Origin of the sequence: Mesobacillus sp. MER 48, assembly GCF_023714225.1 — a bacterium.
Lineage (GTDB): Bacteria > Bacillota > Bacilli > Bacillales > Cytobacillaceae > Mesobacillus > Mesobacillus oceanisediminis_A.
Window position 1 is genome coordinate 1 of the sequence record NZ_JAMAUR010000011.1, and the last position, 55,568, is coordinate 55,568.

General features: G+C 45.3%; 68 protein-coding genes, 1 rRNA gene and 2 other annotated features (1 of these 71 running past the window's edge). Of the genes, 67 read left to right on the top strand and 2 right to left on the bottom strand.

Annotated elements, in window-relative coordinates; translation table 11 throughout:
- Positions 1-9 precede the first annotated feature (9 nt).
- Positions 10-125 (top strand): 5S ribosomal RNA (gene rrf / locus M3593_RS21730).
- Between the two features lie 256 nt (positions 126-381).
- On the opposite strand, the gene M3593_RS21735 is transcribed toward rrf, so the two are convergent.
- Positions 382-561 (bottom strand): hypothetical protein, encoded by a 180-nt coding sequence (locus M3593_RS21735; RefSeq protein ID WP_251544824.1) that lies wholly within the window; start codon positions 559-561, stop codon positions 382-384.
- 173 nt (positions 562-734) lie between these two features.
- Between M3593_RS21735 and M3593_RS21740 the strand changes: the two genes are divergently transcribed.
- The 7 genes from M3593_RS21740 (at position 735) to M3593_RS21770 (ending at position 9,359) form a co-directional block, all read left to right on the top strand.
- Positions 735-1,196, top strand: coding sequence for a CtsR family transcriptional regulator (locus tag M3593_RS21740; RefSeq protein WP_144481287.1), 462 nt, complete (start codon positions 735-737; stop codon positions 1,194-1,196).
- Positions 1,197-1,224: 28 nt separating this feature from the next.
- On the top strand, positions 1,225-1,770 hold the full coding sequence (gene mcsA, locus M3593_RS21745) for a protein-arginine kinase activator protein McsA (RefSeq protein ID WP_144481286.1): 546 nt from the start codon (positions 1,225-1,227) through the stop codon (positions 1,768-1,770).
- Positions 1,771-1,772: 2 nt separating this feature from the next.
- Positions 1,773-2,855, top strand: a complete 1,083-nt coding sequence (mcsB, locus tag M3593_RS21750) for a protein-arginine kinase McsB (RefSeq protein ID WP_144481285.1) — start codon at positions 1,773-1,775, stop codon at positions 2,853-2,855.
- 4 nt (positions 2,856-2,859) lie between these two features.
- Entirely contained in the window at positions 2,860-5,298 is a 2,439-nt protein-coding gene (clpC, locus tag M3593_RS21755) for an ATP-dependent protease ATP-binding subunit ClpC (protein ID WP_144481284.1), read from the top strand.
- Between the two features lie 231 nt (positions 5,299-5,529).
- Positions 5,530-6,909: a DNA repair protein RadA gene (radA, locus tag M3593_RS21760; RefSeq protein WP_144481283.1), complete on the top strand. Its 1,380-nt coding sequence runs from the start codon at positions 5,530-5,532 to the stop codon at positions 6,907-6,909.
- A 4-nt stretch (positions 6,910-6,913) separates the two neighbouring features.
- A complete protein-coding gene (gene disA, locus M3593_RS21765; protein ID WP_144481282.1) occupies positions 6,914-7,987 on the top strand; it encodes a DNA integrity scanning diadenylate cyclase DisA in 1,074 nt (357 codons plus the stop codon).
- A 280-nt stretch (positions 7,988-8,267) separates the two neighbouring features.
- Positions 8,268-9,359: a PIN/TRAM domain-containing protein gene (locus tag M3593_RS21770; protein WP_144481281.1), complete on the top strand. Its 1,092-nt coding sequence runs from the start codon at positions 8,268-8,270 to the stop codon at positions 9,357-9,359.
- A 128-nt stretch (positions 9,360-9,487) separates the two neighbouring features.
- Here M3593_RS21770 and M3593_RS21775 read toward each other — a convergent pair whose 3' ends face one another.
- On the bottom strand, positions 9,488-9,673 hold the full coding sequence (locus M3593_RS21775; RefSeq protein WP_251544825.1) for a hypothetical protein: 186 nt from the start codon (positions 9,671-9,673) through the stop codon (positions 9,488-9,490).
- Between the two features lie 127 nt (positions 9,674-9,800).
- Here M3593_RS21775 and ispD point away from each other — a divergent pair, with 127 nt between their 5' ends.
- From ispD to rplM, 59 genes are all read left to right on the top strand, one after another.
- Positions 9,801-10,496 (top strand): 2-C-methyl-D-erythritol 4-phosphate cytidylyltransferase, encoded by a 696-nt coding sequence (gene ispD, locus M3593_RS21780; RefSeq protein ID WP_251544826.1) that lies wholly within the window; start codon positions 9,801-9,803, stop codon positions 10,494-10,496.
- A 43-nt stretch (positions 10,497-10,539) separates the two neighbouring features.
- Positions 10,540-11,022 (top strand): 2-C-methyl-D-erythritol 2,4-cyclodiphosphate synthase, encoded by a 483-nt coding sequence (gene ispF, locus M3593_RS21785; protein ID WP_251544827.1) that lies wholly within the window; start codon positions 10,540-10,542, stop codon positions 11,020-11,022.
- 73 nt (positions 11,023-11,095) lie between these two features.
- Positions 11,096-12,553 carry a glutamate--tRNA ligase gene (gltX, locus tag M3593_RS21790; RefSeq protein ID WP_251544828.1) on the top strand — a complete coding sequence of 486 codons (1,458 nt, stop codon included), beginning with the start codon at positions 11,096-11,098 and terminating at the stop codon, positions 12,551-12,553.
- A gap of 68 nt (positions 12,554-12,621) precedes the next feature.
- Positions 12,622-12,861: a binding site (T-box leader), on the top strand.
- 532 nt (positions 12,862-13,393) lie between these two features.
- Positions 13,394-14,089 (top strand): serine O-acetyltransferase, encoded by a 696-nt coding sequence (gene cysE, locus M3593_RS21795; RefSeq protein WP_144481276.1) that lies wholly within the window; start codon positions 13,394-13,396, stop codon positions 14,087-14,089.
- Positions 14,070-15,467: a cysteine--tRNA ligase gene (gene cysS / locus M3593_RS21800; protein WP_251544829.1), complete on the top strand. Its 1,398-nt coding sequence runs from the start codon at positions 14,070-14,072 to the stop codon at positions 15,465-15,467. Before cysE ends, cysS begins: the two co-directional genes overlap by 20 nt.
- A gap of 3 nt (positions 15,468-15,470) precedes the next feature.
- Positions 15,471-15,875, top strand: a complete 405-nt coding sequence (locus tag M3593_RS21805) for a Mini-ribonuclease 3 (RefSeq protein ID WP_251544846.1) — start codon at positions 15,471-15,473, stop codon at positions 15,873-15,875.
- A 199-nt stretch (positions 15,876-16,074) separates the two neighbouring features.
- A complete protein-coding gene (gene rlmB / locus M3593_RS21810) occupies positions 16,075-16,860 on the top strand; it encodes a 23S rRNA (guanosine(2251)-2'-O)-methyltransferase RlmB (RefSeq protein WP_144481289.1) in 786 nt (261 codons plus the stop codon).
- Between the two features lie 2 nt (positions 16,861-16,862).
- The gene (locus M3593_RS21815; protein ID WP_144481274.1) at positions 16,863-17,372 is read left to right on the top strand and encodes an NYN domain-containing protein; all 510 of its coding nucleotides are present in this window, start codon (positions 16,863-16,865) and stop codon (positions 17,370-17,372) included.
- Between the two features lie 68 nt (positions 17,373-17,440).
- Positions 17,441-18,091 carry an RNA polymerase sporulation sigma factor SigH gene (gene sigH, locus M3593_RS21820; protein ID WP_079504287.1) on the top strand — a complete coding sequence of 217 codons (651 nt, stop codon included), beginning with the start codon at positions 17,441-17,443 and terminating at the stop codon, positions 18,089-18,091.
- A 146-nt stretch (positions 18,092-18,237) separates the two neighbouring features.
- A complete protein-coding gene (rpmG, locus tag M3593_RS21825) occupies positions 18,238-18,387 on the top strand; it encodes a 50S ribosomal protein L33 (RefSeq protein WP_079504286.1) in 150 nt (49 codons plus the stop codon).
- A 51-nt stretch (positions 18,388-18,438) separates the two neighbouring features.
- The gene (gene secE, locus M3593_RS21830) at positions 18,439-18,621 is read left to right on the top strand and encodes a preprotein translocase subunit SecE (protein ID WP_144481273.1); all 183 of its coding nucleotides are present in this window, start codon (positions 18,439-18,441) and stop codon (positions 18,619-18,621) included.
- Positions 18,622-18,897: 276 nt separating this feature from the next.
- Entirely contained in the window at positions 18,898-19,431 is a 534-nt protein-coding gene (gene nusG, locus M3593_RS21835; RefSeq protein ID WP_144481272.1) for a transcription termination/antitermination protein NusG, read from the top strand.
- A 173-nt stretch (positions 19,432-19,604) separates the two neighbouring features.
- Complete coding sequence (gene rplK, locus M3593_RS21840) at positions 19,605-20,030, top strand: 50S ribosomal protein L11 (protein ID WP_144481271.1); 426 nt, start codon at positions 19,605-19,607, stop codon at positions 20,028-20,030.
- Between the two features lie 227 nt (positions 20,031-20,257).
- Positions 20,258-20,950, top strand: coding sequence for a 50S ribosomal protein L1 (gene rplA / locus M3593_RS21845; RefSeq protein ID WP_125482148.1), 693 nt, complete (start codon positions 20,258-20,260; stop codon positions 20,948-20,950).
- Positions 20,951-21,000: 50 nt separating this feature from the next.
- Positions 21,001-21,137, top strand: a sequence feature (ribosomal protein L10 leader region).
- A 32-nt stretch (positions 21,138-21,169) separates the two neighbouring features.
- Positions 21,170-21,670 (top strand): 50S ribosomal protein L10, encoded by a 501-nt coding sequence (gene rplJ, locus M3593_RS21850; RefSeq protein ID WP_144481270.1) that lies wholly within the window; start codon positions 21,170-21,172, stop codon positions 21,668-21,670.
- Positions 21,671-21,727: 57 nt separating this feature from the next.
- On the top strand, positions 21,728-22,093 hold the full coding sequence (rplL, locus tag M3593_RS21855; protein ID WP_144481269.1) for a 50S ribosomal protein L7/L12: 366 nt from the start codon (positions 21,728-21,730) through the stop codon (positions 22,091-22,093).
- A 473-nt stretch (positions 22,094-22,566) separates the two neighbouring features.
- Positions 22,567-23,169, top strand: coding sequence for a class I SAM-dependent methyltransferase (locus M3593_RS21860; protein WP_251544830.1), 603 nt, complete (start codon positions 22,567-22,569; stop codon positions 23,167-23,169).
- A gap of 245 nt (positions 23,170-23,414) precedes the next feature.
- On the top strand, positions 23,415-26,978 hold the full coding sequence (gene rpoB, locus M3593_RS21865; RefSeq protein WP_251544831.1) for a DNA-directed RNA polymerase subunit beta: 3,564 nt from the start codon (positions 23,415-23,417) through the stop codon (positions 26,976-26,978).
- A 113-nt stretch (positions 26,979-27,091) separates the two neighbouring features.
- Positions 27,092-30,694 (top strand): DNA-directed RNA polymerase subunit beta', encoded by a 3,603-nt coding sequence (rpoC, locus tag M3593_RS21870; protein WP_144481266.1) that lies wholly within the window; start codon positions 27,092-27,094, stop codon positions 30,692-30,694.
- A gap of 180 nt (positions 30,695-30,874) precedes the next feature.
- Entirely contained in the window at positions 30,875-31,123 is a 249-nt protein-coding gene (locus M3593_RS21875; protein ID WP_144481265.1) for a 50S ribosomal protein L7ae-like protein, read from the top strand.
- A gap of 101 nt (positions 31,124-31,224) precedes the next feature.
- A complete protein-coding gene (gene rpsL, locus M3593_RS21880) occupies positions 31,225-31,647 on the top strand; it encodes a 30S ribosomal protein S12 (protein ID WP_023626436.1) in 423 nt (140 codons plus the stop codon).
- A 40-nt stretch (positions 31,648-31,687) separates the two neighbouring features.
- Positions 31,688-32,158 carry a 30S ribosomal protein S7 gene (gene rpsG, locus M3593_RS21885; RefSeq protein ID WP_023626435.1) on the top strand — a complete coding sequence of 157 codons (471 nt, stop codon included), beginning with the start codon at positions 31,688-31,690 and terminating at the stop codon, positions 32,156-32,158.
- A 48-nt stretch (positions 32,159-32,206) separates the two neighbouring features.
- Positions 32,207-34,285, top strand: a complete 2,079-nt coding sequence (gene fusA / locus M3593_RS21890) for an elongation factor G (RefSeq protein WP_144481264.1) — start codon at positions 32,207-32,209, stop codon at positions 34,283-34,285.
- 123 nt (positions 34,286-34,408) lie between these two features.
- Complete coding sequence (gene tuf / locus M3593_RS21895; protein ID WP_144481263.1) at positions 34,409-35,596, top strand: elongation factor Tu; 1,188 nt, start codon at positions 34,409-34,411, stop codon at positions 35,594-35,596.
- 851 nt (positions 35,597-36,447) lie between these two features.
- The gene (gene rpsJ / locus M3593_RS21900; RefSeq protein WP_009791329.1) at positions 36,448-36,756 is read left to right on the top strand and encodes a 30S ribosomal protein S10; all 309 of its coding nucleotides are present in this window, start codon (positions 36,448-36,450) and stop codon (positions 36,754-36,756) included.
- A 38-nt stretch (positions 36,757-36,794) separates the two neighbouring features.
- Positions 36,795-37,424 (top strand): 50S ribosomal protein L3, encoded by a 630-nt coding sequence (gene rplC, locus M3593_RS21905; protein WP_144481262.1) that lies wholly within the window; start codon positions 36,795-36,797, stop codon positions 37,422-37,424.
- Positions 37,425-37,450: 26 nt separating this feature from the next.
- Positions 37,451-38,074, top strand: a complete 624-nt coding sequence (rplD, locus tag M3593_RS21910) for a 50S ribosomal protein L4 (protein ID WP_144481261.1) — start codon at positions 37,451-37,453, stop codon at positions 38,072-38,074.
- Positions 38,074-38,358 (top strand): 50S ribosomal protein L23, encoded by a 285-nt coding sequence (rplW, locus tag M3593_RS21915; protein ID WP_144481260.1) that lies wholly within the window; start codon positions 38,074-38,076, stop codon positions 38,356-38,358. The genes rplD and rplW overlap by 1 nt, the downstream gene beginning before the upstream one ends.
- A gap of 29 nt (positions 38,359-38,387) precedes the next feature.
- The gene (gene rplB / locus M3593_RS21920; RefSeq protein WP_144481259.1) at positions 38,388-39,218 is read left to right on the top strand and encodes a 50S ribosomal protein L2; all 831 of its coding nucleotides are present in this window, start codon (positions 38,388-38,390) and stop codon (positions 39,216-39,218) included.
- A gap of 57 nt (positions 39,219-39,275) precedes the next feature.
- Positions 39,276-39,554 carry a 30S ribosomal protein S19 gene (gene rpsS / locus M3593_RS21925; protein WP_044393904.1) on the top strand — a complete coding sequence of 93 codons (279 nt, stop codon included), beginning with the start codon at positions 39,276-39,278 and terminating at the stop codon, positions 39,552-39,554.
- A gap of 18 nt (positions 39,555-39,572) precedes the next feature.
- The gene (gene rplV / locus M3593_RS21930) at positions 39,573-39,914 is read left to right on the top strand and encodes a 50S ribosomal protein L22 (protein ID WP_079504264.1); all 342 of its coding nucleotides are present in this window, start codon (positions 39,573-39,575) and stop codon (positions 39,912-39,914) included.
- A 3-nt stretch (positions 39,915-39,917) separates the two neighbouring features.
- Positions 39,918-40,574 (top strand): 30S ribosomal protein S3, encoded by a 657-nt coding sequence (rpsC, locus tag M3593_RS21935; protein ID WP_144481258.1) that lies wholly within the window; start codon positions 39,918-39,920, stop codon positions 40,572-40,574.
- A gap of 1 nt (position 40,575) precedes the next feature.
- Complete coding sequence (rplP, locus tag M3593_RS21940) at positions 40,576-41,010, top strand: 50S ribosomal protein L16 (RefSeq protein WP_102264859.1); 435 nt, start codon at positions 40,576-40,578, stop codon at positions 41,008-41,010.
- Positions 41,000-41,200 (top strand): 50S ribosomal protein L29, encoded by a 201-nt coding sequence (gene rpmC / locus M3593_RS21945; protein WP_079504261.1) that lies wholly within the window; start codon positions 41,000-41,002, stop codon positions 41,198-41,200. The genes rplP and rpmC overlap by 11 nt, the downstream gene beginning before the upstream one ends.
- A gap of 19 nt (positions 41,201-41,219) precedes the next feature.
- Positions 41,220-41,483: a 30S ribosomal protein S17 gene (gene rpsQ, locus M3593_RS21950; protein ID WP_023626421.1), complete on the top strand. Its 264-nt coding sequence runs from the start codon at positions 41,220-41,222 to the stop codon at positions 41,481-41,483.
- Between the two features lie 40 nt (positions 41,484-41,523).
- On the top strand, positions 41,524-41,892 hold the full coding sequence (gene rplN / locus M3593_RS21955) for a 50S ribosomal protein L14 (protein ID WP_044393899.1): 369 nt from the start codon (positions 41,524-41,526) through the stop codon (positions 41,890-41,892).
- A gap of 34 nt (positions 41,893-41,926) precedes the next feature.
- Positions 41,927-42,238, top strand: coding sequence for a 50S ribosomal protein L24 (gene rplX / locus M3593_RS21960; RefSeq protein WP_144481257.1), 312 nt, complete (start codon positions 41,927-41,929; stop codon positions 42,236-42,238).
- A 26-nt stretch (positions 42,239-42,264) separates the two neighbouring features.
- The gene (gene rplE, locus M3593_RS21965) at positions 42,265-42,804 is read left to right on the top strand and encodes a 50S ribosomal protein L5 (protein WP_041966519.1); all 540 of its coding nucleotides are present in this window, start codon (positions 42,265-42,267) and stop codon (positions 42,802-42,804) included.
- Between the two features lie 25 nt (positions 42,805-42,829).
- Positions 42,830-43,015, top strand: a complete 186-nt coding sequence (gene rpsN, locus M3593_RS21970) for a 30S ribosomal protein S14 (protein WP_009499044.1) — start codon at positions 42,830-42,832, stop codon at positions 43,013-43,015.
- Positions 43,016-43,045: 30 nt separating this feature from the next.
- A complete protein-coding gene (gene rpsH, locus M3593_RS21975) occupies positions 43,046-43,444 on the top strand; it encodes a 30S ribosomal protein S8 (protein ID WP_023626417.1) in 399 nt (132 codons plus the stop codon).
- Positions 43,445-43,476: 32 nt separating this feature from the next.
- On the top strand, positions 43,477-44,013 hold the full coding sequence (gene rplF / locus M3593_RS21980; protein WP_144481256.1) for a 50S ribosomal protein L6: 537 nt from the start codon (positions 43,477-43,479) through the stop codon (positions 44,011-44,013).
- Positions 44,014-44,045: 32 nt separating this feature from the next.
- Positions 44,046-44,405: a 50S ribosomal protein L18 gene (gene rplR / locus M3593_RS21985; protein WP_144481255.1), complete on the top strand. Its 360-nt coding sequence runs from the start codon at positions 44,046-44,048 to the stop codon at positions 44,403-44,405.
- Between the two features lie 24 nt (positions 44,406-44,429).
- The gene (rpsE, locus tag M3593_RS21990) at positions 44,430-44,930 is read left to right on the top strand and encodes a 30S ribosomal protein S5 (RefSeq protein WP_144481254.1); all 501 of its coding nucleotides are present in this window, start codon (positions 44,430-44,432) and stop codon (positions 44,928-44,930) included.
- Between the two features lie 13 nt (positions 44,931-44,943).
- Positions 44,944-45,126 (top strand): 50S ribosomal protein L30, encoded by a 183-nt coding sequence (gene rpmD, locus M3593_RS21995; RefSeq protein WP_125482127.1) that lies wholly within the window; start codon positions 44,944-44,946, stop codon positions 45,124-45,126.
- 32 nt (positions 45,127-45,158) lie between these two features.
- Positions 45,159-45,599, top strand: coding sequence for a 50S ribosomal protein L15 (rplO, locus tag M3593_RS22000; protein ID WP_144481253.1), 441 nt, complete (start codon positions 45,159-45,161; stop codon positions 45,597-45,599).
- Positions 45,599-46,894: a preprotein translocase subunit SecY gene (secY, locus tag M3593_RS22005; protein WP_144481252.1), complete on the top strand. Its 1,296-nt coding sequence runs from the start codon at positions 45,599-45,601 to the stop codon at positions 46,892-46,894. The genes rplO and secY overlap by 1 nt, the downstream gene beginning before the upstream one ends.
- Before the next feature lie 56 nt (positions 46,895-46,950).
- The gene (locus M3593_RS22010) at positions 46,951-47,601 is read left to right on the top strand and encodes an adenylate kinase (RefSeq protein WP_144481251.1); all 651 of its coding nucleotides are present in this window, start codon (positions 46,951-46,953) and stop codon (positions 47,599-47,601) included.
- Positions 47,601-48,347, top strand: coding sequence for a type I methionyl aminopeptidase (gene map / locus M3593_RS22015; protein ID WP_251544832.1), 747 nt, complete (start codon positions 47,601-47,603; stop codon positions 48,345-48,347). Before M3593_RS22010 ends, map begins: the two co-directional genes overlap by 1 nt.
- Before the next feature lie 216 nt (positions 48,348-48,563).
- Entirely contained in the window at positions 48,564-48,782 is a 219-nt protein-coding gene (gene infA / locus M3593_RS22020; protein ID WP_009791305.1) for a translation initiation factor IF-1, read from the top strand.
- Positions 48,783-48,816: 34 nt separating this feature from the next.
- Entirely contained in the window at positions 48,817-48,930 is a 114-nt protein-coding gene (rpmJ, locus tag M3593_RS22025; RefSeq protein WP_003156543.1) for a 50S ribosomal protein L36, read from the top strand.
- Positions 48,931-48,953: 23 nt separating this feature from the next.
- Positions 48,954-49,319, top strand: coding sequence for a 30S ribosomal protein S13 (gene rpsM, locus M3593_RS22030; protein WP_144481249.1), 366 nt, complete (start codon positions 48,954-48,956; stop codon positions 49,317-49,319).
- Between the two features lie 24 nt (positions 49,320-49,343).
- On the top strand, positions 49,344-49,733 hold the full coding sequence (gene rpsK / locus M3593_RS22035) for a 30S ribosomal protein S11 (protein WP_023626407.1): 390 nt from the start codon (positions 49,344-49,346) through the stop codon (positions 49,731-49,733).
- Positions 49,734-49,910: 177 nt separating this feature from the next.
- The gene (locus M3593_RS22040) at positions 49,911-50,855 is read left to right on the top strand and encodes a DNA-directed RNA polymerase subunit alpha (RefSeq protein ID WP_144481248.1); all 945 of its coding nucleotides are present in this window, start codon (positions 49,911-49,913) and stop codon (positions 50,853-50,855) included.
- Between the two features lie 76 nt (positions 50,856-50,931).
- Positions 50,932-51,294, top strand: coding sequence for a 50S ribosomal protein L17 (rplQ, locus tag M3593_RS22045; RefSeq protein ID WP_144481247.1), 363 nt, complete (start codon positions 50,932-50,934; stop codon positions 51,292-51,294).
- A gap of 618 nt (positions 51,295-51,912) precedes the next feature.
- Positions 51,913-52,752, top strand: a complete 840-nt coding sequence (locus M3593_RS22050) for an energy-coupling factor ABC transporter ATP-binding protein (protein ID WP_144481246.1) — start codon at positions 51,913-51,915, stop codon at positions 52,750-52,752.
- Entirely contained in the window at positions 52,728-53,597 is an 870-nt protein-coding gene (locus M3593_RS22055; protein ID WP_251544833.1) for an energy-coupling factor ABC transporter ATP-binding protein, read from the top strand. The genes M3593_RS22050 and M3593_RS22055 overlap by 25 nt, the downstream gene beginning before the upstream one ends.
- Positions 53,594-54,391, top strand: a complete 798-nt coding sequence (locus M3593_RS22060; RefSeq protein WP_251544834.1) for an energy-coupling factor transporter transmembrane component T family protein — start codon at positions 53,594-53,596, stop codon at positions 54,389-54,391. The genes M3593_RS22055 and M3593_RS22060 overlap by 4 nt, the downstream gene beginning before the upstream one ends.
- A gap of 5 nt (positions 54,392-54,396) precedes the next feature.
- Positions 54,397-55,161, top strand: a complete 765-nt coding sequence (truA, locus tag M3593_RS22065) for a tRNA pseudouridine(38-40) synthase TruA (RefSeq protein ID WP_251544835.1) — start codon at positions 54,397-54,399, stop codon at positions 55,159-55,161.
- Positions 55,162-55,334: 173 nt separating this feature from the next.
- Positions 55,335-55,568, top strand: partial view of a 50S ribosomal protein L13 gene (gene rplM, locus M3593_RS22070; RefSeq protein ID WP_079504238.1) — the 5' portion only. It continues 204 nt past the right edge of the window; the window shows 234 of its 438 coding nt (coding positions 1-234); the start codon lies at positions 55,335-55,337; its stop codon lies beyond the right edge, outside the window.

Below are 55,568 nucleotides of genomic sequence, written 5' to 3' on the forward strand. Positions count from 1 at the left end.
ACCAAATAGTCTGGTGGCGATGGCGAGAAGGTCACACCCGTTCCCATACCGAACACGGAAGTTAAGCTTCTCAGCGCCGATGGTAGTTGGGGGTTTCCCCCTGTGAGAGTAGGACGCCGCCGGGCACACGAAAGAACAGCTGAATGGCTGTTCTTTTTTTGTGTTTTGATCAATTTTCATGAGCAGCAGAATTTTTCCGTTTAGCCAGGTTGGTTGATATCTTTGTCAAAGTGGTCGATATATCTCTGGATTTGGTCGATATATTTGTAAATCCGCCGATAAATTCGAAAATGTGGTCGATAAAATCAAAAAATCGCCAATAAAATTCTGAATGGATCCTCGTAAAAGAACTCTTAGGTACACTTTTACCGTAAAAACTACTCATTTGGCAAACATTTTCAAACAAAAACGCCTAGCTTGATATGAAATAACCCTAGAATCAGCACCAAATCCTCTTTTTCCCACAAGCAAATACCACCCTCCAGTTATCTCACGGATAGAGTCACTATTGATTCCGCCTGCCCATATAATGTTACGAAAAATCTCATTTCCTTTTCTCATTACAAGTTTCCGCCCCCTCTGAAATGGGTATAATAACCAACACACCCCTCATTGGCATGTTTTGGCATACATAATTTTGGCGAAAATAATACAAGATGCATTGATTGCAACAAAAAATATTTTTTTGTATAATTAATGTCAAATATAGTCAAAGTCAGATTGGGGGAGGTTTAGTGAGGAATATATCGGACATCATTGAGAATTACCTTAAGCAGGTTTTGGAAATGAGCGATAAAGACATTTTGGAAATCAAACGAAGTGAAATCGCCGATAAATTTCAATGCGTGCCGTCCCAGATCAATTATGTTATCAATACAAGATTCACGATTGAAAGAGGCTATCTTGTTGAGAGCAAACGGGGTGGCGGCGGCTACATCCGGATCATCAAAGTCCAGGCTTATGATCATGCACACTTGATTGATGATTTACTGTCTTTGATTCGGACGAGAATTTCGCAAAGCAGTGCTGAAGATGTCATCTACCGGCTTGTTGAGGAAGATGTAGTCACAGACCGTGAAGCAAAAATCATGCTGAGTGTACTCGACAGGTCTGTCCTGTATATCGAGCTGCCGCAGCGGGATGAGCTGAGAGCGAGAATGTTGAAGGCGATGCTGATGGCATTGAAGTATAAATAATACCAAAGCAGACAAAGAGGTGAGGGCATTGATTTGCCAACAGTGCAATCAAAGGCCGGCAACGCTGCACTTCACGAATTACTCAAATGGGGAAAAGTCGGAACTGCACTTGTGCGAAAAGTGTGCACAGGAAAAAGGTGACTTGTTCATGATGAGCAATGGCCCTGCTTTTTCGATCAATAGCTTGCTGGCCGGTTTATTGAATATGGAGCCTGCTTTTGAACAAAAAAAGGAAGCTTTTGAGACTGAGCAAGTTGCTCAGTGCCCTCAGTGCTCGATGACATTTCCGCAGTTTGTAAAAGTAGGCCGGTTTGGCTGTGCGACCTGCTATGATGCTTTTCGGGAGCAATTGACGCCAATTGTCAGGAGACTCCATAGCGGAAATTCCATGCACAATGGAAAAATACCGAAAAGGATCGGCGGTGACCTTCATTTAAGGAAGACAATCGATCATCTTAAGCAGACCCTAAAGCACCAAATTTCTGAGGAAGAATTTGAGCAAGCTGCCGGGACGAGGGACCAGATAAGGGAACTCGAAAGGAAATTGTCAGCAGGTCAAGAGGGAGGGGAGTAGCCTTGTCATTGGAGAAGTTCATCAATCAGGCTGTCAGCTCCTGGATGAGTGATGATGGTCCTGATTCAGATATTGTCCTAAGCTCTCGCATCCGTTTTGCAAGAAATCTTGATGAATATAACTTTCCCACCTTGTTCACCGATGGAGAGGCAGAGGCGGTCATCGGCACGATCATGGAGCGTGCCAGCCAAACTTCTGCAGCTGGCTTTGGACAGCTGGAAATGATCAAAATGGATGAGATACCACCTATGAAGAAACGGGTTTTGGTCGAGAAGCATTTAATCAGCCCGCATTTAGCGGAAAACGCTGTTCATGGTGCAGTGCTCTTGTCGGGTAATGAAGAAATTAGCATCATGATCAATGAAGAGGATCATATAAGGATTCAATGTTTATTCCCGGGCTTCCAGTTAACTGAAGCTTTAAAGGCTGCCAATGAAATCGATGACTGGCTTGAAGAGTATGTGAACTATGCTTTTGATGAAAAATTTGGCTATCTGACCAGCTGCCCGACGAATGCAGGAACTGGCCTGAGGGCATCGGTGATGATGCACCTGCCGGGCCTCGTTCTGACTCAGCAAATGAACCGGATTGTCCCGGCGATTAACCAGCTGGGTTTGGTGGTAAGAGGTATTTACGGTGAGGGCAGTGAAGCACTGGGCAATATCTTTCAAATATCGAACCAGATCACGCTTGGAAAATCGGAAGATGATATCGTGGATGATTTGAAAAGTGTCGTCGGCCAGATAATATCTCAGGAAAGGTCGGCGCGGGAAGCATTAGCGAAGACTTCGAACATACAATTAGAAGACAGAGTGTTTCGCTCTTACGGGACGCTTGCCAACAGCAGGATCATCGAGACAAAGGAAGCTGCACGATGCCTGTCTGATTTAAGGCTTGGAATAGATATGGGTTATATAAAGAATATATCGAAATCAATTTTGAATGAATTAATGATTTTGACTCAGCCGGGTTTTTTGCAGCAATATGCGGGAGGGCCGTTAAGACCGAATGAGCGGGATATCCGCAGAGCTGCTTTAATAAGAGAACGACTGAAAATGGAAACAAAAGACGAGTCAGGAGGATGATCTTATGATGTTTGGACGATTTACAGAGAGAGCACAAAAAGTATTGGCACTCGCACAGGAAGAGGCAATCCGCCTTGGACATAACAATATCGGTACAGAACACATCTTACTTGGCCTTGTGCGTGAAGGTGAGGGCATAGCAGCTAAGGCGCTTTATGGTCTCGGCCTTGGCGCAGAGAAGATCCAGAAGGAAGTGGAAAATCTGATTGGCCGCGGCCAGGAAACATCCCAGACAATCCACTATACTCCTAGAGCCAAGAAGGTGATTGAACTATCCATGGATGAAGCGAGAAAGCTTGGTCATTCCTATGTAGGCACAGAGCACATCCTTCTTGGCTTGATTCGTGAGGGAGAGGGCGTTGCAGCCAGGGTGTTGAACAATCTTGGTGTCAGTCTGAATAAAGCGCGCCAGCAGGTCCTTCAGCTGCTTGGCAGCAATGAAACGTCCGGCCATCAGGGAGGCGGTACGGCAAATGCCAATACTCCGACTCTTGATAGTCTGGCAAGGGATTTGACAGCCATCGCAAGGGAAGGCAGCCTTGATCCGGTCATCGGCCGAAGCAAGGAAATCCAGCGTGTCATTGAAGTGCTGAGCCGCCGGACAAAGAACAACCCTGTACTGATCGGGGAGCCGGGTGTCGGTAAAACGGCGATCGCTGAAGGCCTGGCACAGCAAATCGTCAATAATGAAGTGCCTGAAATCCTTCGTGACAAGCGTGTTATGACTCTTGATATGGGTACAGTTGTTGCGGGCACTAAATACCGCGGTGAATTTGAGGACCGTCTGAAAAAGGTCATGGATGAAATCCGCCAGGCCGGGAATATCATCCTTTTCATCGATGAGCTTCACACGTTGATCGGTGCCGGCGGAGCAGAGGGTGCGATCGATGCATCCAATATCCTGAAGCCATCACTTGCCCGCGGTGAGCTGCAATGTATCGGGGCGACGACATTGGATGAATACCGTAAATATATCGAAAAAGATGCTGCGCTGGAACGGCGCTTCCAGCCAATCACAGTGGATGAGCCAACTGCAGAGGAATCTGTCCAGATTTTAAAAGGGCTTCGTGACCGCTATGAAGCTCACCATAGAGTATCGATCACAGACGAGGCAATCGAAGCGGCGGTAAAACTGTCTGACCGTTATATTTCAGACCGTTTCCTTCCGGATAAAGCGATTGACCTGATTGATGAAGCAGGTTCAAAGGTCCGTCTTCGCTCTTATACAACTCCTCCAAACCTCAAGGAGCTTGAAGTGAAGCTTGAGGAAGTGCGCAAGGAAAAGGATGCTTCAGTCCAAAGCCAGGAGTTTGAAAAAGCGGCATCCTTACGGGATACAGAACAACGCCTGCGCGAGCAGCTTGAGAATACGAAGAAGACTTGGAAAGAAAAGCAAGGCAAGGAAAACAGTGAGGTTACAGTGGAAGACATCGCGAATGTTGTCTCCAGCTGGACGAATATCCCTGTTTCGAAGCTGGCACAAACTGAAACAGATAAGCTGTTGAATCTTGAGGAAATCCTACACTCACGCGTGATTGGACAGGATGAGGCAGTCAAGGCTGTATCAAAGGCTGTTAGACGTGCACGTGCAGGCTTGAAGGATCCTAAGCGCCCGATTGGTTCATTCATCTTCCTTGGGCCGACAGGTGTTGGTAAAACGGAATTGGCGAGGGCGCTTGCCGAGTCCATGTTTGGCGATGAGGATGCGATGATCCGCGTCGATATGTCCGAGTATATGGAGAAGCATTCAACATCTCGTCTGGTCGGTTCGCCTCCAGGCTATGTAGGATATGATGAAGGCGGCCAGCTGACTGAAAAGGTCCGCAGGAAGCCATATTCCGTCATCCTGCTTGATGAAATTGAAAAAGCACATCCAGATGTGTTCAATATTCTACTGCAGGTCCTTGAGGATGGACGCTTGACAGATTCTAAAGGACGCACAGTCGATTTCCGCAATACGATCATGATCCTGACATCCAATGTCGGTGCTGAAGCATTGAAGCGCAATAAATATGTCGGTTTCAATATCCAGGATGGGGAACAGGATTACAAGGATATGAAGGGCAAAGTCATGGAGGAGCTGAAAAAAGCCTTCCGTCCGGAATTCCTGAACCGTATCGATGAAATTATCGTGTTCCATGCTCTTGAAAAACCGCATCTGAAAGAAATCGTGACACTGATGTCCGATCAGCTTGTGAAGCGTTTGAGGGAACAGGAAATCACTCTTGAACTCACAGATGCGGCGAAAGACAAGATTTCTGAAGAAGGTTATGATCCGGAATACGGAGCCCGTCCATTGCGCAGGGCAATCCAGAAGCATATCGAAGACCAGCTGTCGGAAGAATTGCTGAAAGGAACAGTCCTTACCGGGCAAAATGTCGTCATTGATGTCGAAGAAGGGAAGTTCGTCGTCAAGACTCCGGAAGGATCCGCAAAGTCCTAATATTGCTTAACATGTGAAACTCAAGGGGTATACGTACTTAAATGCGTGTACCCCTTTTTTCAATATGGCTGTTTGATTAGCAGCAAAAAAATGAACAACAGGATATGTGCTTTGGCCTTGCTGAAAAGAACATTGGAAAATTACATATATCCTCCAACCGCTATCATTTCTTTTATTGCTTGTTAAGCATTATTATATAGATAACTACATTTATACTGAGAGGCTAAGAAAATGGCTAAAAGAAAAACGAAATTCATGTGCCAGGAATGCGGCTATGAATCTCCGAAATGGATGGGGAAATGTCCGGGCTGCGGACAATGGAATAAGATGGTCGAGGAAGTGGAAAGCACTGGATCGACAAGAAGGGGGGCTTTTGCAAACACAGGAAATACCACTATTGCGGCAAAGGCGACACCAATCACTACAATTGAAACAGTCAGTGAACCGAGGGTTAAGACGGACCTCAACGAATTGAACCGCGTGCTTGGCGGAGGCGTTGTCAGGGGATCACTTGTCTTGATCGGCGGAGATCCGGGTATCGGAAAATCGACACTCTTGCTCCAGGTATCCTATCAACTGGCGAAAAAGGCTCATTCTGTCCTTTATATTTCAGGTGAGGAATCCATGAGGCAGACGAAGCTGCGCGCTGACAGGCTTGGAGTCACATCTGACAATCTCTTTGTCTATTCAGAAACGAATCTGCAGGAAATCAGCCTGACAATCGAAAACAGCAATCCGGATTTTGTCATCGTCGATTCCATCCAGACGATTTTCCATCCGGAAGTTACCTCTGCGCCGGGAAGCGTGTCGCAGGTAAGGGAATGTACGGCGGAACTGATGCGCATCGCGAAGACAAAAGGCATCGCCATCTTCATCGTCGGACATGTGACGAAGGAAGGTTCGATTGCCGGTCCAAGGCTGCTTGAGCATATGGTGGATACCGTTCTTTATTTTGAGGGAGAAAGGCACCATACATACAGGATTCTCAGGGCGGTGAAAAACCGTTTTGGCTCGACGAATGAGATGGGCATTTTCGAGATGAAAGAAGCAGGCCTTGAGGAAGTGGCGAACCCTTCGGAGATCTTTTTGGAAGAAAGGTCACAGGGTGCTTCCGGTTCGACGGTTGTCGCTTCGATGGAAGGAACTCGGCCGGTCCTGGTTGAAATCCAGGCGCTGATTTCACCGACGAGTTTTGGAAATCCTCGGAGGATGGCTACCGGGATTGACCATAATCGGGTGTCGCTTTTGATGGCGGTGCTGGAAAAGCGCGTCGGTTTGCTTCTGGCCAATCAGGATGCGTATTTGAAGGTGGCCGGCGGGGTGAAGCTGGATGAACCGGCAATCGACCTTGCTGTAGCGGTGAGCATCGCATCGAGTTTCAGGGATAAGCCAACTCGTGCTTCTGATTGCATCATCGGTGAGGTTGGCCTCACGGGGGAAGTCCGAAGGGTATCAAGGATCGAGCAGCGTGTTCAGGAAGCAGCCAAGCTGGGCTTCGAAAGAATTATTTTACCAGAAAATAATCTTGGCGGATGGACTCCTCCACAGGGAGTCGAGTTGATTGGTGTATCATCTGTCAGCCATGCACTTAAAGTCACCTTAGGAGGTTGATGGATTGGAACAAAAGGAGCTTGAAGAAAAAGCGCTGGGTGAAATCCTCCGGTTTATCGCTCCCGGTACGCCGCTGAGGGACGGAATCGATAATGTTCTCCGTGCCAATACTGGCGGGCTGATTGTTTTTGGCTACAATGAGAAGGTGAAAAACCTCGTGGACGGCGGGTTTGAGATTAACTGCAGGTTCAGTCCGAGCTTTCTCTATGAACTGGCGAAAATGGATGGCGCCATCATTCTTAATGATACAGGCAGTAAAATATTGTTCGCCAACGCCCAGCTTGCCCCCGATACAGGTGTCCCGTCAACTGAAACCGGGATGCGCCACAGGACAGCGGAACGCGTGGCTAGACAGACAAAGGCTCTGGTCATTGCGATTTCCCAGCGGAGGAATGTCATCACCCTTTACCAGGGAAACCTTCGTTATGCCCTGAAGGATATTGGCGTCATTTTAACAAAGGCCAACCAGGCGATCCAGACACTCGAAAAATACAAAGTGGTTCTCGAGCAGAGCATTACCAATCTGGGAATCCTAGAATTCGAGAATCTTGTCACCTATAATGATTTGCTGCAGGTCATCCACCGTTTCGAAATGGTGCTGAGGATCAAGACAGAGCTGTTTACATACTTAAGTGAGCTTGGCATGGAGGGGCGGCTGATTCGCCTGCAAATGCAGGAGCTGTTATCTGAGATGGAACGAGAGGCACTGCTTGTGATCAAGGATTACTCTGCAGAAAACGATATGAAGGCCGAGGATGTGATGGCCAGGTTCCAGGACTTGTCGAAGTCGGGAGTCATAGAGGATTCTACCATCCTGAAACTGCTCGGATACCAGGGATATGTGCACATGGACGAATTCATCTGTCCAAGGGGATATCGGATGCTCAATAAAATTCCGCGGCTGCCGATGATCATCACCGAAAATCTGGTCAATCGATTTGGGAAATTTACCAATATGATCTCCGCATCAGTCGAAGAACTGGACGATGTCGAGGGAATCGGTGAAGTAAGGGCGCGGAAAATCAAAGAAGGGTTCAAACTGATCAGGGACCAGCTGATGGCAGACCGCCAAATGTAATGCACCACATTGGCGGTTTCCTATTAATTGACACTCGCATTTGCCGGTGCTAATTTAAAGAAGAGATTACTCCTATAGGGATATTGGCTAACTATTTTGTTCAGAGGAATATTTTAACAACGGCTTCTATTAAAAATGTTGGCCAAATAACGTAACTTTTTCATAGGTTGAAACGTATAAATCTTTGGGTATATTAAATGGATTGAAAACGAAAATGTTTTCAATATGCAGGGTTTCAAATTTTAGAAGTTGTTTATAATGAGTAAAAGGAGGTGAAAGGATGTTAAGACGTATCATTCAAGCCTGCTTCCTGATCATTGGGGGAACGCTTGGTATATTCTTAATTCCTGATTTATTATCATTGATGAACGCGGGAGATATGACTCTCATCAATAATCCTTATGTTACTGCTGTTTTGGGCGCACTTATTTTTTATCTTCTTACTTTTTGGGCCGTCGATCCTGTGACCAATTTTGTGAAGTGGGCTGAAGAATCGCTGATCAAGGCACCAATCACGGATGTCCTATTCGGCAGTGTCGGGCTTTTCTTTGGTTTGCTCGTGGCGTTTTTGGTTGGTTTTGCATTGAATGCCATCCAGGTGCCAGTCGTGAATACTGTTGCCCCGACACTTTTGACACTTTTATTTGGTTACCTGGGATTCCAGGTCGGCTTCAAAAAACGTGATGAGCTGCTTGGTTTATTTTCAAGGTCGAAGAAAAAGGGTGCTGAAGAAGAGACGGAAAAAGAAGAACGTCCAAGAGAATGGAAAATTCTCGATACCAGCGTGATTATTGACGGAAGGGTTGCTGACATCTGCCAGACTGGATTCCTTGAAGGAACAATTGTAATCCCGCAATTTGTCCTCGAAGAATTGCAGCATATCGCAGATTCATCGGATGTGTTGAAGCGCAATCGCGGCCGACGCGGATTGGACATCCTTAATCGCATTCAAAAGGAACTTAAGATCAATGTTGAAATTTATGAAGGTGATTTTGATGATATCCAGGAAGTCGACAGCAAGCTGGTGAAACTGGCCAAGCTGACAAATGGCGTAGTCGTCACGAATGATTTCAACTTGAACAAAGTCTGTGAATTGCAGAAGGTGGCCGTATTGAATATCAACGATCTTGCCAATGCGGTCAAACCAGTTGTCCTTCCTGGAGAAGAGCTGAACATTCAGGTCATCAAGGATGGAAAAGAGCATAACCAGGGCATCGCCTATCTTGATGATGGCACCATGATTGTTGTCGAAGAAGGCCGCGATTATATCGGAAAACGCATTGATGTGCTCGTGACAAGTGTATTGCAGACATCTGCAGGAAGAATGATTTTCGCGAAACCCAAACTCGTGGAAAAAAGCGTAATCAGTTGATTTTTACATGACGAAAAAAGCCTTTATGGGCAGTTGATCCCCGCTTCCTTCACCAGTTCCTTGAAGGCATGAAGCAGGGCTTCGGCTGCCCCTTTATATGTATTTCACTTCGAAAAATTGAAAAATGTCTAGCTCCAGCGCCTAGCCCCTCGAGTCGCTTGTCTAGCTTCGCCTCCTAGAAACTCCGAAACTTCAACTCCGCCGGCAGAAGCAAAAAGCGCTTCTTTGTCGGAGTCTCCAGTTTTTGCGTTTCTGGGCAGTCGGCTGCACATTTCGATTTCAGTCCGCCCAATGAAGTCAAAGAACGACTTCACTGCTCGGCCCTCCGTGGCACACGATGTGCTAGACCCGCCAGCCACAGGACGTGGCGTTTTTAGGCGGGCAGCGCTTGTCGGGGCTGACCAAGGCGCTTGCTTTTCAAATTAGATAGGAGTTTTCTTTATGCCTTATCAGGTCATTATTCCTGCTGCAGGTCAGGGCAAAAGGATGGGAGCAGGGAAAAATAAGCTGCTGCTGACGCTCGAAGCAACCCCAATCCTCATCCACACGCTAAAGGTGTTTGAAGCTGATCCCGAATGCTCGGGCATCATTCTTGCCATCCATCCCGATGATGAGCAAGAGTTTAAATCTTTATTGAATGAGTATGGTATACATAAGGTATCATCACTTGTCACCGGCGGACAGGAAAGGCAGGACAGTGTATACAACGGGCTGATGGCCGTAAGTTCCCGGGATGGGATCGTGCTTGTGCATGATGCCGCACGCCCATTCATCAAAATCGAGACCATCCACAAGCTCGTGGATGTGGCAAGCAAGGATGGCGGGGCAATCGTAGCTGTTCCTGTAAAAGATACAATCAAGAAAGCGGCCAACAATCAGGTTTCTGAAACAGTCGAACGCTCCAGTCTGTGGTCCGTCCAGACTCCCCAGGCTTTTCGCGTCTCTGTTTTGCTCGAAGCGCATAACAAGGCAGCGAGGGAACAGTTCATCGGGACAGATGAATCAAGCCTGGTTGAACGTATCCCCCATCCAGTGAGCATCATAGAAGGAGACTATGATAATATAAAGCTGACAACACCAGAAGATTTATATTTTGCCGAGGCCATTCTGCGCAAACGGAATGAATCCGGTGTTTGAAAATAGAATGGAAAAAACAGCACTTTTAAAGGAGTAATTCACTATGTTTCGAATTGGACAAGGTTTTGATGTGCATCAACTGACGGAAGGACGCCCGCTGATCATCGGCGGAATCACGATTCCATATGAAAAAGGGCTGCTTGGCCACTCGGATGCTGACGTACTTTTACATACGGTAGCAGATGCATGCCTGGGGGCAATTGGCGAAGGAGATATCGGCCGGCATTTCCCGGATACGGACCCAGAATTCAAGGACGCCGATTCGGCAAAATTGCTTGAGCATGTATGGAAGATTGTGAAGGGAAAAGGCTATGAACTCGTCAACATCGACTGCACGATCATCGCCCAGCAGCCAAAGATGGCCCCGCATATTGAAGCGATGCGCGAGAGGATCGCGGGATTGCTTGAGGGGGAACCGGATCAGGTGAACGTCAAGGCGACGACAACAGAAAAGCTTGGATTCCCGGGCCGAGGTGAAGGGATTGCTTCCCAGGCAAGCGTATTGCTGAAGCAGACAGAGAAATAAATTCGGTGCTACTTCCGCTTTATATATTGATAGTGATACAATAATGGACAGCTATATTAGAGGAGGATTCACTATGTCAGCAGATATCCGGGTGCGTTACGCACCGAGTCCGACTGGACATTTACATATCGGGAATGCCCGTACAGCATTATTCAATTATCTATTCGCACGCAACAGAGGCGGAAAGTTCATTATCCGTATTGAAGATACAGATAAAAAACGCAATATCGAAGGCGGAGAGCAGAGCCAATTGAAGTATCTTCAGTGGCTTGGAATCGACTGGGACGAGAGCGTCGATGTTGGCGGCGAATATGGACCATACCGCCAGTCAGAGCGTAACCACATATATGAGCAATATAATCAGGAGCTTCTTGATAAAGGTCATGCCTACAAGTGCTATTGCACCGAGGAAGAGCTAGAGGCTGAGCGCGAGGAGCAGGCTGCACGCAATGAGACTCCACATTATTCAGGGCGCTGCCGCAACCTGACGCCAGAACAGCGCGAGCAGTTTGAACAGGAAGGACGCCAGCCAAGTCTTCGCTTCAAAGTGCCTGCAGGCCAGATCCTGAAGTTCGATGATATGGTAAAAGGCGACGTGAGCTTTGAATCAGACGGAATGGGTGACTTTGTCATCGTCAAGAAGGATGGCACGCCTACTTACAACTATGCGGTTGTCATGGATGATCATTTAATGAAGATTTCCCACGTTCTTCGCGGGGATGACCATATCTCCAATACACCGAAGCAGCTTGTGATTTATGAAGCGCTTGGCTGGGAGCCGCCTGTGTTTGGCCATATGACGCTGATTGTCAACGAAAGCCGCAAAAAGCTGAGCAAGCGTGACGAGTCCATTATCCAGTTCATCGAGCAGTACGAGGAGCTTGGCTATTTACCTGAGGCACTGTTCAACTTCATTACCCTGCTTGGATGGTCTCCATCAGGTGAAGAAGAGATTTATTCAAAGGATGAGTTCATCGAGATTTTCGACCCTGCCAGACTTTCAAAATCTCCGGCTCTCTTTGACCAGCAGAAGCTTGCCTGGATGAACAATCAATATATGAAAAAAGCAGATCTTGACAGGGTTTTCGAGCTTGCACTGCCGCACCTCGTCAAAGCTGGAAAGGTCAGCGAGAATCGTAGTGCAGAAGAGGAAGCATGGGTACGCAACCTCATCTCCCTGTATCATGATAAAATGAGCTTCGGAGCGGAAATCGTCGAGATGTCGGATTTATTTTTCCGCGATGAGGTAAACTATGATGAAGAAGCAAAAGAAGTTCTTGCAGGCGAACAGGTTCCTGAAGTGCTGAAAGCATTCCTTGGAGAAATCGAGCAGCTTGAAGAATTCAAGGCGGATGGAATCAAGGCAGCGGTGAAGGCGGTCCAAAAAGGTACCGGCCATAAAGGCCAGAAGCTTTTCATGCCGATTCGTGCGGCTGCGACAGGCCAGACACATGGACCGGACCTGATGCTTGCGATGGAATTGATCGGGAAAGACAAGGTCAAGGAAAGAGTCCAGAAACTTTTGGGCTAATAACTTTTTTAAGCTCTTTTAGTTAACAGAATTTCAAAAATGTAATATAGTAAGAGTAATTCTATAAAACCAAAGTGTTGAAGAGGAAAAGTAGAAGAATGACGCTTATTAGAGAGAACCATCACCGGCTGAAAGTGGTTCAGGCCCCTCATTTTTTGAAATGCGCCTCAGAGTCCCTGTGCGAAAAGGCAAACATAGCCATAGTAGTATTGGGCGGGACCTCCCGTTAACAGGCGGAAGTTGAGGCCATGCCAGGATTTGAAGGCGGCCTAAACAGAGTGGAACCGCGCATACAAAGCGTCTCTGTCGTTTACGACAGGGGCGCTTTTTTATATGGTGTACTCCGGGAATAGTCTGAGTGGCCACTTACCGGTCAGATAATCACGGATATGTGCCCGGTCTCAGGGCAAGGGGTGGAAACGGGGCACATAAAGCACCGATATGTGCCCGGTCTCAGGGCAAGGGGTGGAAACGGGGCACATAAAGCACCGATATGTACCCGATCTCAGGCAAAGGGATGAAAACGGGGCACATAAAACACGGATATGTTCCCGGTTTCAGGCAAAGGGATGAAAACGGGGCACATAAAACATGGATATATGCCCGGTCTCAGGGCAAAGGGTGGAAACGGGGCACATAAAACACGGGTATGTACCCGGTCTCAGGGCAAGGGGTGGAAACGGGGCATATAAAACATTGATATGTGCCCGAAAAAGCCAGAGGATCAAGATTTCGGTCACATACATCCCAAACAATTGGGCTATAACCAAATCTCCGCTTTAAAGGTGCTCACAAAGGAGCAAATTCCCTATCAGTTTTTAAAAGAAGGAGGGTTTCAACATGTTTAAAATGATGAAGGAAGATATAGAAGTTGTGTTTGAACAAGATCCTTCTGCGAGAAGCGCGCTGGAAGTGATTTTGACATATGCTGGATTGCATGCGATCTGGTCTCATCGTTTGGCACATGCTTTCTATAAGCGCAAGTTTTATTTTATCGCAAGGGCCATCTCGCAGATCAGCCGCTTTTTTACGGGGGTTGAAATCCATCCGGGAGCAAAGATTGGCAGAAGGTTTTTCATCGATCACGGGATGGGCGTCGTCATCGGCGAAACTTGTGAAATCGGTGATAATGTGACGGTGTTCCAGGGGGTTACCCTCGGAGGGACCGGCAAGGAAAAAGGCAAGCGCCATCCAACGGTGATGGACAATGCGTTGATTGCGACTGGCGCGAAGGTTTTAGGTTCGATCACGATTGGGGAGAATTCTAAAGTCGGGGCAGGGTCGGTTGTCCTGAAGGATGTGCCGCCGAACTCTACTGTGGTCGGCATTCCGGGAAAAATCGTCATCCAGGATGGCGTCAGGGTCAAAAAGGACTTCAATCATCGCGATTTGCCGGACCCTGTTTCTGACCGCTGCCAGGAGATCGAAAAGGAACTGGTTAAACTAAGAAAAGAACTTGAACTAGTGAAATTACAAGAAGAGATTGAAGTTGTGAAACAAGGAAGGGGCATGGGAAATGGGAATCAAAATTTATAATACACTTACCCGCAATAAAGAAGAGTTTATCCCACTGGAAGAGGGAAAAGTGAAGATGTATGTCTGCGGACCTACCGTCTATAACTATATCCACATCGGAAATGCCCGTCCGGCTATTGTTTTCGATACGGTGCGCCGCTACCTTGAATTCCGCGGCTACGAGGTCAGATATATTTCTAATTTTACAGATGTCGATGATAAACTCATCAAAGCCGCGAACGAACTCGGCGAAGATGTACCGACCATCGCTCAGCGCTTCATCAATGCCTATTTCGAGGATGTCCACGCACTTGGCTGCAAAAAGGCCGATGCACATCCAAGGGTGACCGAGACAATGGATTTGATCATCGAATTCATCGGTGCCTTGATTGAAAAAGGCTTTGCCTATGAGTCCGGCGGGGATGTCTATTACCGCACGAGGGAATTCGAAGGATACGGGAAGCTTTCCCATCAATCGATCGAAGAGCTGAAGGTTGGAGCAAGGATCCAGGTCGGAGAGAAGAAGAAAGACGCACTTGATTTTGTTCTTTGGAAAACAGCAAAGGAAGGCGAGATTTCCTGGGACAGTCCTTGGGGCAAAGGCCGTCCGGGATGGCATATCGAGTGCTCGGCAATGGCACGTGAATATCTTGGGGATACAATCGATATCCACGCAGGAGGCCAGGACCTTGCATTCCCTCACCATGAAAATGAAATCGCCCAGTCAGAGGCGTTGACAGGAAAGACGTTTGCCCGATACTGGATGCATAATGGTTATATCAATATCGATAATGAGAAGATGTCCAAATCACTTGGCAATTTTGTCACCGTGCATGAAATCATCAAGCAGCATGATCCGCAGGTGTTAAGGTTCTTCATGCTGTCCGTGCATTATCGCAATCCAATCAACTACAGCGAGGAGCTGCTTGAAAATACGAAGGCTGCCTTCGAGCGCCTGAAGACTTCCTACCAGAACCTGAAACACCGCATGGATGCAAGTGCTGAATTGACCGATAACAATCAGGAATGGCTCGATAAAATCGCTGCGCTCCGCAGTCAGTTCATCAAGGAAATGGACGATGACTTCAATACAGCAAATGGTGTGTCCGTATTGTTCGACCTATCGAAGCTGTCCAATCTGTACCTGATGGAGAAGAATACTTCTGCAGTAGTGATCCAGTCATTCATCAATGAATTCGAAGCTTTATTCGGCGTTCTCGGTCTGTCACTGAAGGATGAAGAGCTGTTGGATGAAGAAATCGAGGCACTGATCGAAAAAAGGACCCAGGCACGGAAGGAAAGGAACTTCCAGCTGGCAGATGAAATCCGTGACCAGCTGAAGGAAATGAACATCATCATTGAGGACACTCCTCAGGGCATCAGATGGAAAAGAGGCTAAATGATGCTGCATTACGAAAAACGAGTGGATGAAAAACAATTGAACAGCCTTGCGCTTGCTTATATGGGTGATGCGGTGTACGAACTGTATGTCCGGCATCACCTGCTGCACAGCGGGAAGGTGCGGCCGAACCAGCTGCACAAGGAAGCGACCGCTTATGTTTCAGCAAAATCACAGGCGAAGTACCTCCATAAATTGATGGAAATGGATGAGCTGTCCGAAGATGAGATGGCCATTGTCAGACGGGGCCGCAATGCGAAGTCAGGCTCAGTCCCGAAAAACACCGATGTCCAAACATATCGTTACAGTACAGCCTTTGAGGCCTTGATCGGTTCTTTACATCTGGCAGGGAATGAAAGCCGGATAGAAGAACTGATTGCCAAAGTATTTGCACTCGCTGAAGAATAGATAGGAGGAAGGGTTCCAGATGAGCCAGAGACAAACGCAAAAACAGAACCGGAACACCAGGCAGAAGCAGGATGACGATAAAAACCGGAAACCTGCGCGGAACCTGGCGCAGAAACCGGAAGACAAACCTAAGAGAAAACAAGCCAGGAACCAGGACCATAATACAAAACGTGTCCAGAAACCCGCAGCTGGCCGTGACATGAAGCAAAGGCAAAAACCTGAACATGAGCGGGAGCAAAATGAAAACCAGGATTATATTATTGGCAAAAATCCAGTCATTGAAGCACTGAAATCAGATCGTGACATCAACAAGATCCTGATTGCGGAAGGCTCCCAGAGCGGACAAATGCAACAGGTCATCGGAATGGCAAGGGAAGCCAATGTCATGGTTCAATTCGTCCCGAAAAAGAAGATCGACCAGCTTGCTGATGGCAATCACCAGGGTGTCATCGCCCAGGTAGCAGCCTACGAATATGCGGAGATAGATGATCTGTTCGCGGCAGCGGAAAAGAAAAATGAGGCTCCTTTCTTTTTGCTCCTTGATGAAATTGAGGACCCTCACAATCTTGGATCAATCATGAGGACAGCTGATGCTTCAGGAGCGCATGGAATTATCATTCCTAAGCGGAGAGCTGTGGGACTGACGTCTACAGTAGCAAAACTATCTACGGGTGCAATCGAATATATCCCGGTTGCGAGGGTCACGAATATGGCACAGACAATCGATGAACTGAAGGAACGCGGTGTCTGGATTGCCGGAACCGATGCATCGGCGAAACAGGATTATCGCCAAATGGATGGCACATTACCTTTGGGCCTGGTAATTGGCAGCGAAGGAAAAGGCATGGGAAGGCTGATCCGGGATAAATGTGATTTCCTATTGAGCCTGCCGATGGCTGGGCATGTGACTTCCTTGAATGCATCAGTGGCCGCAGCGCTTTTGATGTATGAAGTTTACCGCAAACGTCAACCTCTAGGGGAATAGGAATGGATATCCTGCTTGTTGACGGCTACAATATAATCGGCGCATGGCCGGAACTGGTCAGCCTCAAGAAGAAAGAACTCTCAGCGGCCAGGGATAGGCTGGTGGAAATCATGGCTGAGTACCAGGCATATACCGGCTATCGCGTCATCATTGTTTTTGACGCTTATTTTGTATCAGGCACACAAAAGAAATATAAAAATTATAAAGTCGATGTAATTTTCACGAAAGAAAATGAAACGGCCGATGAACGGATTGAAAGGCTGGCGATCGAACTAAGCAACCGCCAAACGCAAATTCATGTAGCCACCTCTGACTATACCGAGCAATGGGCGATTTTTGGACAGGGAGCCTTACGGAAATCAGCAAGGGAGCTGCTTAATGAAACAAATTTAATCAGTAAAAAAATAGAAAAAAGCGTGAAAGTGATCCAGGAGAAGAAGCCAAGTGCAAAGATTCCGCTTACAAAAGAAGTGGCAGAAATTTTTGAAAAATGGCGCAGAGGAGAGCAATGACCTGTTGACGCCTTAAAAAAGCCTGCTGTATAATATTTCTAACTGTATGTGCGGGCGGGGGGATCGAAATGAGTGCTGACATCGGGAATCGTTTAAATGACGCTTATTTATTGCTGGAAGATGAAGAAATTGTTGAAGCAGTTCACAGAGGAGAAAGTGATGCACTTGATTTTCTGATTCACAAATACAGGAACTTTGTTCGGGCGAAAGCACGTTCATATTTCCTGATTGGAGCAGATAAAGAGGACATCGTGCAGGAAGGAATGATCGGGCTATATAAAGCAATCCGTGATTTCCGGGAGGACAAGCTAACATCATTCAAAGCATTTGCAGAACTATGCATTACCCGTCAGATCATTACGGCCATCAAGACGGCCACAAGGCAAAAACACATCCCGCTTAACTCCTATGTTTCCCTGGACAAGCCGATTTATGATGAAGAATCGGACAGGACACTGATGGATGTTTTATCCGGAGCCAAAGTGATGGACCCCGAAGAGTTATTTATCAATCAGGAAGAGTTTGACCAGATTGAAGTGAAAATGTCAGAGCTGCTGAGTGACCTTGAACGAAAAGTGCTCGCATTGTATTTGGACGGACAATCCTATCAGGAAATTTCCGAAGAGCTGAATCGCCATGTCAAATCCATCGACAACGCGCTTCAGCGTGTGAAGCGGAAGCTTGAAAGGTATCTTGAACTGAGAGAGCTGTCAGTATAGGCGAAATTGACGAAAAATAGCCATAAAACTGACTTTTACTCCCAAAAGCTCTTATTGACACAATCTATCAGCCGTGTTATCTTTTTAAAGATATAATAGATGGCGGTTTCATAGAATTCCGCCTGTTGAAGCGGGTGTAGATGTCAATGAACAACAAAGTGACTCTTGCTTGTCAGGAATGCGGGTCCCGCAATTATTCCACTACGAGCAACAAGCAAACGCAAACGGAACGGCTGGAGCTGAAAAAGTACTGCAGCAACTGTGGTGCCCATACAGTTCATAAGGAAACGAAATAAGGTTTTCAGATAGATCATCATATGGAATTCCGATAAGTTGGAGGTTACAAAATGCAGCGCATCACTAAGTTTTTCAGTGAAGTTGGACGTGAAATGAGAAAGGTCAGCTGGCCTAGACGCAAGGAACTGACTCGCTACACGATTACAGTTCTGTCTACAGTTGCTTTTGCTGCTCTGTTCTTCGCAGTGTTAGACCTTGGTATTTCTGAATTGATTCGCTTAATTCTTGAATAACCACTGCACACTCATGGTATAATGGAAAATATAAACGCAGGACAAGTTTAAAAGCCCGGATAACGGGTTTTTTATTTGCTTGAAAAAAATTCACCATTACATTAGATGTTGTATAGCTCCAGTGCCTAGCCCCTCGAGGTCGCTTCGGTCCAGTCAATGAAGTCAAAGAACGACTTCACTGCCTGGCCCTCCAGCGCTTGTCGGGGCTGACCAAGGCACTTACGCTTTTCTAGTGCATTTGGAAATGGGGAGGGACGGACGATTTAGTCCTCGATAATGGAAAAGAATTGGTATGTAGTGCATACTTACTCGGGCTACGAGAACAAGGTCAAGACGAATCTTGAAAAGCGTGTTGAAACAATGGGCATGCAAGATAAGATCTTCCGTGTGATCGTTCCTGAAGAAGAAGAAACAGATTTCAAAAATGGCAAAAAGAAAGTTGTGAAGAGAAAGACTTTCCCTGGCTATGTTTTAGTAGAGTTGGTCATGACAGATGATTCCTGGTATGTTGTCCGCAATACGCCAGGCGTAACGGGCTTCGTCGGCTCTGCAGGTGCTGGATCAAAACCTACACCGCTGCTGCCTGAAGAAGTAACTTTCATCCTTAAGCGCATGGGCGTTGAAGAGAAGAAGGTAGATGTCAACTTCGAACTTGGCGAGACAGTACAAGTCAGCGAAGGGCCGTTTGCGAACTTCACGGGTACAATCGAAGAGATCGATAAGGATAAAGCGAAGCTTAAAGTTCTTGTCAATATGTTCGGGCGCGATACTCCGGTTGAGCTTGAATTTTCCCAGATTGAAAAATTATAATCTGAAATAACTTGAAATCAACTTTAAAAAGTGTTAATATTTCATAGGTCAGTATGTCTTGGACGATTGACAGATATATGTCAAGTTCTTTATTTTATATAAAGACTTTTTATTATGAGTGGGAGGGGAAAATCCCCTATTACCACATCACGGACTTTAAGGAGGTGTGTCTCGTGGCTAAAAAAGTAATTAAAATGGTTAAATTGCAAATCCCTGCTGGCAAAGCCAATCCGGCACCACCAGTTGGACCTGCACTAGGTCAAGCCGGTGTTAACATCATGGGATTCTGTAAGGAATTTAACGCTCGTACAGCTGATCAAGCTGGATTGATCATTCCGGTTGAAATCACGGTTTTTGAAGACCGTTCATTTACATTTATTACGAAAACTCCTCCTGCTGCAGTTCTTTTGAAGGTAGCAGCTGGAATCCAGTCTGGTTCTGGTGAACCAAACCGTAATAAAGTAGCAACAGTCAAGCGTGATAAAGTACGTGAGATTGCTGAACAGAAAATGCCTGACCTGAACGCAGCTAGCGTTGAAGCAGCAATGCGCATGGTTGAAGGTACTGCACGCAGCATGGGAATCAATATCGAAGACTAATTTCTGCTGCAGAGGATGAATGGGTTGCGGAGCTGAATTAGATTTCACCCGCAACCTTTTGTCTGAAACGGCGCCTTTATGGCGCCTTCGCTTTTCAAGCTCTGGTGCCGTCAAGGTGCCACCGCTTTCGTTGTCTAGCTCCGACGTATGGCCTATGTGCCATTGCGTCTCCGCTTTTCAAAGTGGGAGGTTATTCCGTTAAAACCACAATACAGGAGGAACTAAAAATGGCTAAAAAAGGTAAAAAGTATCTTGAAGCTGCTAAGCTTGTAGATCGCTCTCAAGCATATACAGCTGCTGAAGCAATTGAGCTTGCTAAAAAGACAAGCACAGTTAAATTTGACGCTACTGTTGAAGCTGCTTTCCGTCTGGGTGTAGACCCTAAGAAAGCTGACCAGCAAATCCGTGGAGCGGTTGTGCTTCCAAACGGAACTGGTAAAACTCAACGCGTTCTTGTATTCGCTAAAGGCGAAAAATTAAAAGAAGCAGAAGCTGCTGGTGCAGACTATGTTGGCGATGCAGAATACATCAACAAGATCCAGCAAGGCTGGTTCGACTTTGACGTAATCGTTGCTACGCCTGACATGATGGGTGAAGTTGGTAAGCTTGGTCGCGTATTGGGACCTAAAGGTTTGATGCCAAACCCTAAGACTGGCACAGTTACTTTTGATGTAACAAAAGCAGTTAACGAAATCAAGGCTGGTAAAGTAGAATACCGCGTTGACAAGTCTGGTAACATCCACGTACCTATCGGAAAAGTTTCTTTCGAAGACAACAAGCTTGTTGAAAACTTCAACACAATCTTCGAAACAATGATGAAGGTCAAGCCAGCTGCAGCTAAAGGAACATACATGAAGAACGTTACGATCTCTACTACAATGGGACCTGGCGTTAAAGTTGATCCTTCAACTGTAAAATAATAGTATTTGACAATCAACGAAGGATTGTATATAATTCTTCTTGTTGTGAAAATAGAATTACATTTGTACCGCAGACAGCAGGGGCTTAATGCTTAATATCCTGCCGAGGTCATACGATAGAGCAACATACTTGCTATTGTATACTTCCTCCGCGTCTGCCTTGATGCGGAGGTTTTTATTTGATCGGTATAAATGCAGAAATCTACAGGAGGTGTAAGGATGAGCGCAATTATCGAAGTGAAAAAGCAAATCGTTGACGAGATTGCTGGCAAACTTAAAGAAAGTAAATCAACTATCGTCGTTGATTACCGTGGACTTTCAGTTGCTGAAGTAACTGAACTTCGTAAAGAGCTTCGCGAAGCTGGTGTTGAATTCAAGGTTTACAAAAACTCTATGACACGCCGTGCTGCAGAAGCTGCTGAACTTGCTGACTTAAACGCATCTTTAACAGGCCCTAACGCAATCGCGTTCAGTACTGAAGATGTCGTTGCACCAGCTAAGATTCTTAACGAATTCGCTAAGAAGCATGAAGCCCTTGAAATCAAGGCGGGCGTAGTTGAAGGCAACATCGTTACAGTAGAAGAAATCAAGGCACTTGCAGATCTGCCATCTCGCGAAGGTCTACTTTCTATGCTACTCAGCGTACTTCAAGCTCCAATCCGCAATCTTGCTCTTGCTGCAAAAGCTGTTGCAGAACAGAAAGAAGAGCAAGGCGCGTAAGTTAAAAATAATTACCGTTTAACAATAAAAAACTAACCTATTAGGAGGAAACAAATCATGACTCAAGAACAAATCATTGAAGCAGTTAAAAATATGACTGTTTTAGAACTTAACGATCTAGTAAAAGCAATCGAAGAAGAATTCGGCGTAACTGCTGCTGCACCAGTAGCAATGATGGGTGGAGCTGCTGCTGGCGGCGCTGCTGAAGAAAAAACTGAGTTTGACGTAGTTCTTGCATCTGCTGGCGACCAGAAGATCAAGGTTATCAAAGTTGTTCGTGAAATCACAGGTCTTGGTCTTAAAGAAGCGAAGGAAGTTGTTGACAACGCTCCTAAAGCTCTTAAAGAAGGCGTTTCTAAAGAAGAAGCTGAAGAAATCAAAGCTAAGCTTGAAGAAGTTGGAGCTAACGTCGAAGTTAAGTAATCAACCTTACAATAAAAAGCTCGCTGCTAAAGCGGGCTTTTTTTTCGCTTTTATCATATTGGCAGTTTAAAGTTTGATAGGTGCCCTGGAGATTCGGGGCATTTTGAAAAGGGCTCTGTTCAAACTCGCTTCGATTATTAAATCCTGTTGATTGTAGTGGAAGGCGCGAAGACTCCTCCGAAAATGCTAACGGATTCCATCGTGCGTGGGCAGATTCGAGGAAGCTATTCAATGTCCTGCGGGCGCAGCTGGTCAGGTGAGACCCCGCAGGAGCAAAGCGACGAGGAGGCTCAGCGCCAGCCCCGCGGAAAGCGAAGTGCCTGGAACGAAAATCAACAGTCGATATTAACAGAGCCCAATACTAAACTCTGTTCATTTTTTTGCTTTTTAATCACAAAGAGTTTATAATACCGCAGTAGCAATGCAATCCGCGATCGCATTCTTCAAATGAGTCCCCGTGGAGGTGAGAGATTTTGACTGAACATTATTACTCCCGCAAACCCAGCACTGAAAGCAATCCTGTGAAATGGCAAAGCGAATTGAAGGGAAACACCTTCCGTTTCAAGACGGACAGCGGCGTTTTTTCGAAAAAGGAAGTCGATTTTGGTTCGAGATTATTGATCGATACCTTCGAACTAAAGAAAGCTGATGGGATGCTTCTCGATGTAGGCTGCGGCTATGGACCGATCGGACTTTCAATTGCCAGGGCCTATCCAGAAGCGATGGTCCACATGGTGGATGTCAATGAAAGAGCGATTATGCTTGCGAAAGAAAACGCGTCCGAAAATAAAGTGGACAATGTGAAAATCTATGAAAGTGACCGGCTGAATGGAGTGGAAGAAGACGGATTCGATGCAATCCTCACCAACCCGCCGATCCGAGCCGGCAAAAAAATCGTTCACGATATATTCGAACAAAGTTTTCAGCGTTTAGCTGAAGGCGGAGAGCTCTGGGTGGTCATCCAAAAAAAACAGGGTGCTCCATCAGCGATGGAAAAAATGAAAGAACTTTTTGGCGATGTAGAGGTTGAGGCGAAAAGTAAAGGATACTTTATTCTCAAATCTGTTAAATGTTGACGTGAGAAAACCGCTATGTTAATATTATAAAATGCCAATATATTAGTTTCCTTTTCAATTACTATTTTCATCGAAAGTTGTATAATTTTGGGCATAAAGGGAAAACTAACAAAATAATTGTTCGTTGCAGGAAATGTGGTTTTTAGGTGAAAACCCTTTTTCTTTTTGTCTTTTGAAATGGAGGAAACTTCATGGACAAGACAGGGATAGATGAATAATAACGCTTGATTTGAGGGGTGAATCAGTTGACAGGTCAACTAGTTCAGTATGGACGACACCGCCAACGTAGAAGTTATGCTCGCATCAGTGAAGTTTTGGAATTGCCGAATTTGATTGAAATTCAAACCTCTTCCTATCAGTGGTTTCTTGATGAGGGCCTCCGTGAAATGTTCCAGGACATTTCACCGATTGAAGACTTTACTGGTAACTTATCGTTAGAGTTTATCGATTACAGTCTTGGCGAACCGAAATATCCAGTGGAAGAATCAAAAGAAAGAGACGTTACTTACTCTGCACCATTGCGGGTAAAGGTCCGCCTTGTAAACAAGGAAACAGGTGAAGTAAAGGACCAGGATGTCTTCATGGGCGATTTTCCGCTTATGACAGAAACTGGCACGTTTGTCATAAACGGTGCTGAAAGGGTTATCGTTTCCCAGCTAGTGCGTTCACCAAGTGTGTACTATAGTGGGAAACTTGATAAGAACGGGAAGAAAGGGTTCACTGCAACCGTTATTCCTAACCGCGGCGCCTGGTTAGAGTATGAAACAGATGCCAAGGATGTTGTATATGTAAGGATCGATCGTACGAGGAAGCTCCCTGTTACGGTTCTTTTGCGTGCATTAGGGTTCGGTTCTGATCAAGAAATCATTGATCTGATCGGTGATAACGAATATATCCGTAATACTCTTGAAAAAGACAATACGGAAAGTACGGAAAAAGCGCTTCTTGAAATTTATGAGCGTCTCCGTCCTGGCGAACCGCCTACAGTTGACAATGCAAAAAGCCTTTTGGTATCAAGATTCTTTGATCCAAAGCGCTATGACCTTGCAAATGTAGGGCGTTATAAAATCAACAAAAAGCTTCATATTAAAAACCGTTTATTCGGGCAAAAGCTTGCAGAAACATTGGTGGATCCTGAAACAGGAGAAATCATCGCAGAAAAAGGCGTCACTCTTGACCGCCGTACTTTGGATAAGATCATCCCTGCGCTTGAGAACAATGTTGGCTTCAAGACAATCAGCCCTTACGGCGGCGTGGTTGAAGAGGATGTAACGCTTCAAAGCATTAAAATCTACTCACCGAACGATGTTGAGGGTGAGAAAGAGATTAATGTTCTAGGAAACGCCTATGTCCCTGAACCGATCAAAAACATCACGCCTGCTGATATCATTGCATCCATCAGCTACTTCTTTAACTTGCTGCATGGTGTTGGCGACACGGATGATATCGACCATTTAGGTAACAGACGTCTTCGTTCTGTTGGCGAACTATTGCAGAACCAATTCCGTATTGGTTTGTCCCGAATGGAGCGTGTAGTCCGTGAAAGAATGTCCATCCAGGACACAAACACGATTACACCACAGCAATTAATCAATATCCGCCCGGTCATTGCGTCCATTAAAGAGTTCTTTGGAAGCTCACAGCTTTCACAGTTCATGGACCAGACAAATCCGCTGGCTGAATTGACACATAAGAGGCGTCTTTCTGCATTGGGACCTGGTGGTCTTACACGTGAACGCGCAGGCTTTGAAGTGCGTGACGTTCACTACTCCCACTATGGACGTATGTGCCCGATCGAAACGCCTGAAGGTCCAAACATCGGTTTGATCAACTCACTTTCAAGTTTCGCGAAGGTTAACCGCTTCGGATTCATCGAGACTCCGTACCGCCGTGTTGATCCTGAAACAGGTAAAGTGACAAGCCATTTCGATTACTTAACAGCTGATGAAGAAGATAACTATGTAGTGGCACAGGCGAATGCTCGTCTTGCTGATGATGGTTCCTTCGTTGATGAAGAAGTAATTGCCCGTTTCCGCGGTGAAAATACTGTTGTCATGCGTGACCGCGTCGATTACATGGACGTATCACCGAAGCAGGTTGTATCCGCAGCCACTGCGTGTATCCCGTTCCTTGAAAACGATGACTCCAACCGTGCCCTAATGGGTGCGAACATGCAGCGTCAGGCTGTTCCATTGATGCAGCCTGAAGCACCAAGAGTCGGAACTGGAATGGAACACGTTTCTGCCAAAGACTCCGGAGCTGCAGTCATCTGTAAGCATGAGGGGATTGTCGAGCATGTGGAAGCCCGTGAAGTCTGGGTACGCCGCGTCAAGGAAGTAGACGGACAGGAAGTCAAGGGTGACCTTGATAAGTACCGTATGCTGAAGTTCATCCGTTCCAACCAGGGAACATGCTACAACCAGCGCCCAATCGTAAGTATTGGCGACCGTGTAACCAAAGGGGAAATCCTTGCAGATGGCCCGTCAATGGAAAAAGGTGAACTGGCACTTGGCCGTAACGTCCTTGTTGGCTTCATGACATGGAATGGTTATAACTACGAGGATGCGATCATCATGAGTGAGCGCCTCGTTAAAGACGATGTATATACATCGATCCATATAGAAGAATATGAGTCAGAGTCCCGCGATACAAAGCTTGGACCTGAAGAAATCACACGTGATATCCCGAACGTCGGGGAAGATGCATTAAGAAACCTTGATGAGCGCGGAATCATCCGTGTCGGTGCTGAAGTAAAAGATGGAGATCTTCTAGTAGGTAAGGTAACACCAAAAGGGGTTACTGAATTGACTGCGGAAGAACGTCTCCTTCATGCAATCTTTGGTGAAAAAGCAAGGGAAGTGCGTGATACTTCATTGCGTGTTCCACACGGCGGCGGCGGGATTGTCCTTGACGTCAAAGTGTTCAACCGTGAAGATGGCGACGAGCTTCCTCCTGGCGTAAACCAGCTTGTCCGTGCATACATCGTTCAGAAGCGTAAGATTTCTGAAGGTGACAAAATGGCAGGACGCCACGGTAACAAAGGGGTTATCTCAAAAATCCTTCCGGAAGAGGATATGCCTTTCTTGCCGGATGGAACACCAGTCGATATCATGCTTAACCCACTAGGGGTACCATCACGTATGAACATCGGACAGGTGCTTGAGCTTCACCTGGGCATGGCTGCGCGTTACCTTGGAATCCATGTTGCATCTCCTGTTTTCGATGGTGCCACTGAAGAGGATGTCTGGGCGACAATCGAGGAAGCAGGCATGGCAAGGGACGCTAAGACCATCCTTTATGATGGCCGTACAGGCGAACCTTTCGATAACCGTGTATCTGTCGGTGTCATGTACATGATCAAGCTTGCCCACATGGTAGACGATAAGCTTCACGCTCGTTCTACTGGACCATACTCACTTGTTACGCAGCAGCCGCTTGGCGGTAAAGCCCAGTTCGGCGGACAGCGTTTCGGGGAGATGGAAGTTTGGGCGCTTGAAGCATACGGCGCTGCATACACATTGCAGGAAATCTTAACTGTCAAGTCCGATGATGTTGTTGGACGTGTTAAAACATATGAAGCGATTGTTAAAGGTGAAAACGTACCAGAACCAGGTGTTCCTGAGTCATTCAAAGTATTGATGAAAGAGCTTCAGAGTCTTGGTATGGACGTAAAGATCCTTTCAGGCGATGAAAAAGAAATCGAAATGCGCGACTTCGATGATGATGAAGAGATGCAGCATGCTGAAACATTGACAATTGCTCCTGAAGCAGAAGAAATGGATTCAGAAAAAGTGGGAATGAAAGAATAGGTCCATCTAATTGGCACACGTGTACAAACAGTTGAATAACAGTATTGTCCACGTGTGTTCCTTTTTGGATGGCCATAAGGGTAAAACCCTAGATTAAAAGGGAGGTAGGCCCCTTGCTAGATGTTAATAATTTTGAGTACATGAAAATTGGCCTCGCTTCACCAGACAAGATCCGTTCATGGTCTTTCGGTGAGGTTAAAAAGCCAGAAACAATCAACTATCGTACTTTAAAGCCAGAAAAAGACGGCTTATTCTGTGAGCGGATCTTCGGACCGACAAAAGACTGGGAATGTCACTGCGGAAAGTACAAGAGAGTCCGCTACAAGGGCGTTGTCTGTGACCGATGCGGTGTTGAAGTAACTCGTGCAAAAGTCCGTCGTGAAAGAATGGGACACATTGAGCTTGCGGCTCCTGTTTCTCACATTTGGTATTTCAAAGGTATTCCTAGCCGCATGGGACTAGTCCTTGACATGTCTCCGCGTGCACTTGAAGAAGTTATTTACTTTGCTTCGTATGTGGTAACGGAAACTGGTGACACTGCTCTTGAAAAGAAGCAATTGTTATCAGAGAAAGAATACCGTGCTTACCGTGAAAAATACGGCAATAAGTTCCAGGCTGCCATGGGAGCTGAAGCAATCAAAAAGCTGCTTTCTGATATCGACCTTGATAAAGAAGCAGATATGCTGAAGGAAGAATTGAGAACTGCACAGGGCCAGCGTCGTACTCGTGCGATCAAGCGCCTTGAGGTAGTAGAAGCATTCCGTGGATCAGGCAATGAGCCATCATGGATGATCCTTGATGTTCTCCCTGTTATCCCGCCGGAACTTCGCCCGATGGTACAGCTTGATGGCGGCCGTTTCGCAACGTCTGACCTGAATGACCTGTATCGCCGTGTAATCAACCGTAATAACCGTCTTAAGCGACTTCTTGACCTTGGTGCTCCAAGCATCATCGTCCAGAACGAAAAGCGTATGCTTCAGGAAGCTGTTGATGCGCTGATTGATAACGGCCGCCGCGGACGTCCGGTAACCGGACCAGGTAACCGTCCATTGAAGTCCCTTTCTCATATGCTGAAGGGTAAACAAGGTCGTTTCCGTCAAAACCTTCTTGGTAAGCGTGTTGACTACTCTGGCCGTTCTGTTATCGTCGTAGGGCCTAACCTGCACATGTACCAGTGCGGACTGCCAAAAGAAATGGCTCTTGAGCTGTTCAAGCCGTTTGTCATGAAAGAACTTGTCCAAAAGGGCTTAGCCCATAATATAAAGTCTGCCAAGCGTAAAATCGAGCGCGTCCAGCCGGAAGTCTGGGATGTACTTGAAGATGTCATCAAGGAGCACCCAGTATTGCTGAACCGTGCACCGACTCTTCACAGACTTGGAATCCAGGCATTCGAGCCGACATTGGTAGAAGGACGAGCAATCCGTCTTCACCCGCTCGTATGTACAGCATATAACGCTGACTTCGACGGTGACCAGATGGCTGTCCACGTTCCGCTTTCTGCTGAAGCACAAGCAGAAGCACGCTTGTTGATGCTTGCAGCACAGAACATCCTGAACCCTAAGGACGGCAAGCCAGTTGTAACTCCTTCACAGGATATGGTATTGGGTAACTACTACCTGACACTTGAAAGAGAAGGCGCTGTCGGTGAAGGTATGGTCTTCAAGGATACAAACGAAGCATTAGTTGCCTATCAAAATGGCTATGTGCATCTTCATACACGTGTTGCTGTTGCCGCATCATCACTTGGCAACCAGACATTCACTGAAGAGCAAAATGGCCAGCTCTTGATCACGACTGTTGGTAAGTTGATTTTCAATGAAATCCTTCCAGCGTCCTTCCCATATATCAACGAACCTTCCAAGCAAAACCTTGAGGAGAAAACTCCTGAGAAGTATTTTGTGGAAAAAGGCGCTGATATCAAGGAAGTTATCAAGAGTATGCCATTGGTTGATCCATTCAAGAAGAAAATTCTTGGAAACATCATTGCTGAAGTTTTCAAGAAGTTCAAGATCACCGAAACTTCAAAAATGCTTGACCGTATGAAGGGACTTGGCTTCACATACTCCACTAAAGCGGGTATTACGGTCGGTGTGGCTGATATCGTGGTTCTTAAAGAGAAGCAGGAAATCATTTCAGAAGCACAAACGAAGGTCGATAATGTTCTTAAGCAGTTCAGACGCGGTTTGATTACCGAGGATGAGCGTTATGACCGTGTTATTTCTATCTGGAGCCAGGCGAAGGATAATATCCAGGCGAAGCTGATGAAATCACTGGATAATTCCAACCCAATCTTCATGATGAGTGACTCCGGTGCCCGTGGTAACGCGTCCAACTTCACGCAGCTTGCTGGTATGCGTGGTCTGATGGCCAACCCGGCGGGACGGATCATCGAATTGCCGATCAAGTCAAGTTTCCGTGAAGGTCTTACAGTATTGGAGTACTTTATCTCTACTCACGGTGCTCGTAAAGGTCTTGCCGATACAGCACTTAAGACTGCGGACTCAGGTTACCTGACACGCCGTCTTGTAGACGTAGCCCAGGATGTCATCGTTCGCGAAGACGATTGCGGAACAGACAGAGGCTTGTTTATCAAATCTCTTAAAGATGGTACTGAAGTAATCGAACCTCTTGATGAGCGATTGATTGGCCGTTATGCAAGAAAGGCAATCAAGCATCCTGAAACAAAGGCTGTAATTGTACCTGAAAATGGCTTGATTACAGAAGACCTTGCTGTTGAAGTAACAGAAGCAGGTATCGAAGAAGTTTGGATTCGTTCTGCATTCACATGTAATACACGCCACGGCGTATGTAAGAAATGTTACGGACGCAACCTGGCAACTGGCCAGGAAGTCGAAGTTGGCGAAGCAGTCGGCATCATTGCTGCGCAGTCAATCGGTGAGCCGGGCACACAGCTTACAATGCGTACATTCCATACCGGCGGTGTTGCAGGAGACGATATCACACAAGGTCTTCCGCGTATCCAGGAATTGTTTGAAGCGCGTAATCCTAAAGGTCAGGCTGTCATCTCTGAATTGGAAGGTGTCGTAGTAGGCATCAACGAAGGAAAAGACCGTCAGCAGGAAATCGTGATCCAGGGTGAAATCGAAAGCCGCACATACAATGCGCCATATACAGCACGCCTAAAGGTTGCTATAAATGACCATGTTGAACGCGGTCAGGAACTCACTGAAGGTTCAATTGACCCTAAGGAACTATTAAGAGTCAAAGATGTTCAATCCGTGCAGGAATACCTATTGAAAGAAGTTCAAAAGGTATACCGTATGCAGGGTGTTGAGATCGGGGATAAGCACGTAGAAGTAATGGTTCGCCAGATGATGCGCAAAATCAGGGTAATCGACGCTGGTGAAACAGATGTACTGCCAGGCACATTGCTTGAAATCCATCAGTTCACTGACGCGAACCGCAAAGCGCTTCTTGAAGGTAAAATGCCTGCAACAGGACGTCCAGTATTGCTTGGTATCACAAAAGCATCACTTGAGACAGATTCATTCCTGTCCGCAGCATCCTTCCAGGAAACAACAAGAGTGCTTACAGATGCAGCGATCAAAGGCAAGCGAGATGAACTTCTCGGCCTGAAAGAAAATGTTATCATCGGTAAACTTGTTCCAGCAGGAACTGGTATGCAGCGCTACAGAAGAGCTGAGCCAATCTCAACGGAAGAAGAAAATGCTGAAGATGCCATCACTGTAGAATAAAGTAAAAGCGCGGTACTCTCTGCTTCGGCAGAAAGTGCCGCCTTTTTAAAAAATAAGAGCGAATCTATGAATAAAGAAACACATTAGCGAAAAAAGTTTTTTAATGCTGTTGACATACCTTGCACTAAATGTTACTATTTCAAAGGTGCTCCTATTTACCGGTTACTTTGGAGGATATCGATGTCTTATGAAAAAGTAGCTCAAGCTAACAAGATTATAGTAGGATCAAAGCAAACAGTGAAAGCACTGAAGGCTGGCGAAGTAATCGAACTGGTCATTGCAAAGGATGCTGACACGAAAGTGACAGCGAATCTATTGCAAGCTGCCAGGGAAATGAACACCGCCATCACCTATGTCGACTCTATGAAAAAATTAGGGAAGGCATGCGGAATTGCCGTCGGCGCCTCAGCTGTAGCGATAACCAAGTAAAAACTGTTTTTGCAGTCAACTGCAAGAACTTTGTTTTTTGTAAAAAAATGAACCACCTGGATGTGTGGGCTTACACAAAATGTGAAGGGAGGAAAATGATCATGCCTACAATTAACCAATTAGTGCGCAAGCCACGTAGCTCAAAAGAGGAGAAGTCAAAATCTCCGGCGCTAAATAAAGGTTACAACAGCTTCAAAAAAGCACAAACTAACGTTTCATCTCCACAAAAGCGTGGTGTATGTACTCGTGTTGGTACTATGACTCCAAAGAAGCCGAACTCAGCGTTGCGTAAATACGCTCGTGTACGTTTGACTAACGGAATCGAGGTAACAGCTTATATCCCTGGTATCGGGCACAACCTTCAAGAGCACAGCGTTGTTCTTATCCGCGGAGGACGTGTAAAAGACTTACCGGGTGTGCGTTACCACATCGTTCGTGGTGCTCTTGATACTGCTGGTGTAAACAACCGTATGCAGGGCCGTTCTAAGTACGGTACTAAGAGACCAAAAGCAGCTAAGAAATAATAACCAAAACTATTAACCCTTTTTGAAAGGAGGAAATTACATGCCACGTAAAGGTCCAGTTGCAAAGAGAGACGTATTGCCGGATCCGATTTATAACTCAAAGCTTATCACTCGTTTGATCAACAAAATGATGATCGATGGCAAGAGAGGTAAATCACAAAAGATCCTTTATTCAGCTTTTGATATCATTCGTGAGCGTTCAGGCAAGGAGCCAATCGAAGTATTCGATGCAGCTCTTAAGAACATCATGCCTGTTCTAGAAGTAAAAGCACGCCGTGTAGGTGGAGCTAACTACCAAGTACCAGTTGAGGTGCGTGCAGACCGCCGTACAACTCTTGGTCTTCGCTGGTTGGTCAACTACTCACGTCTTCGTGGGGAAAAGACAATGGAAGAGCGTCTTGCTAACGAAATTCTTGACGCTGCTAACAACACTGGTGCTTCTGTTAAGAAGCGCGAAGATACACACAAAATGGCGGAAGCAAACAAAGCATTCGCTCACTATCGTTGGTAATCTTACCTTCAATCTAAAAACACTCATACTAGGAAGGAGAAAGACCAAATGGCAAGAGAGTTCTCCTTAGAAAAAACTCGTAATATTGGGATCATGGCTCACATTGATGCTGGTAAAACAACAACAACTGAGCGTGTTCTATATTATACAGGCCGTATTCATAAAATCGGCGAAACTCATGAAGGTGCTTCTCAAATGGACTGGATGGAGCAGGAACAAGAGCGTGGAATCACGATCACTTCTGCTGCAACTACAGCTTCTTGGAAAGAACACCGCGTTAACATCATCGACACACCAGGACACGTAGACTTCACTGTTGAAGTTGAACGTTCACTTCGTGTACTTGATGGTGCAGTAGCAGTACTTGACGCACAGTCAGGTGTTGAGCCTCAAACTGAAACAGTTTGGCGCCAGGCTACTACTTACGGAGTTCCACGTGTAGTATTCGTTAACAAAATGGATAAGCTAGGCGCGGACTTCCTATACTCTGTTTCAACTATCCATGATCGTCTTCAAGCGAATGCTCATCCAATCCAGCTTCCAATCGGAGCTGAAGATGAGTTTGAAGCAATCATCGACCTTGTTGAAATGAAAGCTATCTTCTACGGAAATGACCTAGGTACTGAAATTACTGAAGGTGAGATTCCTGAAGAATATAAAGCACAAGCTGAAGAATACCGTGAAAAGCTAATCGAAGCGGTAGCTGAGCTTGATGAAGAGTTAATGGAAAAATACCTTGGCGGAGAAGAGCTTACTATCGAAGAGATCAAAGCTGCAATCCGTAAAGGTACAACAAACGTTGAATTCTACCCAGTTATCTGTGGTTCAGCATTCAAAAACAAAGGTGTTCAGCTAATGCTTGACGCTGTTATCGACTACCTTCCATCTCCACTGGATGTACCAGCAATCAAAGGTACTCTGCCGGATTCTGATGAAGAAGTTGAGCGTCACTCTGACGACAACGAGCCATTCTCTGCTCTTGCGTTCAAAGTTATGACTGACCCTTATGTTGGTAAGTTAACGTTCTTCCGCGTTTACTCTGGTACTCTTGAGTCTGGCTCATATGTACAGAACTCAACAAAAGGAAAGCGTGAGCGTATCGGACGTATCCTTCAGATGCACGCAAACAGCCGCCAGGAAATCTCAAAGGTTTTCGCCGGTGACATCGCTGCAGCTGTTGGTTTGAAAGATACTACTACTGGTGACACTCTATGTGATGAAAAGTCTCTAGTTATTCTTGAGTCCATGCAGTTTCCAGAACCAGTAATCCAGTTATCAGTTGAGCCTAAGTCAAAAGCTGACCAGGACAAAATGACAACTGCATTGCAAAAACTTCAAGAAGAAGATCCTACATTCCGCGCGCATACTGACCAGGAAACTGGACAGGTAATCATCGCTGGAATGGGTGAACTTCACCTTGATATCATCGTTGACCGTATGCGTCGTGAATTTAAAGTGGAAGCTAACGTTGGTGCACCTCAGGTTGCATACCGTGAAACTTTCCGCGAATCAGCTTCGGTTGAAGGTAAATTCGCTCGCCAATCCGGTGGACGTGGTCAATTCGGACACGTTTGGATTGAGTTCTCTCCAAACGAAGAAGGAAAAGGCTTCGAATTCGAGAACGGTATCGTCGGTGGTGTTGTTCCACGTGAATACATCCCAGCGGTTCAAGCTGGTCTTGAAGACGCTCTCGATCGCGGAGTACTTGCAGGATATCCACTTGTTGACATCAAAGCAAGACTATTCGATGGTTCTTACCACGATGTTGACTCTTCTGAAATGGCGTTTAAAATCGCTGCTTCAATGGCACTTAAGAATGCGGCTTCCAAGTGTAAGCCAGTTATCCTTGAGCCAGTCATGAGGGTAGAAGTTGTAATTCCTGAAGAATACCTTGGAGATATCATGGGTATGATCACTGCTCGTCGCGGACGCGTCGAAGGTATGGATGCTCGTGGTAATGCACAAGTTGTTCGTGCGATGGTTCCACTATCAGAAATGTTCGGTTATGCAACTGCTCTTCGTTCAAGCACACAAGGACGCGGTGTATTCTCAATGCACTTCGACCACTACGAAGAAGTTCCTAAATCTGTTTCTGAAGAAATCATCAAAAAAAATAAAGGTGAATAATTGATTTTCATCTTTTAATCAAGTATAACTACTAATGTAAGCATACGCTGTGGGATAGGCTCGCCTATTTCACAGCACATTAAAATATACTTAATTTTCATATATCAAAGGAGGATTTTTCTAATGGGAAAAGCTAAATTCGATCGTTCTAAGCCACACGTTAACATTGGTACAATTGGTCACGTTGACCATGGTAAAACAACTCTAACAGCTGCTATCACTACTGTTCTTTCTAAAGTAGGCGGCGGTGAAGCACGCGGTTACGACCAAATCGACGCTGCTCCAGAAGAGCGCGAGCGTGGAATCACAATCTCAACTGCACACGTTGAGTACGAAACTGCAACTCGTCACTATGCACACGTTGACTGCCCAGGACACGCTGACTATGTTAAGAACATGATCACTGGTGCTGCACAAATGGACGGCGGTATCCTTGTAGTATCTGCTGCTGACGGCCCAATGCCGCAAACTCGTGAGCACATCCTTCTTTCTCGTCAGGTAGGCGTACCTTACCTTGTTGTATTCATGAACAAGTGTGACATGGTTGACGACGAAGAACTTCTTGAACTAGTAGAAATGGAAGTACGTGACCTTCTTTCTGAATACGACTTCCCTGGCGATGACATCCCAGTTATCAAAGGTTCTGCTCTTAAAGCTCTTGAAGGAGCTCCAGAATGGGAAGAAAAAATCAACGAGCTTATGGCTGCAGTTGATGAGTACATCCCAACTCCAGAACGTGACACTGACAAGCCTTTCATGATGCCTGTTGAGGACGTATTCTCAATCACTGGCCGTGGAACAGTTGCTACTGGACGTGTTGAGCGTGGACAAGTTAAAGTCGGTGACGTTGTAGAAATCATCGGTATGACTGAAGAGCCAAAATCTACTACTGTAACAGGTGTAGAAATGTTCCGTAAGCTTCTTGACTATGCGGAAGCTGGAGACAACATCGGTGCACTTCTTCGTGGGGTAGCTCGTGAAGATATCCAACGTGGTCAAGTACTTGCTAAGCCAGGTTCTGTTAAGCCACACACAAAGTTCAAAGCTGAAGTATACGTTCTTTCAAAAGAAGAAGGTGGACGTCACACTCCATTCTTCACTAACTACCGTCCTCAGTTCTACTTCCGTACAACTGATGTAACTGGTATCTGTAACCTTCCTGAAGGCGTAGAAATGGTTATGCCTGGCGACAACATCGAAATGACTGTTGAACTAATCGCTCCAATCGCTATCGAAGAAGGAACTAAGTTCTCAATTCGTGAAGGCGGCCGTACTGTAGGCGCTGGCGTAGTTGCGACTATCCAAGAGTAATTTTAAATAGAAACAATGAAAGCAGCTGGGTGACGATCCAGCTGCTTTTTTATGTTGAAATCGGTCTATTATAAAACCAGGAGGTACATATCTCAAATCCTAAGTGTGACGTGGATGGGTTAAAAAAAAGATATTCTCCGCCCGAAATGAGAGGTCAGAAGAGAATACGGTCGCAGAAAGAGTGATTCTCCGCCCGAAATGAGAGGACAGAAGAGAATACGGTCACAGAAAGAGTGATTCTCCGCCCGAAATGAGAGGACAGAAGAGAATACGGTCACAGAAAGAGTGATTCTCCGCCCGAAATGAGAGGACAGAAGAGAATACGGTCGCAGAAAGAGTGATTCTCCGTCCGCAACGTGAGAGGAGAAGAAACTGCGGTCGCAGAAATAGGGAGCATCATGTAATAGATAATCGCTGATGAATAGATTGCATAAAAGGTAATCGAATACCCGTATTAGGAGCGAAAGTAATATCCTTCACTTTTTAAAAAAACACCGCTTTTATAAATACAACCGCTCAATAAGGAGCATCTCATTCTAGTTTCTTCTATATATATTCCACCAATCAAACAATAGGAATTATTTTCTCCACGTCCAAATAGTTAGAAATCTCTTTCCCCACTTGTAAAATACCAAAGTGGCCGCTATAATAGTAAAAGTGTGTTGAACATAATTAAAAAGCGGAATACTTCTTGCGTTTGGGTTATGTTTTATGTATAATAGACAATGTTGGTCTTTGACTGCGATGATGCGGAAGGTTGCTGACACACCCGGCCGCTTTGCCATGGCGAGTGTGTGGGAAATTTTCGCGGAGAATGTCTATTTTAAAATAGGCGAAAAGGAGGGAAAGTAATGGCAAAACAAAAAATTCGTATCCGTTTGAAAGCTTATGATCACAGGATTCTTGATCAATCTGCAGAGAAAATTGTTGAAACTGCGAAACGTTCTGGTGCGGCAGTGTCTGGTCCAATCCCACTACCTACAGAAAAGTCCATTTACACAATTCTTCGTGCGGTGCACAAGTACAAGGATTCTCGTGAACAGTTCGAAATGCGTACGCATAAGCGTCTGATTGACATCATCAATCCGACTCCGCAAACGGTCGATTCACTAATGCGTTTAGACCTGCCATCAGGTGTAGATATCGAAATCAAACTTTAATCAATAAAACATTATAAATCACAGGAGGTGTGACTGAAATGACCAAAGGAATCTTAGGAAGAAAGATCGGTATGACTCAAGTATTTGCTGAAAACGGCGACCTTATCCCGGTAACTGTTGTAGAAGCTGCTCCAAACGTTGTTCTTCAAGTAAAATCTGCTGAAACAGATGGCTACGAAGCGATCCAGTTAGGTTTTGAAGACAAGCGCGAAAAGCTTTCCAACAAGCCTGAAAAAGGACACGTTGCAAAAGCAAACACTGCTCCTAAGCGCTTCGTTAAGGAATTCAATGGTGTCGAAGTAGCAGGATATGAAGTTGGTCAGGAAGTCAAAGTTGATATTTTCGCAGAAGGCGATATCGTAGATGTTACAGGAATCTCAAAGGGTAAAGGTTTCCAAGGTGCTATCAAGCGTCACGGACAATCTCGCGGACCAATGGCTCACGGTTCTCGTTACCACCGCCGCCCTGGTTCAATGGGTCCTGTTGCTCCAAACCGCGTATTCAAGGGTAAATTGCTACCTGGTCGCATGGGTGGAGAGCAGATCACTGTTCAAAACCTGCAAATCGTCAAAGTTGACGCTGAACGCAACCTTCTTCTAATCAAAGGAAACGTTCCAGGTGCTAGAAAAGCCCTTCTAAAAATCAAAACTGCTGTAAAAGCTAAGTAATTTTTACAGGAAAGGAGGAAACAAGAATGCCTAAAGTAGCATTATTCAACCAAGCTGGTTCACAAGTTGGAGAAATCGAACTTAACGATTCAGTATTTGGTATTGAGCCTAACAACCACGTAATGTTCGAAGCAGTCGTTATGCAGAGAGCTTCATTACGTCAGGGAACTCATAAAACTAAAATTCGTTCTGAAGTAGCGGGCGGTGGACGCAAACCATGGCGTCAAAAAGGTACTGGCCGTGCTCGTCAGGGATCTATCAGATCTCCACAATGGCGCGGAGGCGGTACTGTATTCGGACCAGTTCCACGCAGCTACAGCTATAAACTGCCTAAGAAAGTTCGTCGTTTGGCAATCAAATCTGCTTTATCATCAAAAGTGCAAGCTGAGAACATCCTTGTTCTTGAGAGCCTAGCTTTCGAAGCTCCAAAGACAAAGGAATTCAAGAGTGTACTAACTGGTCTTTCAGTTAACACGAAAGCATTGATCGTAACAGCAGGTCTTGAAGAAAACGTCGCACTATCTGCACGTAACATTCCTGGAGTAACTGTTGTTACTGCTGATGGAATCAACGTACTAGATGTTTTAAATCATGATAAGCTGATCATGACAAAAGCAGCTGTTGAAAAAGTAGAGGAGGTGCTTGCATAATGGATGCACGTGATATCATTAAGCGCCCCGTTATTACAGAACGTTCTTCAGATCTAATGGCTGAGAAGAAATACACTTTCGAAGTCGACACAAGAGCGAACAAGACACAAGTTAAAGATGCTATTCAAACTATTTTCGGCGTAAAAGTTGAAAAAGTTAACATCATGAACTACAAAGGTAAGTTCAAGCGTATGGGCAAATTCGGCGGTTACACTAACAAGCGTCGTAAAGCTATCGTAAAGCTTACTCAAGACAGCAAAGAAATCGAATTCTTCGAAGTATAATAATTCAATAAGAAGAGGAGGGAAACGAAATGGCGATTAAAAAGTACAAACCTACCTCCAACGGTCGTCGTAATATGACAGCATCTGATTTTGCTGAAATTACAACTGACAAGCCGGAAAAATCCTTGCTTGCTCCGTTGCACAGAAAAGGCGGTCGTAACAACCAGGGTAAGTTAACTGTTCGTCATCAAGGTGGCGGCCATAAGCGTCAGTACAGAATCATCGATTTTAAACGTACAAAAGATGGCATTCCAGGACGCGTTGCCACAATTGAGTATGATCCAAACCGTTCAGCAAACATTGCGTTAATTAATTATGTAGATGGTGAAAAGAGATATATCCTAGCTCCTAAAAACCTAGTAGTAGGTATGGAAGTTATGTCTGGCCCAACAGCTGACATCAAGGTAGGTAACGCTCTTCCACTAGCTAACATTCCAGTTGGTACAGTCGTACACAACATCGAATTGAAGCCTGGCAAAGGCGGACAATTGGTTCGTTCTGCTGGAACTTCAGCACAGGTTCTTGGTAAAGAAGGTAAATATGTATTGATTCGTTTGAACTCAGGCGAGGTACGTATGGTCCTTGCTGAGTGCCGTGCAACTGTAGGTCAAGTCGGCAACGAACAGCACGAATTGATCAACATCGGTAAAGCAGGTCGTTCACGCTGGTTAGGCAAGCGCCCAACAGTACGTGGATCTGTAATGAACCCTAACGATCACCCACACGGTGGTGGTGAAGGACGTTCACCAATCGGACGTAAGTCTCCAATGTCACCATGGGGCAAACCAACTCTTGGTGCTAAGACTCGTAAGAAGAAGAACAAATCCGACAAGTTTATTGTACGTCGTCGTAAAAAATAACGGGATTGAGCTACGGTTCGCGGGAACCGTAGGGCAATCACGAAGGGAGGTTCAATCATGGGTCGCAGCTTAAAAAAAGGACCTTTTGTTGATGAGCACTTAATCACAAAGATCGAAAAGTTAAATGAAACTGAAGGCAAGAAAGTTGTTAAAACTTGGTCTCGCCGTTCTACGATCTTCCCACAATTCATCGGACACACGATTGCTGTCTACGATGGTCGCAAACATGTACCTGTTTATGTCACTGAAGACATGGTAGGCCACAAGCTTGGAGAATTCGCTCCAACTCGTACTTACAAAGGTCATGGTAATGACGATAAGAAAACAAGACGTTAATGAGAGGAGGGCATCCAAATGCAAGCTAAAGCTGTTGCAAGAACAGTTCGTATTGCTCCTCGTAAAGCTCGCTTAGTTCTAGATTTAATTCGAGGAAAGCAAGTTGGTGAAGCAGTTGCTATCTTAAACCTTACCCCAAAGGCAGCTTCTCCAATCGTAGAAAAAGTGTTGAAATCTGCATTAGCAAACGCAGAGCACAACTATGAGATGGATGTTAATAACCTTGTCGTATCCGAAGCTTACGCTAACGAAGGACCAACGTTGAAACGTTTCCGTCCACGTGCTATGGGCCGTGCAAGTGCAATTAACAAACGTACTAGCCACATTACAATCGTTTTATCAGAAAAGAAGGAGGGATAATCAGTGGGTCAAAAAGTAAATCCAGTCGGTTTGCGTGTCGGAATCATCCGTGATTGGGAATCAAAATGGTACGCAGGCAAAGACTACGCTGATCTTTTACACGAAGACCTTAAGGTTCGTGAGTACATCACTAAGCGTTTACGCGATGCTTCTCTTTCTAAAGTAGAAATCGAGCGTGCTGCAAACCGCTTGAATGTAACTGTTCACACTGCGAAGCCAGGAATGGTTATCGGTAAGGGTGGAACAGAAGTTGAAGCACTTCGTAAAGCGCTAAACGAACTAACAGGCAAACGTGTTCATATAAACATTCTTGAAATCAAAAAAGCTGATATCGATGCGAAATTGGTTGCTGAAAACATCGCACGCCAATTGGAAAACCGTGTATCTTTCCGTCGCGCACAGAAGCAAGTTATCCAACGTGCAATGCGTGCTGGCGCTAAAGGTATCAAGACAATGGTATCCGGCCGTCTAGGCGGTGCAGACATCGCTCGTTCAGAACATTACAGCGAAGGAACAGTTCCACTTCATACTCTTCGTGCCGATATCGATTATGCTACTGCTGAAGCAGATACAACTTACGGTAAGCTAGGCGTTAAAGTATGGATTTATCGTGGAGAGGTCCTTCCTACGAAGAAGAAAACTGAGGAAGGAGGCAAATAATATGTTATTGCCAAAACGCGTTAAATATCGCCGTCAACACCGTGGCAAGATGCGCGGTCAAGCTAAAGGCGGTACTGAAGTAAACTTCGGTGAATTCGGTTTGCAAGCTCTTGAAGCTTCTTGGATCACAAACCGCCAAATCGAATCTGCCCGTATTGCAATGACTCGTTACATGAAACGTGGCGGTAAAGTCTGGATCAAGATTTTCCCTCACAAGCCATATACTGCAAAGCCTCTAGAAGTCCGAATGGGTTCTGGTAAAGGTGCTCCTGAAGGTTGGGTAGCAGTTGTTAAACCAGGCAAAGTAATGTTCGAAGTTGCTGGCGTTTCTGAAGAGATCGCACGCGAAGCATTACGCCTTGCATCACACAAGCTTCCTGTAAAGTGCAAGTTTGTTAAACGAGAAGAAATTGGTGGTGAATCTAATGAAAGCTAATGAAATTCGTGACCTTACCACTGCTGAAATTGAACAAAAAGTTAAATCTTTAAAAGAAGAGCTATTCAACCTGCGCTTTCAATTAGCGACTGGACAACTTGAAAACACAGCTCGCATTCGTGAAGTACGCAAAGCGATTGCTCGCATGAAAACTGTAATTCGTGAAAGAGAAATCGGCGTTAACAGATAATTGAGAGGAGGTTCTCACAATGAGTGAACGCAACCAACGCAAAGTTTATACTGGACGCGTAGTATCTGACAAGATGGACAAAACTGTTACTGTTCTTGTTGAGACTTACAAAAAGCATCCTTTATACGGCAAGCGTGTAAAATACTCTAAGAAGTTCAAGGCTCATGATGAGCAAAACGAGGCAAAAATCGGCGATGTAGTTCGTATCATGGAAACTCGTCCGCTATCTGCCACAAAACGTTTCCGCCTTGTAGAAGTGGTGGAAAAAGCTGTTATTATCTAATTGTTCGGATTAAGGTTTATTCCGAAGGGAGGTTACTCGCATGATCCAACAGGAAACACGTTTAAAAGTTGCTGACAATTCAGGTGCTCGTGAAGTTCTTACTATTAAGGTTCTTGGCGGTTCCGGCCGTAAGACTGCTAATATTGGTGACGTCATCGTCTGCACAGTGAAACAAGCAACACCAGGTGGCGTTGTTAAAAAAGGTGACGTTGTCAGAGCAGTTATCGTTCGTACAAAAACTGGTATGCGCCGCACTGACGGTACTTACATTAAGTTTGACGAGAATGCTTGTGTAATCATCCGTGACGATAAGAGTCCTCGTGGTACTCGTATCTTCGGACCAGTTGCACGTGAGCTTCGTGACAACAACTTCATGAAGATCGTTTCATTAGCTCCAGAAGTACTATAATCTATTTCAAATGCCTTTAAGGAGGTGCACACAGATGCATGTAAAAAAAGGTGACAAAGTAATGGTCATCTCTGGTAAGGACAAAGGCAAATCAGGGATCATCCTTGAAGCTTATCCAAAGCAAAGCCGTGTTCTTGTAGAAGGAATCAACATCGTGAAAAAACACGCTAAGCCTTCTCAAGTAAATCCACAAGGTGGAATCTTGAACCAGGAAGCACCTATCCATGTATCAAACGTAATGCCTGTAGATCCGAAATCCGGCAAGCCAACCCGAGTTGGATACACTGTCGAGAACGGCAAAAAGGTACGCGTTGCTAAAAAATCCGGTGAAGTTCTAGATAAATAGTCTATTGAAGAAGGGAGGTACAATCGATGAACCGCCTAAAAGAAAAGTTCAACAATGAAATTACTCCTGCTCTTATGAGCAAGTTTAACTATAAGTCAATTATGGAAGTTCCTAAACTTGAAAAGATCGTAATCAACATGGGTGTAGGTGACGCTGTTGCCAACGCTAAAGCTCTTGATGTTGCAGTTGAGGAATTAGCAACGATCACTGGTCAAAAGCCAGTTGTGACTCGTGCTAAGAAATCAATCGCTGGCTTCCGCCTTCGTGAAGGTATGCCAATCGGTGCGAAAGTAACTCTTCGCGGTGAGCGCATGTACGAATTCATCGACAAGTTAATTTCAGTATCTTTACCACGTGTACGTGACTTCCGCGGTATCTCCAAGAAGTCTTTCGACGGACGCGGTAACTACACACTTGGTGTTAAAGAACAGTTAATCTTCCCTGAAATTGATTACGATAAAGTAAACAAAGTACGTGGCATGGACATTGTTATTGTAACGACTGCTAACACTGATGAAGAAGCTCGTGAACTATTAACACAATTCGGAATGCCATTTCAAAAGTAATCTCTAATAAGAGGGAGGCGAAAACGTGGCTAAGAAATCAATGATTGCGAAACAAAAACGCACGCCTAAATACAAAGTACAAGAGTACACTCGCTGTGAGCGCTGCGGCCGTCCGCACTCTGTATACCGCAAATTTAAGCTTTGCCGTATTTGTTTCCGTGAATTAGCATACAAAGGACAAATTCCTGGTGTGAAAAAAGCTAGCTGGTAAAACTGAAAGCTCTGGAAGGAGGTAAATTAAATGGTCATGACAGATCCGATTGCAGATTTGCTAACTCGTATTCGTAACGCGAATATGGTTCGTCACGAAAAATTAGAAGTACCTGCTTCTAACATTAAAAAAGAAATCGCTGAGATCCTTAAGCGTGAAGGTTTCGTGCGTGACGTTGAATATATCGAAGACAATAAGCAAGGTATCATCCGTATCTTCTTGAAGTACGGTGCAAACAACGAGCGTGTTATCACTGGTCTTAAGAGAATCAGTAAGCCAGGACTTCGCGTTTATGCAAAATCAACTGAAGTACCTCGTGTACTTAACGGTTTAGGTATCGCACTAGTATCAACTTCAAACGGCGTTTTAACTGACAAAGAAGCTCGCGCTAAGCAAGTGGGCGGAGAAGTTTTAGCATACGTTTGGTAATAGATTTTTCTGAATGAATGGAGGTGCAACAAATGTCACGCGTAGGTAAAAAACCAATTGAAATTCCAGCTGGTGTTACTGTTACTCTTGATAACAATCACGTAACAGTAAAAGGACCAAAAGGTGAATTGTCTCGTACTTTTCACTCTGACATCGAAATCAAGGTCGAAGAGAACGTAGTCAACATTTCTCGTCCAACTGATAACAAAGAACATCGTGCATTGCACGGAACGACTCGTGCGGTTCTTGCTAACATGGTTGAGGGTGTATCTAAAGGATTCGAAAGAGGCCTTGAGCTAGTAGGTGTCGGTTACCGTGCTTCTAAGCAAGGTAACAAGCTTGTACTTAACGTAGGATACTCTCATCCGGTTGAAATCGAGGCAGAAAAAGGCCTTGAAATCGAAGTTCCTTCTAATACGAAGATCGTTATTAAAGGTACTGATAAAGAGCGTGTTGGCGCATTGGCTGCTAACATCCGTGACGTACGTCCACCAGAGCCTTACAAAGGCAAAGGTATTCGTTATGAAGGCGAATATGTACGCCGCAAAGAAGGTAAAACAGGTAAGTAATGCCGCATAGGTTAACGAAAGGAGTGACGTAAATGATTACGAAGGCTGATAAAAACGCTACTCGCCGTAAGAGACACGCTCGTGTCCGTGCGAAACTTAGCGGAACTGAAGCTCGTCCTCGTCTAAATGTGTTCCGTTCAAACAAGCACATTTATGCTCAATTAATCGACGATGTAAATGGAGTAACTCTAGCGAGTGCTTCTACTTTAGATAAAGAAGTGAACGTTGAAGGCAATAACCTGGAATCAGCAAAGCAAATCGGTGAATTAATCGCTAAGCGTGCTGTGGAAAAAGGTTATAAGTCAGTAGTATTTGACCGTGGCGGATACCTCTATCATGGCCGCATCCAGGCACTTGCTGATGCTGCCCGCGAAAACGGCTTAGAATTTTAATAGAAAAAGGAGGGACACAAAAAGATGCGTCGTATTGATCCAAACAAACTTGAACTTGAAGAACGCGTAGTTACGATTAACCGTGTTGCTAAAGTTGTTAAAGGTGGACGCCGTTTCCGTTTTTCTGCTCTAGTAGTAGTAGGAGATAAAAACGGTTATGTCGGCATGGGTACTGGTAAAGCACAAGAAGTACCTGAAGCGATTCGCAAAGCTATCGAAGATGCGAAGAAGAACCTAATCCAAGTACCTATGGTTGGTACTACAATTCCTCACGAAGTTATCGGACACTTTGGTGCTGGTGAGATCCTTCTGAAGCCTGCTTCTGAAGGTACAGGAGTTATCGCTGGTGGACCAGTTCGTGCGGTACTAGAATTAGCAGGTGTTGCTGATATCCTGTCTAAGTCTCTAGGAACGAACACTCCAATCAACATGGTTCGTGCAACTCTAGAAGGTTTATCTCAACTTAAGCGTGCAGAGGACGTAGCAAAACTACGCGGTAAATCTGTGGAAGAACTGTTAGGATAAGGAGGGAAATCAAATGGCTAACAAATTAGAAATTACCCTCACTCGCAGCCTGATCGGCCGTCCGCAAGATCAGCGCGAAACAGTTAAAGCCCTTGGCTTACGTAAAGTTAACCAAACAGTTGAGAAGGTTGATAATGCAGCAATCCGCGGCATGATCAACAAAGTTTCTCACCTGGTTACAGTAACTGAAAAATAATTTTAACCTTTTTAAAATAAGGAGGTGCCAACATGAAACTTCATGAATTAAAGCCTGCAGAAGGTTCTCGTAAAGAACGTAAGCGTCTTGGACGTGGTATCGGTTCTGGTCAAGGTAAAACTGCTGGTAAAGGTCATAAAGGTCAAAACGCTCGTTCTGGCGGCGGTGTACGCCCTGGTTTTGAAGGTGGTCAAACTCCTTTATTCCGACGCTTGCCTAAACGCGGTTTCACGAACATCAACCGCAAAGAATACGCAGTCGTTAACCTAGATAGCCTGAACGTATTCGAAGATGGAACAGAAGTAACTCCAGAACTTCTAATCGAAACAGGTCTTGTCAAGAAGGAACTAGCAGGAGTTAAGATCCTTGCTAAGGGAAGCCTTGAGAAGAAATTGACTGTTAAAGCTCATAAGTTCTCCTCTGCAGCCGAGGAAGCGATCAAAGCTGCCGGCGGTCAAACTGAGGTGATTTAATGTTCCAGACAATCTCCAATTTTATGCGCGTGGGTGAAATTAGAAATAAAATTCTCTTCACCCTTTTAATGTTGATTGTATTTCGTCTCGGTTCATTTATTCCTGTACCGAACGTAAATGCAGATATTTTGAAAGCACAGGATGACATGAGTGTCTTCGGTGTGCTGAATACTTTTGGCGGCGGTGCGCTGCAGAACTTCTCCATCTTCGCGATGGGAATCATGCCGTACATCACTGCTTCAATCATCATCCAGCTTTTGCAGATGGATGTTGTGCCAAAGTTTACTGAATGGTCCAAACAAGGAGAAGTCGGACGCCGTAAATTAGCTCAGTTTACCCGCTATTTCACGATCGTTCTTGGTTTTATCCAGGCACTCGGTATGTCTTATGGCTTTAACAATATGGCAGGAGGATTATTGATCCAAAATGCCGGTATCACTTCTTACCTGATGATTGCCCTTGTTCTGACAGCTGGAACTGCATTCCTGATGTGGCTCGGTGAGCAGATCACGGCAAAAGGTGTAGGAAATGGTATTTCAATCATTATCTTTGCAGGTATTGCTGCCGGAATTCCGACAATGGTCAATCAGATTTATGCACAGCAGTTCTCTGATGCAGGCGACGCTCTGTTCCTGCGCATTGTGACTGTATTGCTGATTCTGATTGCTGTTATCGCAATCGTTGTGGGTGTTATTTTCATCCAGCAGGCAACACGTAAAATACCGATCCAGTACGCTAAACGCATGAGCGTAGGAAACAACGCGGTTGGCGGCCAGAACACTCACCTTCCTTTGAAAGTGAACGCTGCTGGTGTCATCCCGGTTATCTTCGCGATTTCGTTTGTCGTTACACCTCCGACAATCGCTCAGTTCTTCGGCACGAATGATGTGACACTCTGGATTCAGAAGACGTTTGATTACACACAGCCGATCGGTATGATCGTCTATGTGGCACTAATCATCGCGTTCACGTATTTCTATGCGTTCATCCAGGTCAATCCTGAACAAGTCGCCGAGAACCTGAAGAAGCAGGGTGGATATGTTCCTGGTATACGTCCAGGAAAAAACACACAGGAATACTTGACAAGGGTTCTTTACCGCCTGACTTTGGTTGGTGCGATTTTCCTTTCAGTAATCTCTGTGCTGCCAGTGTTTTTCATTAAATTCGCTGGTCTGCCTCAATCGGTTCAGATTGGCGGAACTAGCTTGCTGATCGTTGTCGGCGTTGCGCTTGAAACGATGAAGCAGCTTGAAGCTCAGCTTGTAAAACGCCATTATAAAGGCTTTATAAAATAAGATTTAGGGGACTTGTGTCCCTTGAATCTTTAATAGAGACTGAGGGGGGAAAACTTGTGAATTTGGTTCTGATGGGGCTTCCGGGTGCCGGTAAGGGCACGCAAGCCGATAAAATTGTTGGTAAATACAACATCCCTCATATCTCAACTGGAGATATGTTCCGTGCAGCTATCAAAGAAGGAACGGAACTTGGATTACAGGCAAAATCATTTATGGACAAGGGAGAGCTGGTTCCTGACGAAGTTACGATCGGGATTGTCCGTGAACGCTTAAGCAAAGAAGACTGTGAAAATGGATTCCTTCTTGATGGATTCCCGCGCACAGTTGCACAGGCTGAAGCACTGGACAGCATGCTTGCTGATCTTGGCAAAAAAATTGATTATGTCATCAACATTGATGTGGATCAGAGTATCCTCATGGAGCGTTTGACAGGACGCAGGATTTGTAAAAACTGTGGAGCGACATACCACCTTGTGTTCAATCCTCCTGCAAAGGAAGGCGTTTGTGACCGTTGTGGCGGCGAGCTTTACCAGCGCGCTGATGATAACGCAGAAACAGTTCAAAACCGTCTGGACGTTAACATCCAGCAAACAAAGCCTCTGTTGAACTTCTATGAAGATAAAGGTTACTTACGCAATATCAACGGTCAGCAGGACATTGATGTCGTTTTTGCTGATATCGAAGAATTGCTTGGGGGCTTAAATTAATGATCATATGCAAAACCCCTCGTGAAATAGAAATTATGCGGGAAGCAGGTCGCATTGTAGCGCTGACACACCAGGAGTTGAAAAAACACGTTGCTCCTGGCATTACAACCAAAGAGCTGGATGCCATTGCTGAGGATTTTATCCGCAAACAAGGTGCAACTCCTTCTTTTAAAGGTTATAATGGTTTTCGCGGCAGCATCTGTGCATCCGTTAATGAAGAACTAGTTCACGGGATACCTGGAAATCGGGTTCTTAAAGAAGGCGACATCATCAGCATTGACATCGGCGCAAAGTACAACGGATACCACGGGGACTCCGCTTGGACTTACCCGGTTGGAAAGGTTGATGAAGAAACCCAGCGTCTGTTGGACGTGACAGAAGAGTCATTGTTCACGGGCCTGAAAGAAGCTAAGCCAGGGGAACGTCTTTCGAACATCTCCCATGCAATTCAAACGTATGTGGAATCAGAAGGCTTTTCTATTGTTCGTGAGTATGTCGGCCATGGAATTGGGCAAGAATTGCATGAAGACCCGCAAATTCCTCATTACGGCCCTCCTAACAGAGGACCGAGGCTGAAGCCTGGAATGGTTCTATGCATAGAACCGATGGTGAATGCAGGAAGCCGCTATGTAAATACGTTAGCCGATAATTGGACTGTTGTAACGGTTGACGGTAAAATGTGTGCTCATTTTGAGCATACCATTGCGATCACTGAAACTGGTTTTGAGATCTTAACAAAAGCCTGATCACGGTGTTCAGCCGTCTGATTCTGTTTTTTAGTCTTTAAATAGGCAAAAATGATTTTTCTATGCGGACGGGAAGCCAGCTTTATGTTATAATCATAAGGTTGAATATTTTTCATCAATATTCTCGATTGGATGCCGTATCACAATAGAAAGTTCCATTCCGCGTAAGCGGGCTATGATTTAATACGAATTTGAATAAAGAAGGGAGACCAGTTTATGGCGAAAGATGATGTAATTGAAATTGAAGGCACAGTAATAGAAACTTTGCCGAATGCAATGTTTAAGGTAGAATTAGAGAATGGTCATACAGTGTTGGCTCATGTTTCCGGCAAAATCAGAATGCACTTCATTCGGATCCTGCCTGGAGATAAAGTAACAGTTGAGCTTTCTCCATATGATTTGACTCGCGGAAGAATTACTTACCGCTTTAAATAAACCGTGACTCCGTACTATCAAGGAGGTTAGAGTAATGAAAGTGAGACCATCTGTTAAGCCAATCTGTGAAAAGTGCAAAGTTATCCGCAGAAAAGGCAAAGTAATGGTGATCTGTGAAAACCCTAAACATAAACAAAAACAAGGTTAATATTAAAGGAGGTGCGCATCTAGATGGCACGTATTGCTGGTGTAGATATTCCACGTGAAAAGCGTGTAGTTATTGCTTTAACATATATTTTCGGAATCGGCAGATCAACTGCTGAGAAAGTTCTTGCTGAGGCTGGTGTTTCTGAAGAAACTCGCGTTCGCGACCTTACTGAAGAAGAACTTAACAAAATCCGTGATATCATCGACAAGTTAAAGGTTGAAGGTGACCTTCGCCGTGAAGTTTCACTAAACATCAAGCGTCTAATGGAGATCGGTTCATACCGTGGCTTGCGTCATCGTCGTGGATTGCCTGTTCGCGGACAAAACACGAAGAACAACGCACGTACTCGTAAAGGTCCTCGTAAGACTGTAGCTAACAAGAAAAAATAATCCGTAAAGGAGGGTAACATTTAAATGGCTCGTAAAACTAATACACGCAAACGCCGCGTCAAAAAGAATATTGAAAGTGGAGTTGCGCATATTCGTTCAACTTTCAACAACACTATCGTAACAATTACAGACGTACATGGTAACGCATTATCATGGTCTAGTGCAGGTGCGCTTGGTTTCAAGGGTTCACGTAAATCCACTCCATTCGCAGCACAAATGGCAGCAGAAACTGCAGCTAAGACTTCTATGGAACATGGTCTGAAAACTCTTGAGGTTACTGTTAAAGGACCAGGTGCTGGCCGTGAAGCAGCAATCCGTGCTCTTCAAGCAGCAGGTCTTGAAGTAACTGCGATCAAAGACGTTACTCCAGTTCCACATAACGGCTGCCGCCCGCCAAAACGTCGCCGTGTTTAATTTTTCTGTATAGAATTTGTACTCCTGTCTATAATGGGATATGATACAAATATTTTCTAGGTATACAGAAATCATTAATCCAGTTGTTGTGCACAAACGGGAACGTATACATGGGGGAATTTCGGTAAGGGAAAAAAACCTGCCGGGGTTTCGACGTTTTGAAGGAGGGTATATTTGATGATCGAAATAGAAAAACCAAAAATCGAAACGGTTGAGATCAGCGATGATGCCAAGTACGGCAAGTTTGTCGTAGAACCGCTTGAGCGTGGATATGGTACAACTTTGGGTAACTCCTTACGTCGTATCCTATTATCCTCACTCCCAGGTGCAGCTGTCACATCGATTCAAATCGATGGAGTACTTCATGAGTTCTCAACAATTGAAGGCGTCGTAGAAGATGTAACATCAATCATTTTAAACGTTAAGAAATTAGCGTTGAAGATCTACTCTGATGAAGAGAAGACACTTGAAATCGATGTACAGGGCGAGGGTCCAGTCACTGCAGCATCCATCACGCATGACAGTGATGTCGAAGTCCTTAATCCGGATCTTCACATTGCTACTCTGTCAAGCAAAGGCTCATTGCGTATGCGCCTGAATGCAAGAAGAGGACGCGGATACAATCCTGCTGACCAGAACAAGCGTGAAGACCAGCCGATCGGTGTCATTCCAATCGACTCTATCTACACACCGGTTTCACGAGTATCTTATCAAGTAGAAAATACACGCGTAGGGCAAATGACGAATTATGACAAGCTGGTATTTGACGTATGGACAGATGGCAGCACTGGTCCTAAGGAAGCTATTGCACTAGGTTCAAAGATCCTGACTGAGCACTTGAACATTTTTGTCGGTCTGACTGACGAAGCTCAAAATGCTGAGATCATGGTAGAGAAAGAAGAAGACCAAAAAGAAAAAGTCCTTGAGATGACGATTGAGGAACTTGATCTTTCTGTTCGTTCATATAACTGCTTAAAGCGTGCTGGTATCAACACTGTCCAGGAGCTTGCTCACAAGACAGAAGAAGATATGATGAAAGTGCGTAACCTTGGCAGAAAATCACTAGAAGAAGTGAAAGCAAAACTAGAAGAGCTAGGCTTAGGCTTACGCAAAGATGACTAGTTATTGATTAACTAGGCATTTTGCTGTCAGTCCTATCGCTGCCGGCTTACGACTTCAACAAAGGAGGGAAACACTCATGGGATACAGAAAGTTAGGACGCACAAGTGCCCAGCGTAAAGCAATGCTACGTGACTTAACAACTGATTTGATTATCAATGAGCGTATTGAAACTACTGAAACACGTGCGAAAGAGCTTCGTTCAGTTGTTGAGAAAATGATTACTCTTGGAAAGCGCGGAGACCTTCACGCTCGCCGTCAAGCATCTGCTTGGGTTCGCCACGAAGTTGCAAACGCTGAAACAAACCAGGATGCAGTTCAAAAACTATTCGCTGACATCGCTCCTCGTTACGCTGAGCGTCAAGGTGGATACACTCGTATCATGAAACTTGGACCACGCCGCGGTGACGGTGCGCCAATGGTAATTATCGAGTTAGTTTAATACCATTAAACACTCAAACAAGGGCGATGGACAGTTTATACAAACTTGTTTCATCCCCTTTTTTTACTATAAGGGCTAAGTCCCTTGCAAAAACTTAAAAAATGCAGCACAAGCCAAAAACGAGCGTTATGATGCGCAGGCCACTGGGAAAGAAGAGTTCACTGGCCCCATCGGCCGGTTATTCCAGGGAACTTTTTTGGATCGGCGCGGGTTGATCATGGATCGATCACGTACCGGAGCTGTTCTGCCTGTCTCGTCTAGCTCATGCACTTCTCCCCAGTCCTTTTAAGGACTTGCAATTCGCGGATCGCTTCCGCTCGGGGAGAGGTGCAGGCTTTTTTTATATCCAGAGATTTTTGTATAAGGCTCTTTTCTCAAACTTTGTTGCTATTGACTACAAAATGGGATTGAATGACCTAGTTTTCTTGATAAAATTAATGCTTATAATGAGAAAAGAGCTTGCACACTTAAAAGCGAACTGCAAAATTGCTTATAGCACGTTAAAATCGGCTTTAAGTTTTTAACAACAATCTTTACGAAAACAGTCTTGTATAATGATGACTAGCAGAATATTAAAAAGAGAAGAGACAGTGAAGAAGAGTCGAGAGGAGGGCGGAGATGAGCAAACCACTAGTGAGTATAGAGGGTGTATCCTTCAGCTATGAGGGACAGCAGACGCCTGCGCTGAAAAATATCACCTTTGATATTTTAGAAGGCGAATGGCTGGCGATTGTCGGTCATAATGGTTCAGGCAAATCGACGCTGGCAAAATTATTGAATGGGCTTCAATTCCCCCAGGAGGGAACAATCGCAGTATGCGGAACAGTACTGTCTGAAGATACAGTGTGGGAAGTTAGAAAAAATGTAGGAATGGTCTTTCAAAATCCTGATAACCAGTTCGTTGGAACGACGGTAAGGGATGATGTGGCTTTTGGTCTGGAAAATCACGGCGTGCCGCAGGAGACGATGGTAGAGCGTGTACAGACTTCACTTGATAAAGTCAAAATGGGAACCTTTCTGAATCAAGAGCCGCACCATCTGTCAGGCGGCCAGAAACAGCGTGTCGCCATCGCGGGTGTGATTGCCTTGCAGCCGGCCATCATCATTTTGGACGAGGCTACATCGATGCTTGACCCTCGCGGCCGTGCAGAAGTAATCGAAACCGTACGCGAATTGAAAGACCGCGAAAACATCACGGTCATTTCGATCACGCATGACCTTGAGGAAGCTGCCAAAGCAGACAGGATCATCGTCATGAACAAAGGGGAGCTCTATCGTGAAGGAACTCCCGAACAGATCTTCGAGATGGATGAAGAATTGGTTAAGCTGGGTCTGGATATCCCTTTCCCGGTAAAAATGAGTAAAATCATGCGTCAAAAAGGAATAGGACTTACGAAAACATATTTGACAGAAGAAGAGCTGGTGACGGAATTATGGACATCTCACTCAAAAATGTAGAATATCGTTACCAGGCTGATTCCCCGTTCGAACGTCTTGCGATATCCGATGTATCAATCGATATCCCTTCAGGAACATATCTTGCTGTCATCGGTCATACCGGTTCGGGCAAGTCTACCGTTCTTCAGCACTTGAATGCTCTCTTGAAACCAACAAAAGGCTCCGTCCTGATTGGCAGCCGGGAAATCAAGGCAGGGCGGAAAGAGAAGAACCTTAAGGGTGTCCGCGAAAAGGTAGGCATTGTCTTCCAATTCCCGGAGCATCAGTTATTCGAAGAGACAGTGGAAAAGGATATCATGTTTGGCCCGATGAATTTTGGTGTTACTGAAGCGGACGCGAAGGCTCGTGCCATTGCAGTGCTCAAGTTGGTAGGATTGCCTGAAGACATCCTTGAAAAATCGCCTTTTGACCTTTCAGGAGGTCAGATGCGGCGTGTGGCCATCGCGGGTGTACTGGCGATGGAGCCTGAAGTCATCGTATTGGACGAGCCGACTGCAGGTTTGGACCCTCGCGGACGGAAAGAAATTATGGACTTATTTTATACTCTTCACAAAAAAAGGAATTTATCTACAGTTCTTGTCACCCATAGTATGGAGGACGCAGCCAGGTATGCGGATGAAATAGTTGTCATGCATCAGGGCAAGGTTTTTACAAAAGGGACACCCGAACAGATTTTTGCCGATCCAATCGCTTTGCTGGAACTTGGGCTAGATGTACCCGAAGTTGTTGGCCTGCAGTTAAAGATAGAAAAAGCATTTGATACGAAATTCAGTAAGGTCAGCCTTTCAGAAGAAGAGCTCGCGGAAATGGTCGCAGAGTTCGTGAAAGGGGGCGGTCAAAAATGATGGAGAAAATGATTTTTGGCCGTTATGTGCCTGGAGATTCACTTCTTCATAGGATGGACCCGCGTTCAAAGCTGATCATGGTGTTCCTGTTTGTCATCATAGTATTTATTGCCAACAATGTACCGACCTATGCTGCACTTGCAGCCTACACATTTCTAATGGTAGGTTTGTCGAGGATTCCGTTAAGATTCCTGTATGGCGGGCTGAAGCCAGTGTTTTTGCTCGTGTTGTTTACATTCCTGCTCCATATCTTCATGACCAAAGAAGGCGATATCGTCTTCGAGCTTGGCTGGCTGAAAATCTATGAGGAAGGTCTCAGGCAGGGGATATTCATCTCCCTCAGATTCCTGCTGCTGATTCTCATGACGTCACTTTTGACTTTGACGACGACGCCGATTGAGATTACCGATGGACTCGAGACATTGCTGAATCCTTTGAAAAAATTCAAGTTCCCTGTCCACGAGCTCGCTTTAATGATGTCAATTTCGTTGAGATTCATCCCGACGCTCATGCAGGAAACCGATAAAATCATGAAGGCTCAGACAGCACGCGGAGTAGAGTATAACAGCGGCCCTGTCAAAGAGCGGATCAAGGCGATCGTGCCATTATTGATTCCGCTGTTCATCAGCTCGTTCAAGCGGGCAGAGGAGCTTGCTGTTGCAATGGAGGCAAGAGGCTATAAAGGCGGCGAAGGACGAACGAAGTACCGACAATTGACATGGGGCATGGTCGATACCGCGATGCTTCTCTTCCTGGCAGCTGTCACAGTTCTACTATTCGTTTTAAGAGGGTAATCATTATGCCGCGAATCAAATGTATAATTTCATACGAAGGCACCGGTTTTTCCGGCTATCAGGTGCAGCCAGGCAAAAGGACGGTCCAGAGTGAGCTGGAAAAGGCCTTGGAGAAGCTGAATAAGGGGACAAGCATCAGGGTTAGCGCATCAGGCCGTACAGACGCAGGAGTACATGCCCGCGGCCAGGTGATCCATTTTGACACGATGCTGGAAATTGAGCCGGCCAGATGGCAAATCGCGCTCAATTCCCTGCTGCCTAGTGATATTGCTGTGCATTCGGTGGAATTGGCAAGGCCTGATTTCCATGCCCGCTTTGATGCGGTTGGCAAGGAGTATCGCTACTTTCTGTTGCTGGCAAAGCATCGTGATCCCTTCCAGCGGAATTATGCCTATCAATTTCCGTACGAATTGAATTTTGAAGCCATGAAGGAAGCAGCAACACAGCTGCTTGGCACACATGATTTCACTAGTTTTTGCTCGGCGAAAACAGAAGTGGAAGACCGGGTGCGAACCTTGCAGGAAATAGAATTTTCCGAAGAGGATGGTCTGCTGGAATTCAGGTTTGTCGGTAATGGCTTCCTTTACAATATGGTAAGGATCCTTGTCGGAACATTGCTGGAGGTAGGAACAGGCAGGAGAGCTGCCGGCAGCATGCATCAGGTGCTCGTGGCCCGAGACCGTACCCAGGCCGGCAAGACCGCACCTGGACACGGACTGTATCTGTGGAAGGTTTTTTATGATGAAGAAGACCATCAATTCGAAAATTAATTTCAAAAAAATGATATGACAACTAATCCTGGTGTTGACAATCTCTCAACCACAGGTTAAGATATCATATGTATGTATTTTAAACCCACGATCAGCCCCGGAAGAGCTTTATCGTGTTTGAAAATATACCAAAATGAACTTGATTTTTTTTTGATTATTTAGGAGGGAAACTCATGCGTACAACGTTTATGGCAAATGCCAACAATATCGAACGTAAATGGTACGTAGTTGATGCTGCAGGCAAGACTCTAGGTCGCCTTTCTACTGAAGTAGCAGCTATTCTACGTGGTAAACATAAACCAACTTTCACACCACATGTTGACACTGGTGATCACGTAATCATCATCAACGCATCTAAGATCGAACTTACAGGCAAGAAATTGACTGACAAAATCTACTACCGCCAC

What these genes read in the sequence shown, in the direction of transcription:
- rpsG (WP_023626435.1), top strand. Translation starts at nt 31,688, where the DNA reads ATGCCACGTAAAGGTCCAGTTGCAAAGAGAGACGTATTGCCGGATCCG.
- rplX (WP_144481257.1), top strand. Translation starts at nt 41,927, where the DNA reads ATGCATGTAAAAAAAGGTGACAAAGTAATGGTCATCTCTGGTAAGGAC.
- rpmG (WP_079504286.1), top strand. Translation starts at nt 18,238, where the DNA reads ATGAACAACAAAGTGACTCTTGCTTGTCAGGAATGCGGGTCCCGCAAT.
- rplR (WP_144481255.1), top strand. Translation starts at nt 44,046, where the DNA reads ATGATTACGAAGGCTGATAAAAACGCTACTCGCCGTAAGAGACACGCT.
- rpsE (WP_144481254.1), top strand. Translation starts at nt 44,430, where the DNA reads ATGCGTCGTATTGATCCAAACAAACTTGAACTTGAAGAACGCGTAGTT.
- ispD (WP_251544826.1), top strand. Translation starts at nt 9,801, where the DNA reads ATGCCTTATCAGGTCATTATTCCTGCTGCAGGTCAGGGCAAAAGGATG.
- rplL (WP_144481269.1), top strand. Translation starts at nt 21,728, where the DNA reads ATGACTCAAGAACAAATCATTGAAGCAGTTAAAAATATGACTGTTTTA.
- rpsM (WP_144481249.1), top strand. Translation starts at nt 48,954, where the DNA reads ATGGCACGTATTGCTGGTGTAGATATTCCACGTGAAAAGCGTGTAGTT.
- rplQ (WP_144481247.1), top strand. Translation starts at nt 50,932, where the DNA reads ATGGGATACAGAAAGTTAGGACGCACAAGTGCCCAGCGTAAAGCAATG.
- tuf (WP_144481263.1), top strand. Translation starts at nt 34,409, where the DNA reads ATGGGAAAAGCTAAATTCGATCGTTCTAAGCCACACGTTAACATTGGT.
- M3593_RS22060 (WP_251544834.1), top strand. Translation starts at nt 53,594, where the DNA reads ATGATGGAGAAAATGATTTTTGGCCGTTATGTGCCTGGAGATTCACTT.
- nusG (WP_144481272.1), top strand. Translation starts at nt 18,898, where the DNA reads ATGGAAAAGAATTGGTATGTAGTGCATACTTACTCGGGCTACGAGAAC.
- rplC (WP_144481262.1), top strand. Translation starts at nt 36,795, where the DNA reads ATGACCAAAGGAATCTTAGGAAGAAAGATCGGTATGACTCAAGTATTT.
- M3593_RS21875 (WP_144481265.1), top strand. Translation starts at nt 30,875, where the DNA reads ATGTCTTATGAAAAAGTAGCTCAAGCTAACAAGATTATAGTAGGATCA.
- rplN (WP_044393899.1), top strand. Translation starts at nt 41,524, where the DNA reads ATGATCCAACAGGAAACACGTTTAAAAGTTGCTGACAATTCAGGTGCT.
- radA (WP_144481283.1), top strand. Translation starts at nt 5,530, where the DNA reads ATGGCTAAAAGAAAAACGAAATTCATGTGCCAGGAATGCGGCTATGAA.
- rplW (WP_144481260.1), top strand. Translation starts at nt 38,074, where the DNA reads ATGGATGCACGTGATATCATTAAGCGCCCCGTTATTACAGAACGTTCT.
- rplB (WP_144481259.1), top strand. Translation starts at nt 38,388, where the DNA reads ATGGCGATTAAAAAGTACAAACCTACCTCCAACGGTCGTCGTAATATG.
- M3593_RS22040 (WP_144481248.1), top strand. Translation starts at nt 49,911, where the DNA reads ATGATCGAAATAGAAAAACCAAAAATCGAAACGGTTGAGATCAGCGAT.
- M3593_RS21815 (WP_144481274.1), top strand. Translation starts at nt 16,863, where the DNA reads ATGGATATCCTGCTTGTTGACGGCTACAATATAATCGGCGCATGGCCG.
- rplP (WP_102264859.1), top strand. Translation starts at nt 40,576, where the DNA reads ATGTTATTGCCAAAACGCGTTAAATATCGCCGTCAACACCGTGGCAAG.
- rpsL (WP_023626436.1), top strand. Translation starts at nt 31,225, where the DNA reads ATGCCTACAATTAACCAATTAGTGCGCAAGCCACGTAGCTCAAAAGAG.
- ispF (WP_251544827.1), top strand. Translation starts at nt 10,540, where the DNA reads ATGTTTCGAATTGGACAAGGTTTTGATGTGCATCAACTGACGGAAGGA.
- fusA (WP_144481264.1), top strand. Translation starts at nt 32,207, where the DNA reads ATGGCAAGAGAGTTCTCCTTAGAAAAAACTCGTAATATTGGGATCATG.
- infA (WP_009791305.1), top strand. Translation starts at nt 48,564, where the DNA reads ATGGCGAAAGATGATGTAATTGAAATTGAAGGCACAGTAATAGAAACT.
- secE (WP_144481273.1), top strand. Translation starts at nt 18,439, where the DNA reads ATGCAGCGCATCACTAAGTTTTTCAGTGAAGTTGGACGTGAAATGAGA.
- M3593_RS22050 (WP_144481246.1), top strand. Translation starts at nt 51,913, where the DNA reads ATGAGCAAACCACTAGTGAGTATAGAGGGTGTATCCTTCAGCTATGAG.
- rpsH (WP_023626417.1), top strand. Translation starts at nt 43,046, where the DNA reads ATGGTCATGACAGATCCGATTGCAGATTTGCTAACTCGTATTCGTAAC.
- rpmC (WP_079504261.1), top strand. Translation starts at nt 41,000, where the DNA reads ATGAAAGCTAATGAAATTCGTGACCTTACCACTGCTGAAATTGAACAA.
- cysS (WP_251544829.1), top strand. Translation starts at nt 14,070, where the DNA reads ATGGGAATCAAAATTTATAATACACTTACCCGCAATAAAGAAGAGTTT.
- sigH (WP_079504287.1), top strand. Translation starts at nt 17,441, where the DNA reads ATGAGTGCTGACATCGGGAATCGTTTAAATGACGCTTATTTATTGCTG.
- cysE (WP_144481276.1), top strand. Translation starts at nt 13,394, where the DNA reads ATGTTTAAAATGATGAAGGAAGATATAGAAGTTGTGTTTGAACAAGAT.
- M3593_RS21770 (WP_144481281.1), top strand. Translation starts at nt 8,268, where the DNA reads ATGTTAAGACGTATCATTCAAGCCTGCTTCCTGATCATTGGGGGAACG.
- rplA (WP_125482148.1), top strand. Translation starts at nt 20,258, where the DNA reads ATGGCTAAAAAAGGTAAAAAGTATCTTGAAGCTGCTAAGCTTGTAGAT.
- secY (WP_144481252.1), top strand. Translation starts at nt 45,599, where the DNA reads ATGTTCCAGACAATCTCCAATTTTATGCGCGTGGGTGAAATTAGAAAT.
- rplF (WP_144481256.1), top strand. Translation starts at nt 43,477, where the DNA reads ATGTCACGCGTAGGTAAAAAACCAATTGAAATTCCAGCTGGTGTTACT.
- rplV (WP_079504264.1), top strand. Translation starts at nt 39,573, where the DNA reads ATGCAAGCTAAAGCTGTTGCAAGAACAGTTCGTATTGCTCCTCGTAAA.
- rplJ (WP_144481270.1), top strand. Translation starts at nt 21,170, where the DNA reads ATGAGCGCAATTATCGAAGTGAAAAAGCAAATCGTTGACGAGATTGCT.
- rpmJ (WP_003156543.1), top strand. Translation starts at nt 48,817, where the DNA reads ATGAAAGTGAGACCATCTGTTAAGCCAATCTGTGAAAAGTGCAAAGTT.
- clpC (WP_144481284.1), top strand. Translation starts at nt 2,860, where the DNA reads ATGATGTTTGGACGATTTACAGAGAGAGCACAAAAAGTATTGGCACTC.
- rpsQ (WP_023626421.1), top strand. Translation starts at nt 41,220, where the DNA reads ATGAGTGAACGCAACCAACGCAAAGTTTATACTGGACGCGTAGTATCT.
- M3593_RS21805 (WP_251544846.1), top strand. Translation starts at nt 15,471, where the DNA reads ATGCTGCATTACGAAAAACGAGTGGATGAAAAACAATTGAACAGCCTT.
- rplD (WP_144481261.1), top strand. Translation starts at nt 37,451, where the DNA reads ATGCCTAAAGTAGCATTATTCAACCAAGCTGGTTCACAAGTTGGAGAA.
- M3593_RS22055 (WP_251544833.1), top strand. Translation starts at nt 52,728, where the DNA reads ATGGACATCTCACTCAAAAATGTAGAATATCGTTACCAGGCTGATTCC.
- M3593_RS21735 (WP_251544824.1), bottom strand. Translation starts at nt 561, where the DNA reads ATGAGAAAAGGAAATGAGATTTTTCGTAACATTATATGGGCAGGCGGA.
- truA (WP_251544835.1), top strand. Translation starts at nt 54,397, where the DNA reads ATGCCGCGAATCAAATGTATAATTTCATACGAAGGCACCGGTTTTTCC.
- rpsJ (WP_009791329.1), top strand. Translation starts at nt 36,448, where the DNA reads ATGGCAAAACAAAAAATTCGTATCCGTTTGAAAGCTTATGATCACAGG.
- rpsS (WP_044393904.1), top strand. Translation starts at nt 39,276, where the DNA reads ATGGGTCGCAGCTTAAAAAAAGGACCTTTTGTTGATGAGCACTTAATC.
- rpsK (WP_023626407.1), top strand. Translation starts at nt 49,344, where the DNA reads ATGGCTCGTAAAACTAATACACGCAAACGCCGCGTCAAAAAGAATATT.
- rplE (WP_041966519.1), top strand. Translation starts at nt 42,265, where the DNA reads ATGAACCGCCTAAAAGAAAAGTTCAACAATGAAATTACTCCTGCTCTT.
- rlmB (WP_144481289.1), top strand. Translation starts at nt 16,075, where the DNA reads ATGAAGCAAAGGCAAAAACCTGAACATGAGCGGGAGCAAAATGAAAAC.
- gltX (WP_251544828.1), top strand. Translation starts at nt 11,096, where the DNA reads ATGTCAGCAGATATCCGGGTGCGTTACGCACCGAGTCCGACTGGACAT.
- rplO (WP_144481253.1), top strand. Translation starts at nt 45,159, where the DNA reads ATGAAACTTCATGAATTAAAGCCTGCAGAAGGTTCTCGTAAAGAACGT.
- rpmD (WP_125482127.1), top strand. Translation starts at nt 44,944, where the DNA reads ATGGCTAACAAATTAGAAATTACCCTCACTCGCAGCCTGATCGGCCGT.
- map (WP_251544832.1), top strand. Translation starts at nt 47,601, where the DNA reads ATGATCATATGCAAAACCCCTCGTGAAATAGAAATTATGCGGGAAGCA.